Here is a 57,671-nt window from a genome sequence, read left to right on the forward strand (position 1 = left end):
CCGCCAACTTTTCTATAGGGCGGAACGCCCTCATGAATAATTTGGCGGCATTTTCGCCAAATTATGAATGGCACTGCTGCCTGTTATAAATGGCACTGCCCCCCTGTTATAAATATCACTACAGCTTAGAAAGCCATAAGTCCGTCAGGGAATGCTTCACCTTCCCTCTGTATCCCGTCATGGTTTCCGCCATGGCAAGAGAATTAAGAACTGCTTCCTCCGTAGCCTCTGCCGCAGCCCGAAAGGCTGTTTCCAGAGCTTCTTCTTTAAGAATCCGGAGAGTCAGCAGTTCTTTTTCCATTTTTTCCGGTATCCGGTTTGCCGTGGTAAAGCCGATGACAATATCCCCGCTTCCATGGCCCATGAAAGACCCTGTCCTGGAAAGCCCGGCCCCGGCCCGTTTTAAAATCCTCTTTAGCTGCCGGTCAGAAACCGGCAGATCTGTCGCCATGATGACCATAATGGAGCCCCTGTCAAGAACTGCCGGCTCTGTAAGGGAGACAATTTCCTTGCCCACCGGCTTGCCATTGATCATAAGATCTTCCGTACTTCCGAAATTAGACTGTACCAGCGCTCCAAGGGTATAAGTTTCTCCCCCTATTTCAAACATTCTGGAGGCGGAGCCGATCCCTCCCTTTAAGCCGAAACAGACCGTGCCGCAGCCCGCTCCTACGGCTCCTTCTTTAAAATCCTTTTCTGCCGCCTTTACCGCCCGTCTCACTTCCTCTGTTCCCACCGGCCTGTCCTGAATCCGGTTTAAAACAGAGTCATTGCACTCTCCCACCACCGGATTTACAGAGGTGACTTCCACCCCCTCCCCGGCGCACTGTTCCAGAATCAAATCCACCAGGGCATCGTGAACCTTCCCTACATTTAAAGTATTGGTCAGAGCAATGGGAGTTTCTAAGGTTCCCAGTTCCTCCAGCTGAACCAGTCCCTGGCTCTTTCCAAAACCGTTGTGAACGTAGGCGGCTGCGGTCAGCTTTGTCACGAAGGGGTTGTCCCTGCACGGCAGGATAACCGTCACTCCTGTCTTGTGATGTTCCGTGTCCAAGGTTTCATGTCCCACCAAAACACCCTCTACGTCTGTAATTTTATTGAGAGGACCCGGAGCCAGGTTTCCGATCTCAATGCCGTATTCCCGAATTCTTTTCATGATGTTTCCCTTTCTTTTTCTTTTTGATGTTGTAGGTCAGATCAAACCTTGATATAATAAAAATGTGTAAAATAACATTTTTTACCGTTTTTCCCAAAGGAGGATATTAATATGAAGGTTCAAAACATTACAGATGTAGAGAAGTTCTTTAAAGTCATTGAGCAGTGCAAAGGGACCGTTGAACTGGTTTCCAACGAAGGGGACCGCATCAACTTAAAGTCCAAGCTCAGCCAGTATCTTTCCATGGCTACCATTTTCTCCAACGGCATCATCAATGAGCTGGAGCTGGTTGCCCATGAACCGGAAGACATGGAACGTTTGATCAAGTACATGTATCAGGGTGAATAATGGCAAAGAGGACATTCTGAAATCAGACTGCTGATTCAGAATGTCCTTTGTATTTACGGCTGTTTGACAATCTTTTGTCTCTTCTGCTTCTTTCTGTTCTCCAGTCTCTTATTCACAACCTCCCGAAGCACCGTATACAGGACGGAGCAGAGGGGGATGAATACCAGCATTCCCACGATTCCCAGGGCGCTGCCTCCTATGGTTACAGCTACCAAAACCCAGATAGAAGGAAGGCCTACAGAATTTCCTACCACATGGGGATAAATCAAATTTCCTTCAATCTGCTGAAGCACCAGGAATATAATAACGAATATAAGGGCATCCAAGGGCCTTACCATCAGCATCAAAAATGCTCCGATAGCCAGCCCAATAAATGCTCCAAACATGGGGATCAGCGCGGTAAATGCGATCAGCACTCCGATGAGAAGGGCATAGGGAAGGCGGAATATTGACAGGGCCAGAAAAAACATGGTTCCAAGGATCACCGCCTCCAGGCACTGGCCCGCAAGGAAATTGGAAAAGGTGTCATTGGTCAGCTTTAAAAGCCCCAGGGTCTGAACCGTGGCCTCCTCCGGAAGAAAAGCCGCCATCAGTTTCTTAATCTGGTGTGATAAGGTTTCCTTCTGGAGCAGAATATAAATAGCAAAAACAAGCCCGATTCCAAAGGTGGTCACACCGCTGATAATGGACATGGCGGCAGAGAAGGTAGAGGATAAGACAGTCCCCGCGCCTGTCGTCAGAAAGCCCACTACCTTTTCCAGAAAGGATTTCCAGTCAACCTGGATGCTGTTGATATAATTTCCAATCTCCGGATTTAAGGCGAACATCTTCTCCGCCTCCTCCTTGACCCCTGTCAGAAAGGCCGGGATGCTGTACTGCAAGCTTAAAACCGTATGGAAAAGCTCAGGCATTACCACAAAGGTGACTAAAATCAGAATCCCGATCACCAGAATCAGGGTCAGACACAGGCTTAAAGGCCTGCGCAGCTTGCTGTCTTCATTTAATGGAAGCATCTTTTCAATCCACTTCATAGGTACATTTAAAATAAAGGCCATAACTCCTCCCACAAGAAAAGGGGTAATGAACCCAATCAGCTTCACACCAAGAGCCAGCACCCGGCTGTAATTCCAGCCGATCACCACCGCTGCCACAGCAAATACGATGAGGCCCCTTATTTTTTTAATAGTACTGTCATTTAATTCCATTCCTGTCTCCTTTTATACTCCCTTACAGATAAAACCGGTTCGGTTTTTCCCTTTTTCTTTCATTATACACAACTTCTGGATAAGTTCAATCACATGATTTCTAAAATTTTAGAAAAATATGGAAACAGTGGCAAGCCAATATTCATACACTTACAGTGTAAACAATTTAATTGGAGGAACCAATATGAGTGATCTGGCAGCAACTAACTGTGGATGCGGATGTGACTGCAACAGTGGAGGATGCAACAACAGCGGATGCGGTGGAAATTTAATCTGGCTGATCTTGATCCTTTGCTTCTGTGGCGGCGGCAATGGCTTTGGCGGCGGAAGCTGTAACAGCGGATGCGGCGGAAATGATGGTGGCAGTTGGATTTGGATCATCATTCTTCTCTGCTGCTGCGGCGGCGGCGGCTTTGGCGGCTTTGGAGGCGGAAATAACTTCTGCTGCTAAACAGAACATAAAACAACGCCCGGTCCTTTCATGGACCGGGCGTTGTTTTTTCTCTTACTGGCTCTGTCCCTGATTCCCTCCCTGTCTTCCAAGGGAACCCTGGCCATTTCCTCCTCTGGTATCCGGCTTTTTGTTCTGCTTTCTCTTCATACATTCCTCGTCAATTTCGTATACTGCATTTCCATCTATAATCAATCGGCTTCTCATATCTTAATCACTCTCCTGTAATACTAATATATGCAGACGCATATATTGTCAACAAGAAAAGTAAGGATGTCATGCTATGAACAATGAACAAAATCTCCAGGCAAATGACTTGGATGCCCTCATCGGCGACAACCACCTTCATATGATGAAGGCCGCCCTGCCCTATATGAGTGTTCCCCAGCAGCGCTTTTTCTCCTTTTACATCAAATTCGACGAGCTTCGCCGCACCGTTAACTTATTTGAAGACGGAGAAGTGGCCGCCATGGGACTCTCTGCTCCTCCGGAAAAGGAACAGTCTGACTTTCCCATTGACATGCTGAACACCATCAAGCCCTTTGGAAGTCCGTCAGAACAAGATCTCATTGATCTCATCATCAATTTCATGCAGGGCTTTAAACTGGCAGGCGCTTTCTCCGACCCAATCCCTGGCTCCACCATTCCTGTCCAGGCCCAGTCAGACGGACAAAGCAGGACCCAGAACCAAAACCACCAGCGCCAGAATAACAATCCATTTGGACGGCTTTCCCTGGAACAGATCAAGAACTTTATGCCGCCGGAACAGCAGTCCCGTTTCGAGACCATGCAGCTTATGATGTCTGCCATGCAGCAGATGGGCTAAAAGGCTTCACCCTTCCCCCGTTTACATATCCGCAAAGAAAGGATGTATCAAAACCCATGAATACCAACTGGAAACAAGACCCCAGATTAAAAAAAATGAATCCTCAGAAAATTTCCCTTTTGACTGAATTTGCAAAACGGGTGGAATCCGTTCCCAAGGACCAGCTCCTCCCAACTCTCCTCAGCTTAAATGCAGAGGCCAGCCAAAAGGGCATCCAATTCAACGATGAAGAAACAGACCTCCTCATGTCCATCATGAGCGCCAACATGAGTGAAAACGAACGGAAGCGTATGGAAACACTCCGCCTTCTTTCCAGAAACCTCTCCAGGCGCGGAAATAAGTAAAAACAAGGACATTATGGCCTGAAACAAATGGCCATAATGTCCTTGTTTTGTTATGTAGCTCTGAATCAGGCTACTCTCTTATATTATTCCTGTTCTGCAGTATCATCTGCAGGAACAATGATGTTCAGTAAGAAGGATACCAGGAAAGACAGAACGATTGGTGAGTTTCCGATGATGTTCCGAATATCCTGTGATGCAAACTGAAGAGATTTGGATGCAGTAGTGATACCTACACCAAGAGCCAGTGAAATACCAACGATCATCTTATTGCGGTAATTCATAGGCTGCTCTGTGATCAGCTGAATACCTGACATGGTGATGGCCGCAAATACTGTAACAGTAGCACCTCCGAGAACCGGGTAAGGAATTGTTGTCATAACAGCTCCGAATTTAGGACAAAGACCTGCAACGATCATGATAGCACCTACAATTACGAAAACTCTCTTTGCAACAACCTTAGTGGTTACGATAAGACCTACGTTCTGGCTGTATGGGTCAGTTGGAAGACCGCCTATAAGAGCACCAAGCATACCGCAGACACCCTGGCCCATGATAGCTCCGCCGATTTCTTTATCAGCTGCTTCTCTGTTAAAAGCACCGATTGCAGTGGAGGAAACATCACCGATGGTCTGTACTGCCTGTACAATGTACATAATGATCATTGCCAGAATTGCTGAAGGATGGAATTCAAGTCCCCAGTGAACAAATCTTGGCAGTGCAATCCAGTTTGCAGTTGCAACACCTTCGAATTTTACCATGCCGCCGAAAACCATAGATAAAATATAACCTGTACCAATTCCGATCAGCATACCGGATACTTTAACGTATCCCTTTCCAAATAAGTTACATGCAAGAGTAACTGCAAGAGTGATCAGGGCGATAAGCCAATACTTAGGCTCACCAAAGTTATCAGCATTAGCATTTCCGCCTGCCATGTAGTTGATTGCAGTACCGTATAAGGACAATCCAATACTGAGAACTACCGTACCGCTTACGATTGGCGGGAAGAACTTACGAATCTTACCCATTGCCAAACCGATGAAGATAGAAGAAAAAGCTCCTACAAGCTGGGCACCAAAGATGGCACGGATTCCGTAACTCATACCGATAGCAGTCAAAATAGGCATGTAGGCAAAAGCAACACCCATAACGTTGGGAAGACCCATACCAAATCCCATAATAGGGAACAACTGTATCAATGTAGTGATACCACCAATAACCATAGCAGCCTGCATTAACAGAATTTTCTCTTCTTCAGGAAGTTGAAGCAGCTGGGCAATTAAAATAGGAGGAGTGATGTTTCCTACAAGCATGGCTAATACATGCTGCAATGCCTGCGGTGTTGCTGCCCCCCAGCTCGGTTTTCCTTCCAGTTGAAATAATGCGGCATCCGCACCTTTTACTGACTTAGCACTCATAATTTTTCTTTCCTTTCCTGTTCTTTAAATAGAATGTTGATTTGAATATAAAAATTTTTCATGCTCCAATCCTCTCGTTGATACTCATCACGCTCCTTTTGAAGACATAGGTATATAATACAACATATTTGTTAAATTGTATAGTCTTTTTTTTATTTTCCCAACTTCTTTTTACATTTTTACCACATTTTTTCTTAAGATGTTCTTATTTCCTTAGAACTCAGCATTTAAAAAAGTGCCTTAATCGGGGTTAAATGCCCGATTTAAGCACTTTTTTACGTTATAATTACAGTGGATTCTTACAAAATCTAAAAAATTTTTAGGTAGAAGTTTGTCGAAACTTACTCCTGATTATTTGCATACAATGTTGATAATTCTTCCGGGAACGTAAATTTCTTTTACAATGGTTCCGGTCATTTTATCCTGGATCAGGGTCTTTCCTGCTTCAATGGCATCTTCCTTTGACACATCTGCCGGAAGCTTTACCACTGCCCTGGTTTTTCCATTTACCTGGACTGCGATTTCCACTTCATCATCCTTCATGGCCTCTACATCGCATACCGGCCACTGGGCATGGAACACAGAACCGCTGCCGCCAAGCTGCTGCCATAACTCTTCTCCAATATGAGGAGCAAAGGGTGCCAGAAGAATCACAAAGGTCTTTAATGTCTCCCTGTCAATGCCTCCTGTCTTCTTCGCCAGGTCAATCAGCTTGTTGTTATACTCCATAAATCCGGAAATAACCGTATTTAAGTTAAACTGGTTAAAACGCTGGTCAATATCAAAGATCAGCTTGTTGCGCAGGCGGAGCATATCCTTGTCAGGCTCAATTTCCTTTCCGCAACTCTCTGTCGCCAGATTCCAGAAACGGCCCAGGAAACGGCTGACGCCTTCAATTCCTCTGTCATCCCACTCTGCATCCAGGTCCGGCGGTCCCACGAAAAGCTCATACATACGGAGAGAATCACAGCCGTAATCCCGTACCAGCTCATCAGGAGAAACCACATTTCCCTTGGATTTACTCATCTTGATTCCGTTCTTTCCGGTGATCATACCCTGATTGAACAGCTTGGTAAACGGCTCGTCAAAGTCCACAACACCGATGTCGTTCAAAAACTTAGTATAGAAGCGGGAGTACAGAAGGTGAAGCACCGCATGCTCCACGCCGCCGATATACATATCCACCGGAAGGTATTTATCAGCCTTTTCCCTGGATACCAGTTCCTTGTCATTGTGGCTGTCCACATAGCGGAGGAAATACCAGGAGGAACCGGCCCACTGAGGCATGGTGTTTGTCTCTCTCTTTGCAGCAGCGCCGCACACCGGACAGGTGGTGTTAACCCACTCTTCAATGTCTGCCAGAGGAGATTCTCCTGTGCCTGTTGGCTGGTAGCTTTCTACTTCAGGCAGAGTAAGAGGAAGCTGATCCTCGGGAACTGGAACATTTCCGCAGTGAGGACAGTGGATAATGGGAATCGGCTCACCCCAGTAACGCTGTCTGGAAAATACCCAGTCGCGCAGCTTGAAGTTGACGGTCTTCTTTCCAAGGCCTCTCTCCTCGATCATGGCAGGAGCTTCTTTTTTCAAAACAGCAGACTCCATGCCGTTCCATTCTCCGGAATTGATCATGATTCCGCTGGCTTCGGTATAGGCCTCTGTCATATCTTCTATTTCTATTCCATCCTTTGAAATAACCTGGACAATGGGGATATTGAATTTCTTTGCAAACTCAAAGTCCCTGTCATCGTGGGCAGGCACACACATGATGGCTCCTGTACCGTAATCGGCAAGAACGTAATCAGAAAGCCAGATGGGAACCTTTGCTCCATTTAAAGGATTGATGGCATAGCTTCCTGTAAATACGCCTGTTTTCTCCTTATCCTGAAGACGGTCCACGTTGGATTTCATAGACGCATCGTAAATATACTTTTCAACTGCTTCCCTGGTCTCAGGAGTGGCAAGTCCTGCTGCAAGGTCGTGTTCCGGTGCCAGAACCATAAAGGTTGCGCCGTACAAGGTGTCAGGTCTTGTGGTATAAACGGTAATGGCCTCTTCTCTTCCGTCAACCTTAAAGTCCACTTCCGCGCCGTAGGATTTTCCAATCCACTCAGACTGCATCTTTTTAACCTTTTCCGGCCAGTCCAGCTTATCAAGGTCATTTAACAGACGATCGGCATAGGCTGTAATCTTTAACATCCACTGTCTTAAATTCTTCTTTGTAACTGCAGTGCCGCAGCGCTCACAGCTTCCATTTACCACTTCTTCGTTTGCCAGTCCTGTTTTACAGGAAGGACACCAGTTGATTGGGAATTCCTTCTCATAAGCCAGGCCCTTTTTGAACATCTGCACAAAAATCCACTGGGTCCATTTGTAAAAGCCCGGATCTGTGGTGTTGACTTCCATATCCCAGTCATAAATGGCTGCGATTTCGTTGATCTGACGCTTGATGTTAGATACATTTTCTGCTGTAGATTTGGCAGGATGAACGCCCATCTTGATGGCGTAATTTTCTGCCGGAAGCCCGAAGGCGTCCCAGCCCATAGGGTGAATGACGTAATTACCCCTTAAAATCTGATACCGGCTCCAAACGTCGGAGATAACATAGCCTCTCCAGTGTCCAACGTGAAGACCGCTTCCTGACGGATATGGGAACATGTCCAGACAGTAATATTTTGGTTTTGTTCCGTCGTCCACATTAATGGGATTCTTTTCCCAGTTCTCACGCCATTTCTTTTCAATGGCACTGTGATTGTATGATGCTGCCATAATAAAAATTTCCTCCTTCTGTGAAAGGGATTTCCCCTGTTTCATATACTGCGGATAAAATAAAAAAGCGTCTCAAGCCATCAATAGGACAGCATAGAGACGCAGGATATACCGCGTGGTACCACTCTATTTCATACAATTTGTATGCTCTCGCTGAATATGTCACAATAGACATATCCGCCCGCTGTAACGGCCGGGAAGCCGGCAGTGCCTACACAGAAAGTCTTCTTTCCTTCAGCACGCTACTCAAAGGCGAGTTCAGCCATCCTCTACAACCGGCTTTCACCAGCCGCCGGCTCTCTGCATGTTTCAGATTGCTTACTATTCCTCTTCAACGTATTTTTGCTAAATCCAAATGTAACATAATTGGCGAAAAGTGTCAACTGCATTTTATGAAATCTCCGAAATAAGGAAAGCCGCCGCTGCCGTCAGGAAAAATATCACCATTCCCAAATTTAAAAACATGACCCGAAAGCCGCCCCTTCCCCAGATTTCCGTTATTCCAGGCTCCAGGCGAAGCTTTTTGCGGCTGGTAAAAAACAGAACTGTTCCCGCCGCTGCCCCTCCCAGGATAAACAGGGAATAAAGAGCTGAAAACCATAAAGAACCTGCCGCACGAAGGGCTACAAAAGACCCCATAAAATTAATTACCATATGAAACACGATGGTATAGCGAAGCTTTCCTGTCCTGATATAAATATACCCAAAAACCAGCCCGATTCCAAAGGCATAAAAGAACTGGTAAAAGTTACCGTGACTCAGCCCGAAGACAAAGCTGGACACTAAAATAGCTGCCTTATCCCCATACTGGCGGATCCTGCCCATGAGCACCTTCCGGTAAAGAATTTCCTCAAACACCGGAGCCATGACCACCATGGTAATAAGGATGGACCAGCTGCTTAAATTTTCCAGAACCTCTGAAAGGGGATTGACCATAGGTTTGCCTGAAATGGCAGAAACCATACTCATCAGCCCCAGACTGATCAGGTTTCCGAAAAATAATGCGCTGATACAGATGAAAAAACCGGCTGTCAGCATTTTAACTCCGGCCTTTTCTCCTTCCGGGCCCTTAAAAACCGGCATATCCCTTACAACCAAGTAGGTAAGCCCTCCGCCCAGGCAGTAAACAGCCAGGGAAGAGGCAGGCACATACCAGTCCTTAAAGGTTATATCTATCCCAAAACGAAACAGCACTGCTGTCAATATACTCATCTGAACCTGAAGAGCAAATGTCACAAGCAAAAATATTGCATACCCGCCTCCGATTCTTGAAAATGTTTTCCACGCTTCTTTTCTGTCATCCACGATGCTGCTACCTCCTGTTTCTGACAGTTTATCATAATTCATATAAAAGCGCAATTCCCCGGTCACCCCTTGACTGCTCCGCTGGTAAGTCCCCTTACAAACTGCCTGGACATGCAGATGAATAAAATAATCAACGGCAGCGAAGCGATGACAAGCCCTGCCAGGGTAGTTGTATAGTCAATTTTCAAATCCCCTTTAAATGTCATCAGGCCGATGGGAATGGTCTGAATCTTTTTGTTATTTAAGAACACATTGGCAAACAGGAACTCATTCCATACGAAGTTGAGGTTTACAATGGCACAGGAAGCAAATATTGGCTTGCTGATGGGCATAATGATTTTCATAAAAATCTGAAAGCTGTTGTACCCATCCACTACGGCAGCTTCCTCCAGTTCCACGGGAATAGATATAAAGTAGGCCCTCATGAGAAAAACGGTAAACGGGATACGGAATGCAATATATGGAAGAATTACCGCAGCATACGTATTGTAAATATTCAATGCCTTGAGAATCTTATACAAAGGCACCAGGGCGATCTGCTCCGACAGGGCCATTCCTCCCAATACTATAATAAAGATAATACTGCTCCCCTTGGCCTTGAACCGGGTCAGCCCGTAGGCCAGAAACGAGGAGACAGAGAGAATTCCTGCCAGCGATATGCTGCTGACTAAAAGGGAGTTTCCAAAATACCGGTAAAGCCCCATTTTCCAGGCTTTGATGTAATTATCAAACTTCCAGATTCCCGGCAGAGCCAGAGAATTTTTAAACAGTTCCTGGTTTGTCTTCAGGGAATTTAAGATAATCCACCCAAGAGGCGCAACGATTATGATGCATATGACAATGCACAGCAGGTTTAAGACCACCTTTGTAACAGTCTTTTTCATAGTCCACCTCCTACTCTTTACCGGAATTGGTCAGCTTGATCTGAATGACCGAAAGGGTTACGGTTATGAAGAAAATAAAAACACCTGTCACTGCCGCCATTCCCAAATCATCGTGCAAAAATGCCTGCTGGTATAAAAACAGGCCCAGCACCTGAGAGCTGTTTCCAGGCCCGCCGCTGGTGGTGGCATAAACTTCCGTATAAAGCTTAAATGCGCCGATGATGGTGATAATGGTACAGACGAGAAGCTGTTCCTTGGCCTGGGGAATCATGATGCTGATTGCCCGTTTAAAAGGCCCTGCGCCGTCAATGGACGCAGCCTCTATGTATTCCTGGGGTACGTTCTGGAAAGCCACCACCATGAGAAGGGTGATGTATCCCGTAAACTGCCATTGGCTCATGGCTATGATACAGTAAATCGCCAGCTTGGAATCCCCAAGCCAGCCCCTTGCAGGAAGGTTGACCGCCTTTAATAAGTTATTGATAAAGCCTATATTAGGCTCATAGATAAATGTGAACATCAGGCCCACAGCAGTTAAGGAAATCAATGCCGGAATATAATAAACATTCCGGAAAAAGTTCTTTGCCCTTCCTCCGATTGCATTGCTCTCCAATATCAGTGCCAGTATGGTTCCAAAGCCTACCTGAACCAGCAGGGAAATCAGGCAGTAGGCTATATTATTCTTAAGCATAATGGGAAAAACCTGATCCGCAAAAAACCTCTTATAATTGTTCAGCCCCACAAAGGTCTGCCCGGCGGAATAAGAAGACAGCCTGAACAAACTGTATACAACATTCATCAAAACCGGAACATAAACAAAAAACAGAACCAGCGAAACCCCTGGCAGCATATACAAATACGGTGTACGTTTCCTTGTTCTCATACCTTCACCATCTTTCTTCAAATATAGGCAGGCTTTTAAAAATCAAAAGCCTGCCTGCCAAACCGTCACTCTGGCCGTGTCCTTTTACTTTCCGGTACCAACAAGGGTCTGTGCTTCTTTTGCTTTTACCTGGATCTTTGCCATCGCTTCTTCCGGCGTGATGTCGCCGTTTGTCAAATCGGATACGGTTGTCAGATATTCGTCACAAACCGTTGAATACAGGGCGTTATCCAGCCATGCACTCATGGCCTTTGCATCCATAACCGCCTGATATCCGTCCAGCAATGCGGTGTCTGTCAGCCCTTCTGTCGTTCCCTTTGCAGCGTTGAACCAGCCGATTTCCTGGCACTGCTGAGTTCCCACTTCTTTGCCAAGGAACCACTTTAAGAACTCCACGCACTCATCGGGATACTGGGTCTTGGAGGATACTACAAAGCCTTCCGGAACGCCTGTCAGAATATCCTGGTTTCCTTTTGCGCCTTCCACCTTGGGGAAGTTAAACATACCGAAATTCATATCCGGATTATCCTGCTTGATATATGGAATTTCAATCAGCTCGGCATAGTACATAGCCGCCATTTCCATAACAAAATTGGTTCTTCCCATATCCGGCTTCACGCCGTTTGGATTCTCTGTCATATAAGGAAGGAGGGACTGATAATGCTTCAGCGCTTCCACATAGCCCGGATCGGTAAATTCACCGCTGGCAGGATCATAATCCTTGGCCCTCACATCATCGGGAACGAATATCTGGTTCAAGGTTCCGATGTAGTGGGAAGCTGACCACGGCTCCTGGTTGCCGTATGCGATAGGGGTGATTCCCGCTGCTTTTAAGGTTTCGCAGGCAGCCATAAACTCATCCCAGGTCTTTGGCACTTCAATATTGTTTTCTTCAAAGATCTTGCTGTTATAGAAAAACAGCTTGCAGTCAAGGCGGAAAGGAATTCCGTAAAGCATTCCGTCTTTATTTATGTATTGTTCAATCTGGGACTCAATTAAGGAATCCTTCCACTGCTGATCAGCCTCCATATAAGGAGTCAAATCCAGAATCAGGTCTTCGCGGATAAACCGTTCCGTAAAATCTCCCACCCAGCTAAAGAAAATATCAGGGGTGTCGTCTCCCCCTACTACAATTTTAATCTTTTCCTTATACTCCTGGTTCTGTGCACTGGTGATTTCAAATTTGATTTCCGGATGCATGGCCTCGTACTCATGAAGCTTGGACTCAATAAAGCTGTTATAAGGTTCATCAGGGAAACGGTGCATGAACTTAATCACCTTCTGCTCCCCGGAGGCCTTTGCCTCAGTGGTTTTTTCTTCGGTTGAATTGACAGCCGTAGTTCCTGTCCCTCCTCCGCATGCTGCCATGGACAATACCATTACCGCGGCCAATCCCCCACATAATGCCCTTTTTAATACTCCTCTTTTCATAATGCTCTCCTTTCCCCAGGCCCTGCTTTTGCCGGACCCGTTACATATTTTGCATATTCATCACCCTCAGATCTTCCTCCGTCAGCTGAATTTCCTTTCCGAATCCAAAGGACCCATCCCGCTGGCACTGTTTAGATGAAAATACCGCTGCACGGTAAAGACTGATTCGAATTAACATATCCTTATATTCCTCTGCTGTAACGATTCCCCTGCTGCCTGACTGGGAACTGAAATCAACAGCTGATTTCATTCCTTCCAGATAGTGAATGAGAAAACAGGCGATGAAGGAATCTCCCGCCCCCATGGTATCTCTGGCCTTAATCAGACAGGGAGATTGTTCATATATCTTTCCATCCACCATCACAACGGCCCCCTTGGCCCCTCTTGTGGCGATTATCATATGCCTGCAGCCAAATTCCATAATCTGCTCCATGGTCTTTTGAATTTCTTCCTCTTCCATATCACCGCAGGAAATCTCAGCGCAGTCAATATGGGGACAGCATAATTTTAAATATGCCTCGTCGTACCGGTCGGAAAAGTCCATGGAAACAAAGCCGGCGGCTTGTCTGATTTTCGGAAGTTCCTGTTCCATAAAGCTGTGAATGCTGGTATGGATTAAATCAAAGCCTGATATGTACTGTTCATCAGTTTTCGTGAGAACCGGAGGCTTAATTCTGGAAATCCCTCCCCTGTTTCCCTTGAGAAATACCCTGTCTCCATCTACCAGCATAACCCTGGCACAGCCGTTTTCCCCCTCTTCCAGCCTGCAGTGGGATATGTCAATTTCCAGCTCCTTTACCACTGAATATACGTGCTGCCCCACTTCATCGTCACCGAAGGTTCCCAGGTATGCTGCCTGGGCGCCGAACAATTTTCCGAACACTGCAATGTTCAAGGCATTTCCGCCAGGATAAATTGTTTTCGTATGAAGATATTTATCACATACATTATCTCCAATCCCTAATACTTTGATCATAAGTTCCCCCGTATTTATATATATTGTTATCCAATATTGTTCTATATTGTTATATCATATTTACCACAATTAATCAAGCCTTGTATTAATATATTTTATTATTTTTATATAAATATACTCCATAGCTCCAGAAATGTAAAAAGGCTGCCGCACCAGTCAGTGCAACAGCCATAATGCAGCATGTTCTACAATACAGAATACAAACGGCGGATGCTCTGCTCCACAGATTTGGAGGGATTCATAAAATATCTTCCGTCTGTAATTTCCAGAGACAAATACCCCTGGTATCCTAAGTCATCAAACTCTGTTAAATACTGTTCCATATCCAGTATCCCATCTCCCCAGGCCAAATGCCCCCTGGGCTCTCCGTCAATAAAATGGACATGAACCAGCTTTTCCCCCAAAGCCTCTAAATACTGGGCCGGATGCTCTCCTGCAAGGGCCATGGGTATGGTATCAATCATTCCTCCTATGGAGTCGTGATTCAATTCCTGAAGCATGTTCTTTAAGGTGGGTAAATCATACACCAGATTACTTTCATCACGCCTGAGCACCTCCAGGGCCAATGTCACTCCGTAGTGCCTGGCAAGCTCTCCCAAACCGTGTAAGTTCTCCGCCGACCAATTCCAGGCGTCGTCGTAATTGCTTCCGTCAAAATATCCGGTACCTGACGTAACAAGGACCTTATTGCAGCCAAGCTCTCCTGCCGCCCTGATGCTGTCCTCAAAAAACCGTATGCTTCTCCTCCTTGCCGCCAAAGACGGTGCCGCCAGATTGACAGGATATACGCACTGTTCCGGTGTAAAACAGACCAGCTTCAAGTTCCTGCTTTCGATCTCCCGGCGTATTGCGGATATTTCCTTATAGGTCATATCCTCCAGGTGAAAATGGGGCTCTGCTCCCCACAATTCAATATTTTTCACACCATTTGCAACTGCATCATCTAAAAAACGGGTCAGGGGAAAATATTTATACTGAATATTCATGATTGCAATTTGATTGCGATTAATCCCTTTCATTTTTCCCTCATCATATTGCTTGTCAATATTTTATACTCGTAGCGGTCCGCATTGACAATTTCCTTTCCGCTGTAAACCGGCTCTCCTGCGGAATCGTAAGCAATATCTTTGGACAGGATCAAAGCGTCATTTTCCTTTACTTCCAGGTGCTTTGCTTCCTCCCTGGTGGCATGGCATATCCCGATGGTTTTTGCGCCGCTGGTCAGGATAATTCCGTGGTCTGACAGAAGCTGGTGCAGGGACCCGTTTAAGTCCTCGGCCAGCAGATATGCATACTTTCTGGGAAAATGATTCTCCTCTAAAATCACTGGAACATCGTTGCAATACCTTAAGCGCCTGATGCGGATGACCTTGTCATCTTCCGTTAAATTCAAGGTTCTCACATCGGACGGCATGGCTTTCACCAGCTCGGCTGAGAGAAATTTCGTTCCCGCTTTATTTCCCGCCAATTCACAGCTTTGGGAAAACCCCATAAAGCTGTTTAAACTTCTGGACATCTTTTTATTGGAAACAAATGTCCCGATTCTCTGTTTACGGACCAATATCTCTTCATCTACCAGAAGCTCCAGCGCTTTTCTTATGGTGATCCTGCTCACCTGATATGACTCGCTCAATTCCAGCTCCGTAGGAATCCTGGTATTTGCCTTAATTTCTTCGTTTCTGATTTTTGATTTAATATCTTCAGCGATCTGAAGATAAAGAGGCACCACTGTGTCCCTCACCACTTCTGACATATAAACCTTCCTCCTTAAAATGGTCTGAATACCCATGGGGCGCCAGACCATTTTAGACTGATATATTGTATCATACCACACGGAAGGTTTTTTCGCCATGGAAAACGTCAAATTTTTCACGTTTTAAGCCATCAATAGTCCAGTCTTTTATAGTATCTTCTGATAGCCAGGGGATGCCTTCTGTAGTGTTCCAGATGCACGTTGATCCGCTGAAAAGCGGAGCGCATGACAATGGGTGCAAGGATTCCCCTGAACTCATCGCTGATGCCATCTAAACGGAATTTCTTGGTATCAAATACAATGACTTTGGCGCTGACCTTGTTGACAAACTTCTCCACCCGTTCCATCTGGGGCCTTGTCATATCTTCTCCCTTGATCAGTATGACAGGAATATCCCGTTCAATCACCTCAAGGGTTCCGTGGAAGAAGTTGGCCGCTGAAATGGGTCTTGTACGCATCCACTGCATCTCTTCCATGATGCACATGCCGTAGCAGACCGCCCAGTCCTCCAGATTTCCCGATCCTACCAGATAGGTGATAGGCTCGTCGCAGTATTTCTCCGCATAGGCTTTTGCATCCTCATCAGCGTCCTTATATACCTGTACAATGTTATCCGGCATATGTACGATTTCTTTAAAGAACTGGTCATACTTGTCAAACTGGCCTGCATTCTTCATGAAACGCAGGGTTACGGTGTACCAGAAATAATATCCTCCGCCTACCGTGGTCACAAGATGGTCGCACAATTCATATAAGGGGGTTCCTTCCTTTTCCACGTAACCGATCACCCTGGCTCCTGCTGCCCGCACCTTTTCCACCGACTCCACCACTTCCTTGGTGTCTCCTGAAATAGATTCAATGACCACAATGGACCTGCTGTCAAAAAGGGGATTGCCCACCAGGTTAAAATCCGCCGCATTTTCAATATAAATGGGAAGTCTGGAGCCTAACTGCTTGGCAATGTGCATCATCTGGTTTGCATATAAAACAGTTCCTCCGATGCCGATATAAAAGATATTGGAATATCCTTCTTCGCACACCTGGTCAATGATCTTTTCCGTTTTCGGAATGATATCCACCCCGTTTTGATGCTCCTGCCTCACCCTTGCCTCGTCAAAATTAAACATTGCTTTCCTCCTGTTGATTGTCTTATTGATTAAACTTCCAGCCGTTTTTCAAAATGTCCCAAAATCATATCCGGAGATATAATCTGGACGAAAGCATCGGGGTCCTCCTGGCGGATCAGCCTCTTTAATGCCTGCAGCTCGTATTTATTCACCACCACCATATGTATTACCTCATCCTGACGGCTGTATTCTCCCCAGCCACTCCAGCTTGTCACGCCCCGGTTCATGGAACGGTTGATATTCTCTCCCAATGCTTTATTTTTTGTAACAATAAATGCGGACACTTTAATATTCTGGTAATGAACCCGGTCTGTCATCATCCCTGCCGCAATGGCAAAAACCATGGAATATGCTGCAACCTCCAAATCATAGCGCATGGCTGCAATGAAATAGATGAAGGCATTGATGATTACGCTGATCTTTCCCACGCTGAAATCCGGATACTCTTTGGCACAGTACATCCCCAGTATATCTACACCTCCGCCGGAGCTACCCGCCCTTAAGGTGATTCCTACCCCCAGTCCTGATAAAGCCCCTCCGATCATACTGTTTAACAGCTCATCACTGAACAAAGGCTCTTTCGGAGCAGGAATAAAGGTCAGCAGAACCGACTGAATGCATACCGCTATGATTGTCCTGTAGAGAAATTTCTTTCCGATGCTCTTATACCCAAGCAAAAGCAGGGGAAGATTGATGCACCAGAAAATAATTCCCGTAAGGTCCATGGCTTCCGGCACGCCAATGCCTGCAGCCTCTGTAAGCAGCAGCTTGAAAAGCTGGGAAATCCCTGTAAATCCTCCGCTGTAGAGGTTGGAAGGAAACAGAAACCACCGGTAGGCAGCCGCAAAAAACACTACTCCTAAAATCGCCCAGAACATGTTGGAAGTTTCTCTTTGCAGTGTTTTTCCCATGGATTAATATTCCAGCTTCCACATATATCTTCTCTTTGTCAATGGGTGGCTCCGGGCTATGGATAACTGTTCTGCATAGACGCGAAGTACTGCGGTTAAGACCATTGGATTGAAGTATTCTGCAACCGGGGAAGGAAGCTCGGAACCAACACCGAAATCCTTTCCGTCTAAAACCGTTGTCTTTGCCTGGAAGCGGTTTAAGAAGTCTAAAGCTCTGGAATCTAAGGCTCTTGTCCGCCCTTCATTCATCAATAAGATGAAAGGAACATCCTTATCAACGATTTCAAAAGGTCCATGGAAGAATTCTCCCGTATGGAAGGAACCGGAGTTAATCCACTGCATTTCCATCAGAAGGCAGATGGAGAAGGAATAGGCAACTTCCTGGGTGGCCCCTGAACTCATAACATAGATCATGGGTGCGTCCTTGTAATCTTTTGCAAACGCCTGGGCAGGTGGAAGAACAAAGGATACTGCCTTTTCAATGAGACCGTAGATTTTGCTGAATCCCTCCTGCATCTTATCGTAGTGGACATACCCCTCATACTGGTTCAGGATTTCCACGGCCAGACTTAATACATTGGTCATCTTCTCAAGCTTGGCAGCATAATTTTTCTCAAAGCCATGGACAATCACATAATGACCATGTTTTGCCAATGGGGAACCTTCTGCATGGGTAATTGCGATTACCTTTGCTCCCAGTTCCATGGCTTTTTTGGAAGCTGCAACGGTTTCAGGCGTATTTCCTCCCAGAGAGCAGGTAATGACGATTGCTGTCTCGTCCACTGCTGCCGGAGTAGCATACAAAAACTCATTTGCAGTATAGTGGCCGACCCGGATCTCCTTTGCATTGGCCTCTAAAAAATATTTTCCGGGGTAAAGCTCTGCCTTTGATGCACCGCAGCCTACAAAATACACGGACTTTACAACCGGCATTGTTTCCTTAATTGATTCAATAATCTGTTTTGGTTCCATCATGGTATACCCTCCTTCTTTTATATAAAACAATATATAACAAATATAATACATTGTCAATATATATTGTACATTATATAAAGAAATACCATTATAATTTAATACATACAAAAAGCCCGCCAACTGGATTTTTTTCCAGTTGGCGGGCTTTCCCTTGTGTATTTGTCTATTCCTTATTTTTTACTTATACTTCGTCCCTGTCAACCTTGGAAGCACGCTCTTCTACTTCCTTCTTCTGAACATCACCAGGAGCCAGTTCGTAGCGGCTGAATTCATATTCAAAAACTCCCATACCGCCTGTCATGGAACGTAAGTCCGTATTATATCCGAACAGTTCAGACATCGGCACGTCCACTTCGATCACCTGTTTTCCGAAGTGATTGGAATTCATTCCCAGAACACGGCCTCTTCTGCGGTTTAAGTCTCCCATAATATCGCCGGTAAATTTATCCGGTACAGTAACCTTTAAGGAAGCAATGGGCTCTAAGAGAACCGGGTTTGCATCCATAAAGCCCTTTTTAAAGGCCATGGTAGCCGCCATCTTAAATGCCAATTCAGAAGAGTCTACCGGATGGTAAGAACCGTCTGTCAAAGTGGCTTTTATGCCCACTACCGGATAAGCGGCCAAAGGTCCTTTTAAGACACACTCTGCAATTCCCTTTTCAACTGCCGGGAAGTAGTTTCTCGGAACAGCTCCGCCAAAAACGTTTTCCTCAAAGATATAAGGAGTTTCCAGATCACCGGAGGGCTCAAATGTCATCTTTACATCGCCGTACTGTCCATGTCCGCCGGACTGCTTCTTATACTTGCCCTGAACCTCCACTTTCTTACGGATGGTTTCCCGGAAAGCAAATTTAGGCTTACTCAGTTCAACGTCTACTTTGTAGCGGTTTAACAGCTTGCTTACCACCACTTCCAACTGCTGGTCACCGATGGCGTATACGAGGGACTGACGGTTTTCTGAATCATTGAAGGTCTTTAAGGTTAAATCCTCTTCCATCAGCTTGGAAAGAGCATTGGAAACCTTGTCATCATCGCCCTTTGTCTTGGTCTTATAGCGCATATATGTGTATGGAGTCGATATTTCCGGTTTATGGTATACGATGGGAGCGGAACGCATGGCAATGGTGTCCCCGGTCTGGGTCACATTCAGCTTGGATACGGCTCCAATGTCTCCGGCCTTTAATTCCGGAACTTCAATGACATCTTTTCCTCTTAACAGATAAACCTTTCCTATCTTCTCCTCAGTGTCCTTATTCACATTATAGATAGAGGAATCGGGTTTTAAAACACCGGTACAGATCTTCATCAGGGAATACTTTCCGATAAACGGGTCTACAACGGTCTTAAATACACGGGCAGATAAAGATACCTGATCGTTATACTTAGCGGTAAAGCGCTCTCCTGTGGAAACATCCACGCCGATGCACTCATAATGGTCAGGTGCCGGGAAATAAATGTCAATGGCCTGAAGCACCATCTTAGCACCCTGGGCATTGATTCCGGAACCCAGCATAACGGGAACAATATTTCCTTCTGTCACGTGTTCTCTGAGAGCAGCAGAAATCTCTTCTACTGTAAACTCATCTCCTGAGAAATAACGCTCCATATATTCTTCACTGGTCTCTGCTACTGCTTCCATAAGAGCTTCCCGGGCAATTCCTAAGTTCTTCTGGCTGTATTCCGGGATCTCGCATACTTCATAATCACTGTTGGTGGTGAAGCGCCTGCCGGCCATCTTTACCACATTGACAAAACCTACGAACTTTTCATTCTCACGAATGGGGAGGTGGAACGGCGCAATCTTTCTTCCGAATTCTTTTTCCAGCTTAAGCAGCAACTCACGGTAGCTTGCATGGTCGTCGTCCATATTTGTTACAAAGAAAAGTCTGGGCAGCCTGTACTTTTCGCAAAGCTCCCATGCCTTATAAGTACCGACTTCAATTCCTGCCTTACAGTTTACTACGATTACTGCTGCATCCGCAACGCTGATGGCCTCTTCGACTTCTCCTACAAAGTCAAAGTATCCCGGAGTATCCAGCAGATTGATTTTAATAGGACCTTCTTCTCCTGTAAACTCCAAGGGAATCAGGGAAGTGGAGATAGAGAACTGTCTCTTGATCTCTTCTTTGTCATAATCGCTGATGGTATTGCCATCGGTAACTTTTCCCATTCTGCTGATGGCTCCGGTCACTAACGCCATAGCTTCTGCCAGGGTAGTTTTACCGGCGCCCCCGTGCCCAAGTAAGGCGACGTTACGGATTTGTTTGGTTCCATACACGTTCATAAACATTCCTCCTGTTCGGTATTTAAGTCTATGAGGATATTTTACTAAAAATGTCTTATAATTGCAAGCAAAAGGTGCAATTTGCACAAACATTTTTTACTGGTTTTTCTATTTGGTATCTTTTCTAATCTCAATCCTCATAATCCTCGATCAGCTTTCCGTCATTATCAAAATAGTAGTACTCTTCTCCTATAATAACATCTCCGGTAACCATATGTCCGCTGTTGTCAAAATAATACCAGCCTTCACCAATTTGCTGCCAGCCCGTTACCATACGGCCATCCGGAGTAAAGTAATACCAGTCATCAGCCACCAGCTTCCATCCTGTTACCATGTAGCCGTCCTGGGTAAAGTAATACCATGTCCCATCTACCAATAAAAAACTGTCTTTTACGAAAGATCCGTCTCCATTTCCATACTTCCACCCAATCCCATCCTGCTGCCAGCCCGACGTAACCTGGCTCGTCTCATTCTGAACCGGCTGACTTGCTGTTTCAGCAGGTTTTGATGCAGTGCTTCCAGAGTTTTCTCTTCCCTGATTCTGACTTCCGGAATTGCCGGACTTATAAGGACATACCCCATTGGGATGAAGATGGGCCGGATATCCGCCGCAGTGATAATGATAGCTTCCTAATCCACTTTTATTTTGGTTGTCCCGATGGCCCCCGTTTGCATCAGTCCTGCCTGAATGAGCCTCTGATACCATAGGCAGTCCCCCAAATGCAATGAGACCGCATATTCCATAAACAGCCAGCTTTTTACATAACTTTCTCATTTTTTACCCCCTCCAGGTCTTTTGTTTCATTATATCAAATATATGGAAAAATTACCAGTTTAAATAAATTCAGAATGATCTGAAGTAAATGACTGGCACAATTCCTCTCTTGCTTCCCGAAACCATTGATCCTCCGGATTTACAAGAAGGATATATTGTATTTTCCCCAATAGGGAAAGAAGATACTGGTTTTCCGTCATCTCTTCACTAATTCCACTTTTCTCCATATGGGATTTTACCCCATATTTCAGGCAGTAAAAAACCTCCTGGCGCAGCTTTCTCCTGTAATCCCTGGAAACCTGTACTTTTTCATTGACCACAATTCCTGTAACCGCCTGCCTTGTGTTGCGGTATAATATCCTGGTCTTAGCTTCATTTAATTCAAATCCCATGGTATCTAAGAAGCTGGAAACCTTCCTGATTACCTGACCCGGATTAAAGTCTCCGGAAAAGGTCATATCATCACAGTACCTTGTGTAGGAAATTGCTTTATCTTTACACCATTTCTCCATATATTCATCAAAAGGCTTCATAACCAGATTGGAAATCGCCGGTGAAGTGGGTGCGCCTTGGGGCAGAAACTCTTTATAACAGCATAGGGATGTGAGCATGGTTCTCACTGCCGAAGGAAATTGATGGCCGGGAAAGGCATTCTTATACACCATGGGAAAGGAAATGCTCCCGAAGAAATCCTTTATATCCAGCTTGACCACCACATATTTTCCTTTGTGGACCCTGGCATTGTCTGCCACTCCTGTACCCTTTCGGTAAGCCGTGGCACATCCGGAAACCGGATACACGTCCAGGATGTGATGAAGGATATTCCTCTGTATTTTCATCAGCATCTTGTCCGGCACCAAAAGCCTGCGCACTTTCCCGTTTTTCCCAGCAATATGGACGGCATGGTAATGTCTCTCCGTATGGTTGCTGAAAGCATAAAGACATGCCATTACCTTTTTATCAGACCAGCCGGTGTTTCTCAGCAAGCCAAAAGATAACAGCATGTCCCTGCAATGTTCTGATGTACAATATTTCCATAAATCCGTCTGATTCATAAGCTTCACTCTTTCCCCTTAGAAACAACAGAAGCAATACAAACCTGATGCCGTAAGATGCGAAGATGTACGAGCCCCAGGCGGAAGCACATGCAATGTGCAGTAGTACCTTGCAGCAGCTTGCGGCCTGTCTCTATGCCTTGAATTTCCCGGCAGCGACTCGCTGCCCGGCCGGATATGTTTGATTCCGGAAATACTATTGCTTCTGTTGTTTCCATACATTCTATCACAGGAGATTAGGAAATTCTACCCAAACTGTCCTATTCCTATCCCTTAATGCCGTCCATGGCAATCCCATCTACCAGATACCGCTGAAAAATAATGAAGAAAATAATGACTGGCAGAAGTGAAATAACAGACATGGCAAACAAACCACCGTAATTATTATAAGAATTAGGGTCCAGGTACATATTAAGCGCCAGGGGGATAGTAAACTTACTGGCACTGTTCATAAAGATCAAAGGCTGGAAGAAATCCTGCCATATCCAGTAAAAAGCAAAGATGGAGGAGGTTATAATGGCAGGCTTTACCACTGGTACCAGAATACGGAATAGAATTCCGATTTTTCCACATCCGTCAATTTCGGCCGCTTCATCCAATTCCCGTGGAATTCCCCTGAAAAACTGGACCATCAGGAAGATAAAAAATGCGCCACCAAAGAACCATGGCAAAATCAGTGCTGTTCTTGTATCAATTAAATTAAGTTTTTTCAAAATAATGTATTGGGGCACCACCATGACCTGAGGCGGGATCATCATGGTCATCATGACACAGCCAAACCACAATCCGGAAAACTTAAATTTTATTCTGGATAAAGCATAGGCGGCAAGCAAGGAAGTTAACACACATCCCCCGGTTCCTATTACTGTCACTGTCAGAGAGTTCATGAAAAATGTGGCAAATGTTACACCGCCCACACCGGCAAAACCGCTGCGGTAATTCTTTTGCCCATCCCATACTTTGGGTATAAGAGAATAGGTATCCAAAAACATGGTTTCATTGCTTTTAAAGGAACTGGCCAAAAGCCAGAGTAAAGGATAAATCATCAGAAAGCCAATAAGGCATGCTCCAATATGAAACCTTATAGAATTTATTTTTTTCTTTGTATGCATTCCCATAAATCAACCCTCCTCTGATTCGTAATATACCCAGTTCTTCTGTGTTTTGAAGAGAATAGCTGTAAAAACCGCTATGATTGCCACCAGAATCCAGGCTAATGCACAACTGTATCCCATGTCAAAGAAGGTAAATGCCCTGCGGTATAAATAAAGTACATATGACAGAGTACTGTCTAAAGGACCTCCGTCAGTAATGACGTAGCTTTCCGTAAACACCCGGAAACCGTTGATAATCTGTAAAATCAGGTTAAAGAAAATAGTAGGTGTCAGCATTGGAAGAGTGATTTTTAAAAATGTATAATGAGGCTTTGCCCCATCTACCATGGCAGACTCATAAAGTGTATAAGGTATCTGCTTTAAGGCCGACAAAAATATAAGCATGGAAGAACCGAATTGCCATACTCCCATCAAAATAATAACGCTCAGGGCAGTTTTGGGATTTCCCAGAAAAGACATGTTCTGCCCAATACCGAAAACAGATAACAGTGTCATCATAACGCCTTTATTTCCAAAAATCTGCTTCCAAACCACCGATACGGCAATGCTGCCGCCTATAATAGAAGGAACATAATATAAGGTCCGGTAAAGTCCCAGAAATTTATGTTTTTTATTCAGCAGCATGGCAACAAAAAGAGCGAAGGCCAGCCGCAAAGGCACCAGAATGAGTACATAGATAAATGTGACCTTTAAAGCCTGTACAAATGTTTCATCTTGTGTAAACGCACGCATATAGTTGGAAAAACCAATGATCCTGGGGGTGTTCAACAGATTGAAATCCGTAAAAGAGTAGTAGAATGAGATCACTGCCGGAACCAGCCACATACCGATAAACCCCAGAAGCCATGGCCCCAGCAGCAGATATCCCACCAGATTATCTATTGGTTTATATACGGTTTTTTTCTTTTTATTCTTCATTGTTTCTCCTCACTTAACATCAGAGAGGTCCCAATAACGTGACCTCTCTGATCGATCCTGATTAATTGCTTCTGGATAAAATTGCATCAGCATCTTTTCTGAACTTTGCTGCTGCCTCTTCGGGAGTGATCTGTCCATAAAAAGCACTGTATGCGGAATTTTTGAAAGCCTCATTGACTTCTGACATTCCTACCGGGTCCGGATCAGGCGTTTCTCCGCAAAATGCCAATGCATTTTCTACATTTTCAAACATTGCATTCTGCTGTTCCGTAAGTTTTCCGGAGTTAACCATATGATCCCGGATATCAGAAGACACTGGAGTTCCTCTTTCTGCCATAATAATATCATTTGCTTCTTCGGAATTTACGAACCAGTCAATGAACTCTGCGGCTTCTTTCTTTACCTTGGAAGTTTCTGCCACGGAAAAGAACATGCCGGGTTTCATCCACAAACCTTTGCTGTCTGAATCTGACTGCAGCGGAGGAGTAACCATCTTAATCTTATCATTGACACTGCTTACCTTTGACGCGTAGTTATTCCACTCAACCAGCATTGTCCCATCTCCTGTCACCACGGGACCCGCCTCCTGTCCCAGGGCCTGGATAGCTGCATACTCATCTGGATTGGGAACCACACCTGCCTTCATCTGGTCAACCCACATCTGGATAAAATCAGAATATATCTTATCGTCTGAGTAGCCAAGCGATTTCTTGTCTTCACTGAACAGGCTTTCTCCGTGCTGTCTTACCCAGTAATTGAAAAAGTTAGTATCATCTACAGGTCCGTTGGACAATCCATATTTTCCTGTTTTCTCTTTGATGGTTTTTGATATGGAAATAAAATCTTCCCATGTCCAACTGCTGTCCGGTTCAGATACTCCCGCTTCTGCCATCACCTCCGGATTATATCCCATGGAGAGATAAGAACTGGTCAGCACCAGGCCATTCATCTTATCACTGATTTTACCGGTATTTAAAAGATTTTCATCTATTTTAGAAATATCAATGGTTCCATCATCAATGAACTGCTGCAAATCTGCCAGTGAGTTGTTTTTTGCATATGTGGTAATATACAGGTAATCCATCTGAACCAGATCAGGCATGGAACCTGATGCAGCCTGAGTTGCCAGTTTGTCAAAATATCCATCCCAGCCGGAAGGAATTGCCTCAAATTTTATATTTGGGTGGGACTCCGTATAAAGATCCAGGAGTTTCTGGGTGTAATCGTGCCGTCCCTGTCCTCCCCACCAGGTGATTTTAATGGTGACCGGCTCTCCCCCTGTGCTTTCCGTACCGGCAGCCTCCGTACTTCCTGCTGCAGTGGTTTCTTTATTACCGGAACTGCAGCCAACCACTGAAAATGCCATCGCAACCGTCAATCCCAAAGCCGCAAGCCTCTTTAACGTTTTTCTCATCATAACACCTCTCCTTTTTTGTTTTCTTGATTTCTTCTGACAGTTATATTATAAAGATTTTATACGGGAAACTGAATGGAATTATCAGACTATGTCTTGGTAAAAATCCGACTAAAAACTGTGGTGAACTATAAAAAGAAAGATGCAGAACATACTTATTCCGCATCCTCTCCTCTATTCTTTTTTATATATCTGCGATACTCTGACAGTACCATGCCCGTATGCTTTTTAAATACCTTTGTAAGATATTGTCCGTCAGATGGATAACCGGTCTGTTCTGCCAATTGAGACACTCTCATATCAGGCTGGAAAGCCAGAATCCTTTGGACCAGGCAAATACGGATTCTTACGAGAAAAGCAGAAAAACGTTGATTCATGTTCTTAGCAAAAAATCTGCCTAAATAATCCTCGTTCATAAATAACACATGCTGAGCCATATATTGAAGGTTTAAGTCCGGATTCTTAATATTGCGGTATATCATATATAAGATTTTTTTCATTCTTTTCCCGTCTTTTGTGTCCGGAAATGCAAAATTCATATGGAATGCACACTGTTCAATCACCTGCTCCAGCAGTTCCCACACATGGCTGCTGCCTTTTAGTTCTTTTTCCTCTCCAAACAGAACTTTTAAAACAAAGCTGTATACTTCTGCCATTCGTTCCAATGGAATTTCCTGAATTTCCATTTTTATAAAAGAACAATAGATTTCAAACATCAGCTCTTCTATATTCTTTGCATTCTGAATCCTGGTGTAGTCCACTGTCATAAAAGAGCCTTCCGGTTCTCCCTCATACATTTCATATCTGAAAAATTCCCGCTTTTCCTCCAGACTGCCAAAATCAAACAGCTCCTGAATCTGGCAATACAGCTGGAAACATTCCTGAAGCCGTCCCCCTTTGCTGACAGCAGAGCAAAGTCTGATTTTTTTATATTTGTAATATTCATTATGGACTTTCGCGATCAGAGGCTTAAGCTGTTCTGCAAGCCTTCCGGGAAGAAGATAAACAATCTCCTTTTTCAATCCTGCGCTCATATAGACCTGATCTTCTCCTATGAGCTCTGTTAAAATATTAGTCAATGCAAAACGGTCCAACTGATCATACTCATTAGGCGTCCGGACGGATAAAAGAATAAAATCATCGGCAAGATCTTCTGTAAAATTTGCAAGGAGAATTTTATCTGAAACGGAAAGCTCTTTTTTTGTTATTAATTCAAAAAGAATCCGCTCCTTAATATGAGGAACCATACGCTGGATGCTGCTTTGATATTCCCGTTCAGATTTCAGCTTCTCTTCTCTGATCAAAAGTTCCTTCTTTACATTCAAAAGTACTTCCACGATTTTATCCACATCGCAGGGCTTTAATATGTAATGACGTATTTCCAATTCCATGGCCTTGCTGGTATATTCATATTCCCCGTAACCGGACAGGACTACAAAGAATATGTCCGGATATAAATCACGGACCTTTCTAATGAGTTCAATTCCATCCATAACCGGCATTTTAATATCAGTAATCACGATATCAGGCTGATGGGTCCGTATCTTTTCCAGGGCCTCAATCCCATTCCAGGCCATATCTGCCAATTCCATCCCAACCTTGCCCCATGGGATGGTTTCTGCCATAGCCTCTCTCTCCATCTCCTCATCATCTACAAGCAGTACCTTATACATTCTTTTTATCAGCCTCTACTTTCGGAATTCTAATGGTTATAATTGTTCCTTTTTCCGGAACACTCCATATCTGAAACTCTGTTTCCTGGTCGAATGCCATTTTCAGGCGTTCATAAATATTTTTCAATCCAATCCCATGGCCCTGAGGCTGTACAGCAAAAGTGCTTACCGCCTCAAGTTCTGTTGCTGTCATTCCCGGACCGTCATCGGAAACCTGTATCAGTATCCGTTCTTTTTCTTCTCTTATGGAGACAGATATGGTGCAGGGTGTCAGCATCTTTTCCACTCCATGATAAATCGCATTTTCCACAAGAGGCTGTATGGTCATGTGAGGAATCAGATATGACCCGGAAATCTGGGAATCCACATGAAATACAGCACGTTTCCGGTAGCGGAATTCCTGAATGGTTATGTATCGTCTTAATATTTCCGTCTCTTCTTCCAGCGTAAAGAACTGCTCCTTGCTCAACGCTGAGCGCAGAATCACACCCAAGGCCACCGTCATTTGGGCTGCTTCATCATTCTTTTTTGCCCGTATCATCCAACTGATGCTGTTTAAGGTATTATAAAGAAAATGAGGGTTGATCTGTGCCTGAAGCATCTTATATTTGGTATCCTTAATAAGAATCTGTTTTTCATAATTTTCATGAATCAGATTATCAATCTTATCCAGCATAACCTGAAACTCCTGGGTCAAAAGGCCTATCTCATCAGCACGGTCACTGGTTTCCAGAAAGTTTTTGGCTCCGCTGAAATCTCCCAATTCCACAATTTCCATACTTTTCGTAAGATTCTCAAGGGGTTTTGTAACCATATGAGCCATTTTCTTTAAAATCAGAGCAGAGGCTAAAAACAGTGCCATAAATCCTCCGAACATCAAATACCTTAAATTCTGATTCTGCCCGTAAATCTCAGTGTATGGGAACGTATTTACATATGTCCAGCCGGTTTTCGACGATTTCAAATAGCACATAAAGTACCGCTGCCCCTGTTTCTTGATAATCTGATATCCTTTCTCTCCCTCTAATACGGAGATGCTTTCCATCATATTTTCCTGGTTCTCATAAATAACCCCATTGGCTGAGAATACACAAAGGGCAGAACTTTCTGCCTCCAGATCATCAATATTTCTCTCAATCATTCCCGCCACATTGCTGGTAATCAGCAGGCTTCCCAGATATTCCAGACTGGAATCAATGTGTTTGCGAATGTCCCGCCCGGTCAAAAGGTAGGGGTATTCTTCCGTAGGTTCCTGCACCACATAGGCGCCCTTGGCCTCATGAATGCGTTCCATCATTGATTGATAAAGCTTTTCATCAATGGTCCCGGTGGCTGTACCCACCAAAAACTGTGTGCTCTCTTCATCTGTATATAAAATATTAGATATGATATTGGAATTAGCCAGATCATTGACCATGATCATCCTCAGCTGGTAAGTCTCATAAGAATATTCCGCAGTGAAATGTTTTAAGCTGCGGATTTTTGCAAGCTGCTCCTGTATTTTTGTATCAATTGCAATATAGTAAGAGAGGTTTTCCACCTCATCTAAGCTTCTGTTAACCTGTTGGGTAAAGTAGTCCAGCTCCTGCAGGGATTTTTCATACAGCTTTCCGTCATAAATATTAAAGCTGTACTGCAAGGCCGTTATACTTAAGAGACAGCAGATTCCCAGCATGACGACATAAACAACGATCATCTTTTTTGCCAATTTTAAATCACAATATTTCCTATACCAATAACCACGTTTTATTCTCATGCTGGTCCATATCCTCCAAAGGTATATCCCATTTTACCATAATAAAGCCAGTTTTTACAGACTGGCTTTATTTCTTAAATAAAAGAACCCTTACTACATATTTGTTTTTCTTTCATCGCAAGGTACAGTTCTTCATCTGTCAGATGGTTTTCCTCATTCAGCAAAAGAAGAATCTTTCTGTCTTTCTCCGGATAAATCACCAGTCTCTGCCACTGGTAGAAATAAGGTCCGTCCCCTAAGTTTCTCACATATCCCATAAGCTGCCTCAGAAGGTATGCCGTCTCCTTAATATCTGTTTGGCAGTCATTGTCATAAAAACCGGTCCATTTATCATGACAACAGTTTTTCATAGCTTCGTCAGCTTCTGAAAACCGGTCGGCTGCCTGTCCCAGTTCATAAAAAGCATTCAGATAATCTTCTTTTGCATACGCATCGTATCCTTGGGCAAAGTGAATGACTCCCTCCAGACACCGTGTATGAATCTTAACCTGAAGCAAAAGGGAGTCTTCCCACAGCCTTCCTGCTTTCTCCCTTATCCTGCTGCAGGATTCCAAAAGCTTTTGAAAACCCGGATACCCTTTCCCGCATTTTTCCTGATACCACCGCATCTGCTGAAAGTAATGTTCTGACGGTATGCACCAGTTTAACTCCTCACTGGATTTTCTCCCTCCATCTTTCCTCCAGCCATGAATCAAAACCCTTGTCACATAATTATAAAACTGTTCTCCGGCATGTTCATCCTCTCTTATTCCATAGGGAATCGCAGCGTCAAAATACTCCCGAAAACAACGTTTCATCGCTTCCAGTAACAATGGGTCCTGCTGCTTTCCGGGATTTTCCGCCATATAATAAGCTTTTATATACCGTTCCAAATGATCATCTGCATGTTCCATACCGCCATTCCAAAGGGAAGAAATAAAATCCAAAGGATATACATGAGGCTTTATATTGGAACAGTTGATCAGCCACATATTTTTTATTCCGCAGTTGTAAGCATGGTTCAATTCCTTTTCTATAAATTCCATGGAATTAGGGATCATGGTAAGTACATTGGCAGCCTGCAGATCATAAAAGGAAACGTGATAATAAACGCCGTGGTTCTGATCCCTGAGATTTTCCCCCGGAAGAGCGGGCACTCTGGGATTGTGATTTCCCTGTCTTCTGGATACCATTTTTCCGTATCCGTTATCAGCCCAAATCATAATCACATCATCCGGCAAGATTAAAAAGCCCTGCTGGTACAATTCCATGGTTTCTCCATACAAGTTGGTACAAAATACCGGTTCCTTTACATATTCCCTTACCAGATCTGCCTGCTCCTGCATAATGCTGCTGATCAGATTTCCCCTTTTTTCGGGAGTATCATATAAAGGGTCCTGCTCCCAAAAAGGAGTGTCACCCTGGCCCCGGAATCCCAGATTCCAGATAACCTTCTCGTCTTTCTGCCTTTTAACCCCCTCTTTCCAAAGGCGGCGGAACAAGTCGGGGTGTTCTTTAAAGGAGGGATTTTTATCCGGATAGGCCCGCAAAAACATCTCTGCTCCCAAAGGTTCTGCATGGTGATGGGTAATCCAAAGCCCCATGGCCGATGCCAGACCTGCATATTCCTTTGAATTCCTGTCCGTCCCCGGAATTACGACATTTCCTCCGCAGCGCAGAAGCGATTCAAAGGCCATCTCCCACGGATATCCCTTATCCCTGCCCCCATTCCAGTGGCTGATCAGAACTTCATCATTAATAAACCATCCTCTGAATTCCACTTTTTTAGGAACTGAGTGATATTGGGAAACCGGAATAATTACTTCCTCTTTCTTTACAAATTCCTGGTCGTTCCAGAACCAGAATGGGAGAATTCCCAGATAATGCTCACTGATATGAAAAAGGGCATAAATAAAGCCTAAATCATCCGCCGCTTCAATGACGATTTCTTCCCGGTTTTTTACGCTGATTATAAATTCCTCTTTTCCTGACCGGATTTTATTGAAAGTAATTTTTCCCGGACCGGTTTTCCTTTTCTCCTGAAGCGGTTTTAGAACCATATCCACATCCCGGTAAAAACGGTTTATGCCAAGATTTACAGGTTCGCTTTTATAGTCTGTATGTATTGTAACGCCATGATTTAATATAAATCCTTCCATCATAAGTCTGTTCCTTTCTGGTAAATGCCTATTATTCCTCAATTCTATATAAATTTAAAGAATAATTAAATGTAATTTTCCTGCATTAAGGAGGTAAAAAACCGACTTTTTAGCCTTCTATTGCTCTTTCTCACTATAAACCCTTTCAATTTTCTATTATGGCACAAAATATGAATTTACGTTAAAGCGTCGAAGTTTAACGTGTAAAAGCGTTGACAAGTCACCTTTCATCTATTACAATGAGGATTATATATTTTCAAAAGAGAGGAAAAAAACACATGATCATTATTATGAAACCTAACGCTTCCAATGAAGCTGTTGGTAAAATAAAGAATTTAATCGAATCAAATGGCCTTCAGGTTCATTTATCAGAAGGAACAGAGGTGACCATTGTAGGCGTGGTCGGCGACAAGACAAAGCTTCAGGGCGCAAACATTGAGCTGATGGACGGTGTTGACAAAATTGTTGCGGTTACAGAATCCTACAAGCTGGTAAATAAAAAATTCCATCCCGATGACACTGCCATCACCATCGGAAATGCCAAAATCGGCCCCGGACACTTGACCATGATGGCCGGCCCATGTGCCATCGAAAACCACGACATGCTTATGGAAACCGCCTTTGCCGTAAAGAAAGCCGGAGCCCAGTTCCTTCGCGGCGGCGCTTACAAACCAAGAACTTCTCCTTACGCATTCCAGGGGCTGGAGGAAGAAGGCTTAAAATTCATGCAGGAAGCCAGAGAAGCCACAGGCCTTAACATTGTATGTGAGGTCACCAGTTTAAAGGCTCTTGAAACAGCCGTTAAATACGTGGACATGATCCAGATCGGCGCACGCAACATGCAGAACTTTGAACTTTTAAAGGAAACCGGAAAAGCAGGCGTTCCTGTTCTCTTAAAGAGAGGTCTTTCCGCTACCATCGACGAATGGCTCAATTCAGCCGAATACATCGCCTCTGAGGGCAATACCAACATCGTTCTCTGTGAACGGGGTATCCGCACATACGAAACAGCCACCAGAAATACATTGGATATCAGCGCAGTTCCGGTCATCCGCGCCAAGAGCCATCTTCCGGTCATCATTGATCCAAGCCACGCAACTGGAGTAAGAGCTTATATTGAACCCATTTCCAAGGCAGCCATAGCAGTAGGCGCTGACGGACTGATCGTGGAAGTTCACCCCTGCCCTTCCTGCGCCTTGTCTGACGGTCCCCAGTCCCTGACCTTTGAGCAGTTTGACAGTCTGGTGGAAGAATTAAAGCCTTATGCCAAGCTTGCAGGGAGGACGCTGGATGAATGATAAGGTGAATTTGCCCCCAGGGCAAAGAGAGGCCCCCTTGGGGGATGCCGTAATTGCCTTTATCGGGCTTGGTCTCATTGGCGGCTCCATTGCCAGAGGGATCAAGCGGGAAAAACCGAACACAAAAATCATGGCATACATGCGGAGCCGTTCCAGACTCTTAAAGGCCCAGGAAGACGGAATTGTGGATGTGATTCTGGACGGAATCGGGGAAGAACTGCGGGAATGCGACCTGATCTTTCTCTGCACTCCTGTGGAATATAACGCAAAGTATCTTTCTGATATAAAAACCTTTTTAAAGCCGGGTGCCATCATTACAGATGTGGGCAGTACCAAAACCGATATTCATGAGGAAGTCATCCGTCTCGATATGGAAAGCTGCTTTGTAGGCGGCCACCCCATGGCCGGGTCGGAAAAGACAGGATATGAGAATTCCACAGACCATCTGCTGGAAAATGCCTACTACATCATCACTCCTACCTCCTCTTCCACTGAGGATCAGGTGGAGCGGCTGGTCCATATTGCCAAAATAATCGGTTCTCTTCCCCTTGTTCTGGATTACCATGAACACGACTTTGTCACCGCTGCAATCAGCCACCTTCCCCACATCGTGGCTTCCAGCCTTGTCAATCTGGTAAAGGATTCGGACAATGAACAGGGACTGATGAAACGGCTGGCAGCAGGAGGCTTTAAGGACATTACAAGAATCGCCTCTTCCTCACCGGAAATGTGGGAGCAGATCTGCATGACCAACAGCAGTAATCTGGCCGTGATCCTGGACCGGTACATTACATCTTTAAGCCAGGTTCTGGCTGAGTTAAAGAAAAAGGACAACAAATACATTTACCGGCTCTTTGAAACCTCCAGAGATTACCGGGACTCTTTTTCGGAAAAGGTGGCAGGCCCCATTGCACCGGATTATTCTTTCACTGTGGATATGGCTGACGAGGTCGGCGCCATTTCCACTTTGGCCGTCATTCTGGCTGCAAAGGGAATCAGCATTAAAAACATAGGCATTAACCATAACCGGGAACATGGGGAAGGCACCCTGCGGATTGCATTTTACGACAGGGATACCATGGACAGGGCGTGGGAAGTGCTGGAGCGGTATCATTACGATTTAATTTCAACTTAAGAGAGGAACCTTATGAAATTCACAAAATCCTCCCCGTTAAAGGGTGAGATAACCATACCCGGCGACAAGTCCGTCTCCCACCGCAGCGTGATGTTTGGTGCCATTGCAAAGGGAACTACAGAAATCAGCCATTTCCTTCAGGGAGCTGACTGCCTTTCCACCATCTCCTGCTTTCAGAAAATGGGGATTCAGATTGAAAATAACAACGACACCGTCATTGTCCACGGCAAAGGGCTTCGGGGATTGAAAAAACCGGAAACCATTCTGGATTGCGGAAACAGCGGAACCACTACCCGCTTGATTTCCGGCCTTTTAGCTGCCCAGGACTTTGACGTGACCTTAACCGGGGACGAATCCATTCAGAAACGTCCCATGAAGCGTATTATGGAGCCCTTATCCATGATGGGAGCCGATATAAGAAGCTTAAAAGACAATGGCTGCGCTCCTCTTTCCATAACAGGAAAAAAGCTTCACAGCATCCACTACACCAGCCCGGTGGCCTCGGCTCAGGTTAAATCCTGTATTCTCTTAGCGGGATTGTATGCAGAAGGGGAAACAAAGGTGACGGAGCCTTACGTGTCCAGAAACCACTCTGAAATCATGCTGAAATACTTCGGAGCCAATGTAAGAACAGAAGGAACCACTGCCTGCATCACTCCTGCCCAGGAGCTTTACGGAAATAAGATTGTGGTTCCGGGGGATATTTCCTCTGCAGCTTTCTTTATTGCAGCGGGACTTATGGTTCCGGGCTCAGAAATATTGGTGAAAAACGTAGGCATCAACCCTACCCGAGACGGAATCATCCACGTGTGCAGGGATATGGGGGCTGATATTACCTTATTAGAGGTGAATACAGATTCAGGAGAGCCTACTGCCGACATTCTGGTGAAATCCGGTCCTCTCCACGGTGTTACCATCGGCGGAGCCATTATTCCCACCTTGATTGACGAACTTCCTATGATTGCCGCCATGGCCTGCTTTGCAGAAGGGGAAACAGTGATTAAGGATGCAGCGGAATTAAAGGTAAAGGAATCCAACCGCATTGATATTATGGTACGGAACTTATCCGCCATGGGAGCCGATGTTGTGGAAACAGAGGATGGCATGATCATTAAGGGCGGAAAGCCTCTTCATGGGGCTGTCATTGACAGCAAGCTGGACCACAGGATCGCCATGACATTTGCAGTGACTGGATTGTGTGCAGAAGGGGAAACGGAAATTCTGGGTGCAGAATGCGTCAATGTTTCTTATCCGGGATTTTATGAGGATTTGAAAAAGTTGAGTCTATAATTGAGAAAAGAAACAAAAAAGAAACTGCACTCTAACAGCAGAACACAGAACTGTGTTTAACAATTAGGGTGCAGTTTCTATTTTGTTGTTCTACATCTCAATAACCGGTATATTTAACAGCTTACAGACCTCTGTCATGGAATCCGCCACATCATCCCATACAATGCTGTAATGGTGAGGGATTCCTTCTTCCATAATACGCTCCACTATTTTTCTAACAGGCTGGTCAACTTTAATGTTAGCCATAACCCCCTTTGTGTAGCGGTCCTTATCAATTGCTGTCCCCCTTAAAAGGAACAACTTATAAGAATCGTCAATATTACAAAATCTTGCTATGGTCACTTTTCCTTCTTTCAGTGCTCCGTAAAATGCCGTTCCCTGTCCTGCCAGAGGGTGGTTATTGATCGTATATTCATGCTTGGTGTTTCTTAATGATGGTGCCGCATTTCCGCAATGCCAGAAAGTCATCACATTTTCTTCTTCGTCAATATTAATCATATCTGTAATAAAGGTTGGAAGTCCCGTAAGATAATTCTGCACGATCTGGGCCAGCTCCGCATCGATATCGCCTTCACATCCTATGCTCATACCTTCGTCTGCTAATCTGCCTAATACTGCACATGGTGTCGTATGCAGACTTCCCATCTCCGGCCAGCATTTGATCGTGGCAAAATCATAGGACTGTCTCTCCATAAGCTCTTTTAATGCCAGATATAATTTAGAATGATTCTCCAAATGTCCCTCCGGAAGCTTACTTACATCGTATTCACCTTCCACCTTTTTCATATCTGCTTCATACGCTTCCTTGGGCATACGGTCCATCTCATCAAATACTGCTTTTAAATCTGTCTCTTCCATTCTGATTCCAAAGGTTCTTCGGATTAGGCTTTCGCTGAAGCTGGAATTATAAAAAGCCGTAGGACGATAGCCAAACAATCCCAATACAGTGCCTTTTAACTTCTTTAATACGCTATAGGCTGTTATCAGATTTATAACCTTTGAGGCAGTGGCCGCTTCTTCCTTATCACCATAAATGGAATAGCATTTGGAGCCCAGTTTTTTCAGTGACGCAGAATTCATGGTGACTGCCACCAAAGCATTGGCATACAATCTGTCATTTTTATCAAAGGCAGGCTCATGGGGCGCCCAAAGAATAATCGGTACCTCCAGATTTTCTGCAAGACAGGTTGGTATATCGTCTCCGGTAAATGCTCCGTAAACCATAACAATAATATCCACTGCTTCTGCTTTAAATTGCTGTGAAATCTCATCGACTGCTTTCGGTGAATCCCCCAAAGCTTTTGCCTTAATGAGATTTACGCCGGGCAAATGTTCCTCCAGCCATTCCCCGTATTCTTTCATTCTCTTTTCCGGAAGCTCTCTGGGCCATCTGCCTGAAAGTGTTGTTATAAATCCTACATTGAGTTGTTTCTTCATAGGGGTCCCTCTTTTCCATTTACAAATCTATTTTTATGTAGTTATTGATCAAAAGCCTTTCCTTCTGATCCTGCTAAACGGATAATAGCCTTTACATCTTCCGTTAATTTATCATTGGCATATTGGGATAGTTTCCAGGAGTGCCCCTGGTGATCCAGATTTTTGAGTCCATCCGCATAATGTTCAACATATCTATACCGTATTTCTGTGCCGAAATTAATTTTAGCTACTCCCATTTTGATTGCTTCTTTTATAATACTCTCAGACATACCGGTGCATCCGTGAAGTACGAGAGGTATATCTGTGAACTCCCTTACAGCTTTCAAAATATCCAGTTTAATATCCGGTTTGCCCTTATAATAGCCATGGGCGTTTCCAATTCCAATTGCCAAGGTGTCAGGCCGGCATAAAGAGAGATACCTTCTTACTTCTTCGGGATCAGCCACATTTTTATTTTCCACTGCATTTCCTTCGCCGTCCAATCGGGCAAGTTCTCCAATCTCGGCTTCAACCATAACACCGTATTTTCTGGCTTCTGCAATAACCTGATTCGTAAGCTCCACATTTTCCTCGATGGGTTTTGTGGAACCGTCAATCATAATGGAGGTAAAACCCAGCTCCAGTGCTTCTTTGCATATTTCATAGCTGTCTCCATGATCCAGATGAATGGATACAGGCACCGATACTCTGTTGGCACACCATTTCGCCACCTCAACAAACCAGTCATTTCCCGAATATGCACCGGTAGATACGTAATGGGCTAATATAATAGGGGATTTCAGTTCTTCTGCCGCCCGGCAAATGGCCCATATAATATCGTAATTTCCACCTTGTGTATTAATTGCGGGAATAGCATATCCATTCCGGCTTGCATACTCCAGATTTTCTTTATTTGTTACTAACATCTCTTTGTCCTTCTTTCCTATTCAATATTCTGCCCCATCTTACTCATCCTTTTACTGCTCCTTGTACTAACCCCTTTACAAGATGCTTTTGAAAGAAAAAGAATAGAAGTAACATTGGAATAATGCCAATCACTGAAATAGTATTAACGAGCGACCAGTCGTAAGATAATTCTCCTAAATAACGCACGGAAACACCTGCCGAAAGAGTCCGGAGTGAATCGGTCTGGATCAGTGTGGTTGCATGCAGGTAATCATCCCAGGTCATTAATAAGGAATAAATGCCAACGGCAACAATACCCGGCTTGATCAGCGGTATGATAACGGAATACAGGATTTTAAGCCTGCCGGCTCCGTCAATAAAAGCGGCCTCTTCCAATACTCTGGGTATGCTGTCAAAAAAGCTGGCCATCAGCATGGTGGTAAACGGGATCATTGCCGCCGTTAATGCCAAGATCAATCCCTGTCTCGTATTTATTAAGTGCATACTTCCCATAAGCCCATACAGAGAAATCATACGGCTTACCACCGGAAACATCTGTGCCGAAGTAAAAGCGGCTATGATCCACTTATTCCATTTAAAATGAAACCTTGATAAAGCATATCCGGATATAATTGCCATACATGTGGTTAATACGGCGCAGGAACCTGATACAATAAAATTATTGATGTAATAGCGGAAGAAATATTGATCTTCTGTAAACAGCTTTATGTATGCAGCAGCTGTGGGAAGTTCCGGAAAAAACGTAGGAGGAAATTTATATGCCTCCATATTCTCTTTAAATGATGTCATTAAAACCCAATATAAGGGGAATAACAGAAATAATAAAATCAATGCAATGACTGTATAACGAATGACCGAAAACATGATCTGCTTCTTCTTCATATCTATTATCCCCTCCTATTCCATGTCAGTTTCTTTAAATACAGTATTGAATAATATGACTACCAAAATCATCAGCAGCATCCATATGGTTGTAACTGCAGCTCCTGATCCAAGATTGTTGGATACAAATGCTTCCCTGTAGCTTAAAATTGCCAATGTGCTGGTTGAATTATCAGGACCTCCGCCTGTCATCGTCCAGATCAGAGGAAACTGCTTAAAGTTTTCTATAATTGACATTGATGTTGTAACTTTGATGATACTTTTCATATATGGGATTGTAATGTGAAAAAAGCGGTTTACGGAATTGGCCCCGTCTACGGTAGCTGCTTCCAGGGTTTCTTCCGGCACATTGGCAAGTCCTGATACCAGCAGCAATGCCGTAAGAGGAATCTGCTTCCATAAAGCGGCAATTGCGATTCCCAAAAGAGCTGTTGCCGGATTATTTAACATTGCAAAGTCTGTTATCCTGCCAAAGCTGAATATTTTCACCACATATTTCAACAGCCCATACTGAGGCTGATATATCCACATCCATATGAGACCGGATATAATGGTCGGTACAATCCAGGGTGCCATCATAATACTTCTGATAAACCTGGCTCCTCTTAAATTGGAATTTAACACTAAGGCCATTGCCATGCCAAGAATAAACTGGGCCAGTACCACCCCGCCCACAAATATAAATGTAGTTTCTATTGATGATAAAAGTTTGGTGTTGGAAAAGAGCTTCAGGTAGTTGGCAAACTCATTCCATTTTCCCGGCGTTCCGGCAATAATATTTTTAATTCTGTAATCCTGAAAGCTTCTTACCACCGAGTCCAAAACCGGGACTAAAATAAACATAACTGTAACTATGATAGACGGAGTCAGTAATGCCAGGGCAAACAGCCTATCTTTTGTGATTCTTTTCATGAATGGTGCACCTTTTGTTTTACGTGAGTCAAATGATATTGACTTATTCTGCATGATAGGCTCCCCTTTCTGTTTTTATCACATTCTTCATTTTCTCTTCTCCAATAAATCTGAAAGCATTCCTTGAAGTATAATCCAAAGCCGGTCATTGATTTAGTTTGGCAGAGGATTTTGTTCCTCTGCCAAATAATAGTTCCTAGTTGCTTAATATACCTTCTGCTGCTGTTTTAAAATCACTGATCGCCTGGTCTACATCTTTATCATTAACCGTAACTGCCTGTGCCAATGCAGCTAATTCAAGATTGAAATCATTGATAGCAGGAACATTGGTTGCACTTCTTGCTGTATCCAGAGATTTAATAGCGCCTGCCAAAACAGGGGACTCAGTAATTCCAGGAATTTCGCTTAATGCCATCATGGAAGGATATCCAGGAGCAACATTCTGCAAATATGGAATCAGAACATCTTCAGTGAGTAAGTACTGGATGAATAATTTGGTCGCTTCTACCTGAGCTTCCCCGTTATTACCCATCATAAGAGTATGGGCCTGGATTAAGCTTTCACCTGCTCCCTGTCCGCCGGCTAAAGGAGCTGCGGATGCCACAAAATCGATGGCATCAGGATTAATGCTGCGAACACCGTTAAATCCCCAGGACTGGTCATAATACATTGCAAGCTGGCCTAATGCGAATAAGTTTCTCAAGTCTTTTAATTTACTTACCTGAGGATTATAGCCCTTATCATCTATTTCCTTTAAAAATTCAAAGGTCTGCTTAAATCCGGGATTGTCAATGTCTAACTGTCCATCATCCGTTAATGTATAACCGTCAAATCCATATATTAAAGAAGTAAGACATGATCCGGATACAGCTACGGATGCGGTTGTCATTCCAAAAGGATATACGGCATTGCCGTCTGCAGTTTTTAATTCAGCTAATTTAGGTGCAATCTCCATCATTTCGTCTATTGTAGTAGGAGGGCTCTCTGGATCTAAACCAGCCTGTTCAAATAAATCCTTGTTATACAGCATAATGAAAGGAGATGCGTACATCGGTATTCCGTGAGGAACTCCATCAATCTTCATGGCATCCATCATGGATGGATATATTTGTGATAAATACTCCGCAGGAAATGCCTCTGTAACAGGCATTAAAATTCCTGCATCTGCTAAGGTTGAAATCCAGGAAGCTTCACCGAAAACCAGATCTACCTTTTCTCCGCCTCCAACCCAGGTTACAACCTGAGTTAACATCTGACCATACTCAGCAGTCATGAACTCAACGGTAATATCAGGATATTTTTCTTCAAAACCTTTTTTGGCGTCATTCCAGAACTTATCATAGCCAGCTTCCAATACCCCATAATTTGCAAACTTAATTGTAACCGGTTCTTTAAACTCATAGTTCTCACTTGTTTTGGTGGTTTCCTCTTGAGCTGCCTGTGTTGTGGCATCTGTTGGTGCTGTATCTTTTTTTGTTTCTTCTTTTGTGGAACCCCCACATGCTCCCAAAGATACTGTTAATACAAAGGTTAACAACAGTGCCAATACTTTTTTCATTTTACCCATTCTTGTCTTCTCCTTTTAAAAATTTTTATTAAGCTCCCTATACCCCCATTCAAGCTCCCAGTACCTTCTCTGAACCAAAAGAATGAACGTTTTTATAAGGTTAACTTTCATTTAAAACGGTAAAACATCAATGAAAAGAATCTCTTGGAAATAAGGTTGTATTAAGACCGGGAAACCTTGATATATTCCGGTGGGAATTGATTTTTTCTCCGGCTGATGGTTTATTTCCCTCTACCAGATGAGGAGATGTTTTTTTCATGTTCTCTACCATGTTCCCCTTAAGCTTTTCCTTAATTGAGTCGTATTCCGGCAGAGCTGCCAGATTATGCTGCTCTAATGGGTCATGTTTCAAATCAAATAATAATTCCTCTCCTCCATACCAGGTCCACATATATTTAAATTGTTTATCCATGAAAACAAAATATTTATCTTCGCAATTTCCATAAAAGTCTTTTTCGTTTTCATCTTCTATATAACGAAGCAAATCATTTCCGTCTAAGCCCTCAGGAAAACTGATTCCGCAAATAGATAATATGGTAGGCATAATATCTGCCAGAGTCGTTATTTTATCGCACTGCAGTCCCGCATATCTGATGTCAGAGCTTCCAAATTCAGCAGGCGGTTTAATTAACAGAGGAATGTGGGAAGAACCTTCTAAAAAGTTGGTTTTTGCGCACATATTATGATCTCCCAATAAATCTCCATGGTCTGAAGTGAATATGATCCAGGTATTTTCCAATAGATTTAATTCACGCATTCTTGCAAACAACAAGCCTAAGTTATAATCAATCTGGGAAATGCATGCGTAATATGCTCTCTTAATCTGTCTTTTTTGAGCTTTTGACATACGCCATATGTTATTCAATTGAAAAGTCGGTTTATAAAATCCCAGGGGTGCCGTATCCATATCAGCGGACCAATCTCCCATAACAGGGTCCGGCATTTCAATTCCGTTGTAAATCTCCCAAAAAGATAAATTAGGATCAAGAGGAGAATGGGGCTTTGTGAAACTGGTCCATAGAAAGAAAGGTCTGGTAGGATCTCTGTTTTCTATAAAATCAATGGATTTATCGACCGTCCAATGGGTTAATGAGTCTGCTTCATTTCCGGTATTGATAAAGGGTTCCACTTCATTTTCACCGATTCCATGGTACCGGGTGGAATATTTCCCATATTTTCTCATCTCATTAAAATAATCCATGGGTAAATCCGCATGTTCGATCCCGTAAGTGGCTCTCATAGGAAAAAAATGCAATTTCCCTTCAGCTCTTGTCTGGTATCCGTTTTCCGTCAGTAATTTAGGAAATGTCACATGATCCCGCATAGGTAAACAATCATTACTGTTTCCTGTCAACCCGTGTGTATAAGCCTCCTTGCCGGTCATAATGGTAGCCCTTGCAGGCATGCATACAGGACATGCAGAATAGCATCTGTTAAAGGTTATCCCCTCATCCACCAGCCAGTTAAGATGAGGAGTAAATATTTCTTTATTGCCTAAAGCATGAATGGTGTCAAATCTTTGCTGGTCCGTGGTAATAAGCAATATATTGGGTCTTTCCATGTTTTTCTCCTTTTGATTATGAGCGCCCGTCAATTCCTATGAACTGTTTTTGATTTTCCATGTGTTCCATCATCTCAATTATGTCAACACGTGTGTACATCGTAATGAAAATCCTGTTGTATCATCAACAGGCTTCAATCATATTTATCTTACGTACTCTCTCTTAAAATAAGATTCGTTTTAAAAGATGCTTTTAAATCTCCTTCTTTTCCATCAATAATCCTTTGGAGCATATCGATTGCCGCATGACTGATCTCTTCCTGCTGCATCTCCATGGTGGTTAATTTGGGGCTGCAAAATCTGCTGATTGAGGAATTGTCATATCCTATTACAGATATGTCTTCCGGAACTTTTAAATTCATTCGTTTCACTGCGGACATTGCCACGCAGGCCAGCATATCATTTCTTCCGAATATGCCGTCTACTTTCAGTCCATTCTGGATTCTTTTTATAATCTCTTCTTCCACTTGTTCCTCTGAATAACAGCCCGCTATAATCTGCTTCTCCGTAAATTCCAGTTTGCTTTCATGCATCTGGTCAACAAAGCCGCTAAGCCTTAAATCATCCATGGTGCTTTTCGTTCCTTTTGAACTGATTCTGTCTATATATAAAATATGCCTTCTGCCTTTTGCCGCCAGATGTTTCACACATTCCCTTGCACCACTGTATAGCCCTGAATTAATAATTCCTACATTCTTAGGTATATTATGATATCTCCGGTTCATGAAGAGGACTAACGGAATATTGGCATCGATGAATTGCTGTACATATTCATCGGGAAAACTGGTAGAACTTATGATAATGCCATCATATTGCCGGCTGATTACCTGGGAAACAAACTCCTGTGAATTCCTGTTGGCACACAAGGATATCAAATACCCATGGTTATAGGCAAACTTATCCATATTACTGACAATACGGCTGAAATATTCATTGGTTATCTGATCCGCAATAAAGATAATCTGATTGCTTTGCTTTCCTTTTAAAGTCCTTGCCACATTATTGGGGCGGTAATTCAACTCCCTGATGGCTGCCTCCACCCGTTCTCTTTTTTCTCTGCTCACATATCTGTTGTTATTAATCACATAAGATACGATAGTCTCGCTGACATTAGCATGTTTTGCAACATCAGCTCTTGTCACCCGCTTGTTATTGATCATTATGTGCAATCCCCCCTCGTATCAACACGTATGTATACTATATTTTTCATTATAACACGTTGTTGTCATTTGTCAATACATCATTATTATTGATAATAATTTTATTTTTTCACAATTTTTCTAAGACATTTTTGTGCATTATTATATTTCCATTTTAATCAATTCCAGATTATACGCCAACGGATCTTCCCCATTTACAACAATCTGTCTGCACTTTAACAGCTTTTGCCATTGATCATGTTTTGCCTTGCTTCTTGTATTCAGACCGCCGGTATCATAACCGGCTGCCCATTCCATAAATTCCAGGTGGTTTTGGTACATGTCTCCGCCAGCTTCAATGCGTGAACCAAAATATCGCTTTTCTCTTTCTTTTAACCGTTCCAGCCGGACCTCTCTATCTATGGCTATCCGGATTGCCAATGTAAAATAAGGAATCAGTTCATCTCCCCAATCTACAAGGGAGCCTGAAATAACAACCTGGCCTGATTGAAAGATGTCCCTCTTCATCAAGGAAAGCCGCTCTTCTATTTCTCTCTTCTTCGTATACTTGGGGTCTGTGGGAAGCCAGTAATAATCATCGGTATCCATAAACGTATATCCCATCTGCTCTGATATGTATTTACCTAAGGTAGATGTTCCTGAGCCTGATGCTCCGTATATGTGAATCACTTTTTTATCCATATTTTCCTCCCTGAAAATCCTCTTCTGCTGATTTGTAAGTCCCAGTCAATATCCACCGGGGCCTTGAAGTATGGTTATTAAAAAATTTTTTAAAAAGAAAAAATTTTGCTGGATTAAATTTGACTTTATGATAAAATGGAATGGCTGACAAATTTCACAATTGCCTGCATGATTTCGACAGAAATTTGGCCGCGAAACAATACCATAATATCATAGAATTCGATTTGGGGGAATCATTTTATGATTGGTAAAAATAATAAGAAAAAAGAATTTATTGAACAAGGAGAAGGGATTAAAACATGGAACCGAAGTTAGAGAAAAAATACGGACTTTTTACAGCCATTGCAATGGTTATCGGTATCGTTGTGGGCAGCGGCGTTTTCTTCAAGGCAGAAAAAATCCTCACTGCAACAGGCGGAAATTTAAAACTGGGAATTCTTGCATGGGTCATTGGCGGTGTTATTATGATTTCCTGCGCCTATACGTTTTCTGTTATGGCTACTAAATACCAATATGTTAACGGAATCGTGGATTACGCAGAGGCAGCCATGGGAAAGACCTATTCCTATTATGTGGGCTGGTTTATGGCAATGATCTATTATCCTACCATTACCTCTGTGCTGGCATGGGTTTCAGCCCGGTATACCTGCGTGATCTTTGGATTTCCCATTACAGGCGGGGAATGCATGACTATTGCCTGTCTTTACCTGATTTCCAGCTTTACCATAAATGCCTTATCTCCGGTTCTGGCCGGAAAGTTTCAGGTGAGCACCACCATTATCAAGCTGATTCCTCTCTTTTTAATGGCAATTGTAGGAACCTTTACCGGACTTAGAAGCGGAATGACGGTATACAATTTCACCCATTACGTGTCTCAAAGCAACTCCAACGGGCTGTTCACCGCCGTTGTTGCGGCATGCTTTGCTTATGAAGGCTGGATCATTGCCACCTGCATCAATGCGGAGTTAGAGAATGCAAAGAAAAACCTTCCTCTGGCTTTGATCGCAGGAACCTTTGTCACCATGTCCGCCTATATCCTCTATTACATCGGCTTAGCCGGAACCATTGAAAATGAGGTGATGATGGCCGGAGGCGAATCCGGCGCCAAGCTGGCTTTCCAGACGGTCTTTACATCAGCAGGCGGCTCATTGTTATTCGTATTTGTCATCATTTCATGCCTGGGAACCTTAAACGGGCTGATGCTTGGCTGTACCCGCGGAATTTATTCTCTTTCCGCAAGGGGTCTTGGCCCTGCTCCCAAGGTTTTTGTCCAGGTGGATCCGGTAACCAATATGCCTGTTAACTCCGCTATTTTAGGGTTATTTCTCTGCGGACTCTGGCTGTTTTACTTTTACGGGGCAAATTTGACCTCCGGCTGGTTTGGCTTTTTTAGCTTTGATTCCTCGGAGCTGCCTATTATCACCATATATGCCCTGTACATCCCTATTTTTATTATGTTCATGGTGAAAAGCAGGGAAATGAACTTTTTTAACCGGATATTTATGCCATGTCTGTCACTTGCAGGCAGCATATTTATGGTCGTTGCCGCCTGGTTCGCCCATGGAATGGCTGCAGTAGCTTATCTGGTTATATTTTCTGTTATTATGATCCTTGGAGCTCTGACTTTACGAAAGGCAAAATAACAGTTGACAAATCTTCTCAAACGTATTAATATACTTTTTAAATGAAATAAAAATAAACCGTTGAAAAAGAGTAGTAAGCTTTCCAGCAATATTTCAGAGAGCCGCCGTTGGTGAGAGTGCGGTATAGAGCAGATAGCTGAATGGACTTTTGAGGGTGGCCCTGAACTTTATCTTAGGGGCTGACGGAAACCACAACCGTTATTTGAGTGGCATATATGTCAGTATATGAAAAAGTGGGCTTTGACCAAGTCAATTTGAGTGGCACCGCGGATTGTATAATTCGTCTCAAGTACGTATTTTTTGCGTACTTGGGACTTTTTTATTTGCACCGGCCCCTTTGTCCTGTCAACGGAAACCATTTTAGGAGGAGAAAATTATGAAAAAATCAATGAAAACCCTGTTACTGGCAGTTCTTGCTGCTACCGCACTCTCCGGCTGTGCTTCCAGCCCGGCTCCGGAAAAAACCACAGAAGCTCCTGCTTCCCAGGCTGCTTCTGAAGCAGCAAGCTCAGAACAGAGCGCTGAGAGTAAAACAGAAACTGATGGAGCATCCTATACCGTAGGAATTGCCCAGTTCGCTGAGCATGGCTCTCTTGACAACTGCAGGGAAGGCTTTTTGCAGGGACTTGCAGAAGAAGGAATTGAAGAAGGAAAGAATTTAACCGTTCTGTTTGGAAATGCCCAGGCTGACGGAGGAACCGCAAGCCAGATCATCACTGAATTTACTTCTAAAAAAGCTGATCTGATCTGCGCCATTGCTACACCAATTGCCCAGGCCGCTTACGGTGCTACCAAAAACAGCGATCTTCCTGTTATCTTTACAGCAGTTACCGATCCAGTCGCAGCTGCACTGGCTAACGCAGACGGAACACCTGTTGGAGAGATCACCGGAACCAGTGATAAACTGCCTGTAGAAAAGCAGCTGGAAATGATCCGCACTCTCCTTCCTGATGCAAAGACCATCGGCATTCTTTACAGCACCAGTGAAGTAAACTCAGAAACAGCAATTAAAGAATATAAAGCAGCAGCTCCTGCTTACGGTTTTGAAATCGTAGAAGGCCCTGTTACTTCCGCAGCAGATATCCCGCTGGCTGCTGACAGCATCTTGGAAAAGGTTGACTGTTTAAACAACTTAACGGATAATACAGTAGTAAGCTCCCTTCCTGTTATCTTAGACAAAGCTGCAAAGAAAAACATTCCTGTATTCGGCAGCGAAGTGGAGCAGGTAAAGATCGGCTGTCTGGCTTCCATCGGACTGGATTATGTAGACTTAGGAAAGCAGACCGGAAAAATGGCAGCAAAAGTATTAAAGGGTGAAGCAAAGGCAAGCGAAATGAATTTTGAAGTAATCAAAGAGGCAGCTTTCTACGGAAATACAAAGGTAGCAGAAAACCTGGGAATCACATTACCAACAGAACTGACCGACTCTGCTGCTGAGATTTTCACTGATATTGCCCAGTAATCAACACATTTGGAGGAATTGCAATCATGTCAATCATACTCGGCGTTTTGGAAGAGGGCCTGATTTATGCCATTATGGCGTTGGGCGTATACATTACCTATAAGATTCTGGATTTTCCCGATCTTTCTGTGGATGGAACCTTTCCTTTGGGAGGCGCAGTTACTGTGACTTTGATCCTGGCTAACGTACACCCCACGGCAACGCTTTTTATCGCTTTTGCTATTGGGGCACTGGCCGGATGCATCACCGGTTTTATCCATGTAAAATTAAAGGTAAGGGATCTTCTGTCAGGTATCATTGTCATGACTGCACTCTACTCCGTTAACTTAAGGGTTGCCGGAAAAGCCAATGTTCCTATTTTTAACAGCAGCACAATTTTTGAAAACCCGCTTATTGACCGGATTTTTTCCGGGAACCTTGCAAATGTAAGTGCTGTGGTGATTTTAGCTGTCATCGTTTTGGTTGTAAAGTTTTTGCTGGATCAATATTTAAAGACCCGCTCCGGCTATCTGCTTCAGGCTGTGGGAGACAACGAAGCCCTTGTCACCTCACTTGCCAAAGACAAGGGCATGGTAAAGATCATCGGCCTTGCAATCGCAAACGGCCTGGCTGCCCTGGCAGGTTCTGTTTACTGTCAGCAAAAGGGCTTCTTTGAAATCAGCATCGGTACAGGAACCATTGTTATCGGTCTGGCCAACGTGATCATCGGCACCAAGTTGTTTAAAAAGATTGGATTTGTAAAGACCACCACTGCTGTTGTTGCAGGCTCCATTATTTACAAAGGCTGTGTCTCCCTTGCTATTTCCATGGGAATGAAACCATCGGACTTAAAGATGATTACCGCTGTGCTGCTTTTGGCCATTCTGGTGCTGAGCAACGGAAGGGGAAAGAAGGTGAAGACTCATGCTTGAACTTCGGTCAATTAATAAATACTACAACCAGGGAACAGTCAATGAGATGTGCCTGTTTAACGATTTCAGCCTCACCATTGAAAATGAGCAGTTCGTATCAGTGGTTGGAAGCAACGGTTCCGGAAAGACTTCTCTTTTAAACCTGATCTGCGGAAGCATTCCATTGGACAGCGGTTCCATCCTGGTTGGCGGCAGCGACATTACCAATATGCCCGAATTTAAGCGCCAGCGCCGCATTGGCAGGGTTTATCAGAACCCAGCCATGGGAACGTGCCCCAGCATGACCATCTTGCAGAATATGGCCCTGGCCGATACAAAGGGCAAACCCTTTAATCTCCTCCCCGGAACCAACAAGCAGCGCATTGATTTTTACAGGGAACAGCTCCGATCTCTGGGCCTTGGCCTGGAGGATAAGCTGCAGGTAAAGGTAGGAGTTCTCTCCGGCGGACAAAGGCAGGCAATGGCCCTTCTCATGTCCACCATGACTCCCATTGAATTCCTGATTTTAGATGAGCATACCGCTGCTCTCGATCCCAAGACTGCAGAGATCATCATGGAGCTGACCGATAAGGTGGTAAAGGAAAAGCATCTGACCACCATTATGGTAACCCATAACCTGCGTCATGCGGTGGAATACGGAAACCGGCTTGTGATGATGCATCAGGGAACTGCCATCATTGATAAGGCAGGAAAAGAAAAAGAGAACCTGAATGTAGAGGATATTTTAGATAAGTTCAATGAAATAAGCATTGAATGCGGAAATTAAATACAGACTGAAAAACGGTTCTTAAAAGACCAGAGGTTGAATCCTGTCACGGAATCAACCTCTGGTCTTTTTTTCTGGCTTTAGAATCCCTTAATCAGCTCCCCATTCTTTGGTTCAAAGCGTCCGGTAAAGAAGCGCAGAACTTCTGGCTCATATACCCATTTAAGGCCGCTGATGTCACGTCTCTTCTGATACAACTGGATTACTGCGTCAGCAACATAGTCCAGATGTGCATATGTATACACCCTTCTCGGAATAGTCAGGCGGATTGTCTCCAGCTTCGGAACATGGTCCTCTCCTGTCTTAATATCCCTTCCTGCGGAGATGATGCCGCGTTCCATGGTTCTGACGCCGGAGTACTCAAAAACTGCCGCTGACAGAGCCTGCGCCGGGAAGTCCGTTTTCTGGTCCAAATGGTCTAAGAATGCACGGGCATCTACGAAAATTGCGTGGCCGCCGTAGGGCTTAACCATAGGAACTCCTGCAGCATCCAGCTTCTCGCCAAGGTAACGGATCTGATTTACCCGGTGGCTGATGTAGTTGTAATCCATTGACTCTCTAAGGCCGATTGCCATGGCTTCCATATCTCTTCCTGCCAGTCCGCCGTAGGTAGGCATGCCTTCAAACTGAACCACCATACCGGTTGCACGGATATATAAATCCCTGTCATTCATGCAGAGGAATCCGCCGATGTTGGTCAGGCAGTCTTTCTTTCCGGACATGGTACAGCCATCGCCGTAGGAGAATAATTCGTGTACAATCTCCTTAATGGTCTTGTCTTCATAGCCTTTTTCTCTTGTCTTAATGAAATATGCATTCTCCACGCATCTGGTAGCATCAAACATTACCTTAATGCCGTGCTTATGGGCCATCTCGGATACAGCCTTTATGTTAGCCATGGAAACGGGCTGACCGCCTGCCAGATTTACCGTAACTGCAAGGCAGATATATGGAATCTTGTCTGCGCCGACTTCGTCAATAAGAGCCTGGAATTTATTTAAGTCTATATTTCCCTTGAAGTCCAGGATAGCGTTTGGATCATGGGCTTCATCAATAACTACATCGCGGAAGGTGGCTCCATTGTGCTCCTGATGGAAGCGGGTTGTAGTGAAATACATGTTACCCGGCACATAGTCTCCCGGCTTAATGGTAAGAGATGACAGAATGTTCTCTGCGCCCCGTCCCTGATGAGTAGGAACTACATATTTAAATCCAAATAATTCCCGCACTGTCTCTTCCAGATGATAAAAGTTTCTGGAGCCGCCGTAGGCTTCGTCACCTAACATCAGTCCTGCCCACTGTCTGTCGCTCATTGCATTTGTTCCTGAATCGGTCAAAAGGTCAATGAAACACTCCTCTGATTTAAGCAGAAACGTATTATACCCCGCTGCTTTTATAGCTTCTTTCCGCTCTTCTTTGTTAAGGTTGCCCATAGGCTCCACCATCTTAATTTTGAAAGGTTCTGGTGCAAATTTCATCATATCCATTTTTTTATTCTCCTTTAAAATGTTTTTATTTTTCTTTTTTAAGTGAAAAATTCTTTTCATAATCCTTCAGGGCTGCAATTGCCTGGCCGGACAGCGGAATGATTGCTATCATGTTGAAAATGGTCATCAGTCCCACGCCTAAGTCTCCTAAGTCCCACACAAAGCTGTATGCGGCCAGACCTCCGATGAACAGCATCGCCAGTGCAAAGACCTTATATCCTGTCTGGGCTGCCCATGTATCTTTAAAAATATAGGCCACATTGCTGCGGGCATAATACAGAATGCCGATAAATGTGGAAAAGCTGAACAGGAACAGGATAATTGCGATAAAAACAACTCCAAATTTACCCAGATGGTAGTTCATGGCTCCCTGCAAAAGGTCCATCCCCTGCAATCCGCCCACCGACTCCTGCGGTGCTAAAAGCATCAGGAATGCAGTACAACTGCAGATTACCAGAGTATCGATGAAAACGCCCAAAGACTGAATCAGCCCCTGTGATACCGGATGCTCCACCTCGGCAGCCGCAGCCGCGCAGGGAGCCGAGCCGCTTCCGGCTTCATTTGAAAACAGGCCCCGTTTCACTCCATTCATGACAACGGCACCTAATCCTCCGCCTACTAAAGGCTTAAATCCCAGTGCATTGGAAAAGATATCGCTGAACATGGCCGGAAGATGGGTAATGTTCTTGACAATGACAAAGAGTGTAATCGCGATATAAGCGCATGCCATAACCGGCACAATGATGTCCAGCACCTTCACGGTAGCATTCTTGCGGAGCACGATATATGCAGAAACTGCAACCAGAACCACTGTAGTGGTTATCTGCGGAATGCCAAATGCATTTTTAAAGGCAGTGGAAACGGAGTTTCCGATTACCTGGCTGATACCTGCCCAGCAAAGCAGGCCCGAAAGTGCAAATGCAATTCCAAGAAATGTGAACTTGCATCCTTTTATGTAATGGGTATTACCATCCGCTGCTACATACTCTGCTTCCTTCTGGACATCCTCTACAAAGGCATCTTCACGCTTTACCTTTGTAATAAGCCGCATCCTTCCCATGAAATAGGCAGGTCCCCCTCTGTATCCCCCATAGAGAGGGTCTTTTTCTTTGTAAATCTGTGCTAAGGTTGCTTCTATGAATGCCGTAGACGAACCGATAAGAGCTGTTACCCACATCCAGAATACCGCACCTGAGCCTCCGAACGAAATGGCCGCTACCACGCCTGCTAAGTTCCCCATACCCACGCGGGTGGCCGTGGCGATGATCAGTGCCTGAAGACCGGAAATAGAATTCTGGTCTCCTCCTTGCTTTTTCTTCAAAGTGCACCGAATCATTTCCGGAAAAAGCCGGAATGGCAGGAATCTCGTTTTTACGGTGAAATAAAGTCCTGCGGGAATTAACAGGATCACCAGTAACGATATGCCGAACTGAGTTTCACCATTTGAAAATTCCAGAATAAACATATCGCCCCACAGCAGTTGATTGAGTGCTGTTACAATCTTTACGATGTAATGCCCCAGCCGTTCAAGTAGTTGCATCTCCCTATCCTCCTTCTCATATTTAAGTTAACCGCCTCTCATTTTCCCCTACTTTTATTTATGCATCATGCATGATGCATCACACGTGTTAAGCATATTATACAACAAAACCGAGCTTTGTCAATATCTTTTTAAATATTTTTTCTTTAGAAATATAGATAAACAAATCTAATTGTCCCGTTTATTGCTTTTAAATGAGGTTTATAGTAAGATGTAAAATAAAGATATTTAAGGCAATCCGGAAGGAGAAAATAATGAAAGATACTCTTGTGAAAATGACCTTAAGCGAGCAGATATACAATATCCTGAAAAATGAAATTATAAGCGGAACCATTCCTTTGGGAAGCAAGGTGACAAATAGAGAGCTGCAGGAACGTTTTTTAGTTTCCTCCACACCGGTACGGGATACCATCAATAAGCTGTACCAGGACGGCCTTGTAAAAGGGGTCACGAAAACAGGAGCACAGGTAATCAGCTTTGATTATGAATATGCGACAGAAATCAATGAATTCATTGCCGCAATTTCCAGTGTAGCCCTCACAATGACTGTTGCCAAGGGAACAGACAAAGAAGTGACAAAGCATTTAAAGGAATCTCTGAAAAAACAGGCGGCTGCTTCGGATGACGATGCCTACTTTGACGCAGACTTCCATTTTCACAAGTCGTTCTTTGACTTCTGCGGCAACCAGTTCCTGAAAGAGACCTACAAACGATACAATCTCATCCGTTTTCTTTTAATAAAGTCTGCAATCCGCACTGCTGAGGACCGTTCATGTTCCATTAAGCAGCACGGAGATATTGTCAACGCCTACAGCGCCGGTCAGTTTGGCCTGGCATCCCAGCTTCTTGAGCAGCATTATATCCACGGCCTTGCACTGATTAAAGAATACAATCCATAAAAAAATCAACAATACCCTGACTGCCAGCACAAAAGAAAATCTGTGCCTGACTGCCAGGGTATTGTTTATCCAATTTATCGGCTCATCTCGCTTTGAGGACCCTTGGTGCTATAATCCTTAATAACAGTATTGACCTCGCTTAAATCAGAGGTGGGAAGGTCTCCCGGTGAGGTATCGTAAATTACAGCACCGAAGGTGTGTATCTTTGATCGTCCAGAAATTGCCCTGGAAATTTACATCAAAAGAAATGATATTTTAGATAAGTTCAATGAAATAAGCATTGAATGAATAAATACCTTAATTTAATTCAGGCCAGAATTCTTTATTTACAGCTATTAATTCGTCTAATATTTGTTTCGCAACCTTTGCACTGGGAACTGTTTTGGAAAGTGTTATGGCCTGCCATAGCTTTTGATAGGATTTTTCTGCCTAGGCTTCTACCACCAACTTTTCCACTGATACCTGCTGTTCCATCAGCCCTTTTTGGAATTGGGGAATTTTTCCCATTGTTAAAGGCTCCGGTCCGTTGCTGCCTACGATGCAGGGTATTTCAACCATTCCTGTGGGATCAAAGTTTTCAATGGAACCATTATTGGGCACGATAAGCAGCATTCTCTCATGGGTGTTGTATGCAATGGCTCTGGCTAAATCCACAATATAGGAAGCATGATCATCAATTTCCATTGCACAGCCTTCTGTGGATTTATTTTCGATCACTTTTCTACATTCTCCAAATACAAACTTTTCCCGCCCATCCATTACTTCATTTGCTCTTGTATATTCCTTGTTGGAATGCTCTACAACATAGTCGGGAAACAGATAGTATTTTAAATATGTATTGGGCAGTGTATCCGGATCTAGGGCATATACATCTTTGGCTTTGGCAAAGGTATCACTCCAACTTGCATCCGTGTGCTGGTTCTCTCCCTTTTCCGCTACATATCCGTATTTGGCAACGTGTTCTTTTATTTTAGGCATTAAATCATTGCCCTCTTGATCATGGATATCTGACCACCAGCCAAAATGGTTAAGCCCATAGTATCTGACCGACATTTCTTTTCTTGACTTCAGGCCCACTATTTCTGCCATTCTGTCTTCTATGCCAACAGGCATATCACATATGTTTAATATCTTTGAGTCCGGCCTGAGTTTACGGGTTGCTTCGGCCACAATGGCTGCCGGGTTGGAATAATTGAGCATCCATGCATCTGGAGAATACGTTTCCATATAATCAAGAATTTCAAGAACTCCGCCTATGGATCTCATTCCATAAGCCATCCCTCCTGGTCCGCAGGTTTCCTGTCCTACAACTCCATATTTCAGAGGGATTTTTTCATCCAGTTCACGCATGGCATATTTGCCCACTCTTATGTGAGCCATGACAAAGTCAATATCTGTAAATGCTTCTTCCGGATTTGTTGTTGCAAGAAATTCTATTTCAGGTGCTTTTTCTTTTAAAATTATTTCACACGCCCCGGCTATGGTTGCCTGCCTTTCCCCATCATTGTCGTAAAACTTAAGTTTTCTTATAGGAAACCTATCCAGATTATCCAACAACATTAATACAATTCCCGGAGTAAAGGTGCTTCCTCCTCCTGCTATTACAACTGAAAATTTGTTCATAAATTTCATCCTCCTTTTATTTTTTCAGCAACTCTTCAAACTGTGTTCTCACAATAGGAACCGAAAGACCTACAATAACCTGAATTGCTTTTCCATTTCTGACTACTCCGTGGGCCTTCGCTTTTTTGAACTCGCTGTCAGGCGCCAGCTTCATCTCATCCTTAACGGATACCCGCAGTCTGGTGGCACAGTTTGTGACATCCTCGATATTCTCTCTTCCCCCAAGGCTGCCAGAAGCTGGGCTGCCTGACTGTCTTCTTCTGCTTCTGCCTTTTTGTCTTCGTTTTTTCCTTCCCCTTTTTTAGCCTTATAATCAGCCTTTGTAAACAGCTTTGTTTCCCCATCGTCTTCCTCCCGGCCCGGGGTGGCATAATTGAACTTCAGTATTAAGAAGCGGAATACAAAAAAGTAGATTGCTGTAAAGGTCAGGCCGATCAGGATTTGGGTTATATATGTACCTGAATGATACTTAAACAGAGGCAGCCAGTTCTGCGGTATATAGTTGTCAATCAATCCTCCTCCGAAATTTCCCACAACTCCAAATGAATACGATGTGGCAGCCAGGGTCGCAGCAAGCACAGCATGTACTGCAAACAATGCCGGAGCTATAAAAAGAAAGGTGAATTCAAGGGGTTCCGTAATGCCCACCAGGATCGCCGTAAGTGTGGCAGGGATTAAAAGGCTTGCCACGATTTTCTTCTTTTCCGGCCTGGCAGTTGCGTACATGGCCAGCGCTATGCCCGTACAGCCAAATACCTTGGAAAGTCCATGAAGTGGTGCAGTCCCGTTGGAATTAAAATCCGTTCCAGAAATGTATAAAGCCATACACCCAGCACTCCTGATGAAGATAAGAAGGTCTGCATCGCTCCGATTCCAAACTGAACCCTGGGCCATACCAGACAGATGATTAAGGCGGTTGGAATCATGACGGCAAAACCTATGATTGCTACAAAGGCGGAGCCCTGAAAGATTCCCAGGAAATCCGGAAGTCTCTTTTCATAGAATTTACCGTGGAGATACACTGCAATACCTGAAATCAAAATCGCTCCGATCATTCCCGTATCCAGAGTCTTTATCCCTGCAATCATTGCCAGACCGCTTGACATTCCGGTAGATGGGTCAACTCCGGGCGGAAGGCTGAAATCAACACCAAAGACCGGACCTGAAACCGTTAAGATAGCACCTACGAAATAATTGAATGTCAGGTAAATGATCAGGGCTTCCAGACATGCACGAGCTTCTGCTTTCTTAGCTAATGCAACCGGAAGGCCGACTACAAAAAGTAAAGGAAGCTGATTAAAGGTCGTCCACCCTCCCTGCTGGATTATATACCAGAAGTTATACCACATGGTGCCTTCTGCTGCTATAGAACCCATAATATCCTTGTTCGTAAACAAGATGGAAATTCCGACAGTCATACCGTAAAAGGCAAAGAATAAAACCGGAACAAACATTGCCGCCCCAAAACGCTGAATTTTTTGTTTCATTTTCTAAACCATCCTCCCCAGATTTTTTATCAAGATATCTTGCGTGAGATCATATTAGCAATAATCATAAATCTTTTCAATGGCTTTTGCCCATTTATGTCCTATGTGCGGTTTTAGATTATCCGCACAAAATTTGTGCGGCCGCACAGGCTTTTTTGACCATTCTTCACAACAAAAAAAAGCCGGATCAGAAGTACTGAACCAGCTTTTATTATTTTTGACAATCACACAGTTATATTAGTTTTTTCCAACTGCTGCAAATACATGATATATTTAAAAAACAGCATTTCAGCCAGAATAAAATACTGGCTCATGCTCTCGCAATTAATTCCGTTTTCCATCTTTATATTTTGGGTGGTGATATATAAATTCTGGTCACACAGCCTGGCAATGGAATTATCCGATAGTTTTGTGATGGAAATGGAGGGGATTCCCTTTAACTTTATCTTTTTTGCATATTCAACTCCGGACTTTGTTTCACCGGATACCGAAATAATGACAATCAAATCCTCTTCCGTTGCATTTTTCAGCAGGGTATTCATCTCACTCTCACCGTAGAGTATGACGAAAAATTTATCCACCATGATAAAATTCCGTTTCAGCTCATTTGCAACCTCTACTTGTACGGTTCCTGTACCATAGGCAAAGAGGCGCTTTGCCCTGTATATCATGCGGCACATTTCCTGGGTATCCTTTTCCCTGATATCCCGGATGGTTTTGTAGTAATTTTCACAGACATCATCCAGGCTGATGTCCTTTGTATGAGCGCTGCTGTCAAATTCCATCTTTAATCTCACTTTAAATTCCCCGAATCCCTCTAAAGACAGCTTCTGCATAAATCTGGAAATTGTAGTCCTTGAAACATTGCATTTCTTTGCCAGTTCATCACTGGACATCTCGCAGCACTCCCGTTTATTGCTCCATATATATTTCCATATGTAAAGGTCGTTTTGATTCAGCCTGCTGTAATTGCTGTTAACCAATTCCTCTAATTTCATATCTCCCCCTGCCTTTCAGGTAAAATCCCATCCCGATTATAACATCCTAAAAGTTTACTGTAAATATGAATGTATGTGAAAGAGCACCTCTAAGCATAGGCTTAAAGGTGCTCTCTCACATGAAAAATATTGTTCTATC

At 43.9% G+C, this 57,671-nt stretch carries 51 protein-coding genes, 1 pseudogene and 2 other annotated features (1 of these 54 running past the window's edge); of the genes and pseudogenes, 12 read left to right on the forward strand and 40 right to left on the reverse strand.

Features of this window, described 5'->3' with window-relative positions; genetic code table 11:
• Nucleotides 1-118: 118 nt before the first annotated feature.
• Nucleotides 119-1,156 (reverse strand): P1 family peptidase, encoded by a 1,038-nt coding sequence (locus V7M78_RS16225; RefSeq protein WP_333651406.1) that lies wholly within the window; start codon nt 1,154-1,156, stop codon nt 119-121.
• Nucleotides 1,157-1,267: 111 nt separating this feature from the next.
• Here V7M78_RS16225 and V7M78_RS16230 point away from each other — a divergent pair, with 111 nt between their 5' ends.
• Nucleotides 1,268-1,504, forward strand: a complete 237-nt coding sequence (locus V7M78_RS16230) for a polya polymerase (RefSeq protein ID WP_333651407.1) — start codon at nt 1,268-1,270, stop codon at nt 1,502-1,504.
• A gap of 53 nt (nt 1,505-1,557) precedes the next feature.
• Here V7M78_RS16230 and V7M78_RS16235 read toward each other — a convergent pair whose 3' ends face one another.
• Nucleotides 1,558-2,709, reverse strand: coding sequence for an AI-2E family transporter (locus tag V7M78_RS16235; RefSeq protein ID WP_333651408.1), 1,152 nt, complete (start codon nt 2,707-2,709; stop codon nt 1,558-1,560).
• A 184-nt stretch (nt 2,710-2,893) separates the two neighbouring features.
• Here V7M78_RS16235 and V7M78_RS16240 point away from each other — a divergent pair, with 184 nt between their 5' ends.
• Nucleotides 2,894-3,160, forward strand: a complete 267-nt coding sequence (locus V7M78_RS16240; RefSeq protein ID WP_333651409.1) for a hypothetical protein — start codon at nt 2,894-2,896, stop codon at nt 3,158-3,160.
• Between the two features lie 54 nt (nt 3,161-3,214).
• Here V7M78_RS16240 and V7M78_RS16245 read toward each other — a convergent pair whose 3' ends face one another.
• Nucleotides 3,215-3,367, reverse strand: a complete 153-nt coding sequence (locus V7M78_RS16245; RefSeq protein WP_333651410.1) for a hypothetical protein — start codon at nt 3,365-3,367, stop codon at nt 3,215-3,217.
• A gap of 76 nt (nt 3,368-3,443) precedes the next feature.
• Between V7M78_RS16245 and V7M78_RS16250 the strand changes: the two genes are divergently transcribed.
• Both V7M78_RS16250 and V7M78_RS16255 read left to right on the forward strand, forming a co-directional pair.
• Entirely contained in the window at nt 3,444-3,986 is a 543-nt protein-coding gene (locus V7M78_RS16250) for a hypothetical protein (RefSeq protein ID WP_333651411.1), read from the forward strand.
• A 56-nt stretch (nt 3,987-4,042) separates the two neighbouring features.
• Complete coding sequence (locus V7M78_RS16255; protein ID WP_333651412.1) at nt 4,043-4,330, forward strand: hypothetical protein; 288 nt, start codon at nt 4,043-4,045, stop codon at nt 4,328-4,330.
• Nucleotides 4,331-4,413: 83 nt separating this feature from the next.
• Here the strand turns inward: V7M78_RS16255 and V7M78_RS16260 are convergent, their stop codons facing one another.
• From V7M78_RS16260 to V7M78_RS16360, 21 genes are all read right to left on the reverse strand, one after another.
• The gene (locus tag V7M78_RS16260; RefSeq protein ID WP_333651413.1) at nt 4,414-5,748 is read right to left on the reverse strand and encodes a uracil-xanthine permease family protein; all 1,335 of its coding nucleotides are present in this window, start codon (nt 5,746-5,748) and stop codon (nt 4,414-4,416) included.
• Nucleotides 5,749-6,099: 351 nt separating this feature from the next.
• A complete protein-coding gene (leuS, locus tag V7M78_RS16265) occupies nt 6,100-8,514 on the reverse strand; it encodes a leucine--tRNA ligase (protein ID WP_333651414.1) in 2,415 nt (804 codons plus the stop codon).
• A gap of 92 nt (nt 8,515-8,606) precedes the next feature.
• Nucleotides 8,607-8,858 (reverse strand) — a binding site (T-box leader).
• A gap of 46 nt (nt 8,859-8,904) precedes the next feature.
• Nucleotides 8,905-9,819 carry a CPBP family intramembrane glutamic endopeptidase gene (locus tag V7M78_RS16270; protein ID WP_333651415.1) on the reverse strand — a complete coding sequence of 305 codons (915 nt, stop codon included), beginning with the start codon at nt 9,817-9,819 and terminating at the stop codon, nt 8,905-8,907.
• Between the two features lie 62 nt (nt 9,820-9,881).
• A complete protein-coding gene (locus V7M78_RS16275; protein WP_333651416.1) occupies nt 9,882-10,703 on the reverse strand; it encodes a carbohydrate ABC transporter permease in 822 nt (273 codons plus the stop codon).
• 10 nt (nt 10,704-10,713) lie between these two features.
• The gene (locus V7M78_RS16280) at nt 10,714-11,586 is read right to left on the reverse strand and encodes a carbohydrate ABC transporter permease (protein ID WP_333651417.1); all 873 of its coding nucleotides are present in this window, start codon (nt 11,584-11,586) and stop codon (nt 10,714-10,716) included.
• A gap of 84 nt (nt 11,587-11,670) precedes the next feature.
• Nucleotides 11,671-13,017: an ABC transporter substrate-binding protein gene (locus V7M78_RS16285; RefSeq protein WP_333651418.1), complete on the reverse strand. Its 1,347-nt coding sequence runs from the start codon at nt 13,015-13,017 to the stop codon at nt 11,671-11,673.
• 40 nt (nt 13,018-13,057) lie between these two features.
• On the reverse strand, nt 13,058-13,993 hold the full coding sequence (locus tag V7M78_RS16290; RefSeq protein WP_333651419.1) for a PfkB family carbohydrate kinase: 936 nt from the start codon (nt 13,991-13,993) through the stop codon (nt 13,058-13,060).
• Between the two features lie 185 nt (nt 13,994-14,178).
• Nucleotides 14,179-15,012, reverse strand: coding sequence for a sugar phosphate isomerase/epimerase family protein (locus V7M78_RS16295; RefSeq protein ID WP_333651420.1), 834 nt, complete (start codon nt 15,010-15,012; stop codon nt 14,179-14,181).
• A complete protein-coding gene (locus V7M78_RS16300) occupies nt 15,009-15,746 on the reverse strand; it encodes a GntR family transcriptional regulator (protein ID WP_333651421.1) in 738 nt (245 codons plus the stop codon). Before V7M78_RS16300 ends, V7M78_RS16295 begins: the two co-directional genes overlap by 4 nt.
• Nucleotides 15,747-15,877: 131 nt before the next feature.
• Nucleotides 15,878-16,873: an SIS domain-containing protein gene (locus V7M78_RS16305; RefSeq protein ID WP_333651422.1), complete on the reverse strand. Its 996-nt coding sequence runs from the start codon at nt 16,871-16,873 to the stop codon at nt 15,878-15,880.
• A gap of 29 nt (nt 16,874-16,902) precedes the next feature.
• A complete protein-coding gene (locus V7M78_RS16310) occupies nt 16,903-17,784 on the reverse strand; it encodes a YitT family protein (protein ID WP_333651423.1) in 882 nt (293 codons plus the stop codon).
• A 3-nt stretch (nt 17,785-17,787) separates the two neighbouring features.
• A complete protein-coding gene (locus V7M78_RS16315) occupies nt 17,788-18,756 on the reverse strand; it encodes an SIS domain-containing protein (protein ID WP_333651482.1) in 969 nt (322 codons plus the stop codon).
• 184 nt (nt 18,757-18,940) lie between these two features.
• Nucleotides 18,941-21,043, reverse strand: coding sequence for an elongation factor G (locus tag V7M78_RS16320; protein ID WP_333651424.1), 2,103 nt, complete (start codon nt 21,041-21,043; stop codon nt 18,941-18,943).
• Nucleotides 21,044-21,173: 130 nt separating this feature from the next.
• A complete protein-coding gene (locus V7M78_RS16325; protein ID WP_333651425.1) occupies nt 21,174-21,818 on the reverse strand; it encodes an N-acetylmuramoyl-L-alanine amidase family protein in 645 nt (214 codons plus the stop codon).
• Nucleotides 21,819-21,877: 59 nt separating this feature from the next.
• Nucleotides 21,878-22,873, reverse strand: a complete 996-nt coding sequence (locus tag V7M78_RS16330; RefSeq protein WP_333651426.1) for a reverse transcriptase family protein — start codon at nt 22,871-22,873, stop codon at nt 21,878-21,880.
• A 266-nt stretch (nt 22,874-23,139) separates the two neighbouring features.
• Nucleotides 23,140-23,991, reverse strand: a complete 852-nt coding sequence (locus V7M78_RS16335) for a carbohydrate ABC transporter permease (protein WP_333651427.1) — start codon at nt 23,989-23,991, stop codon at nt 23,140-23,142.
• Nucleotides 23,992-23,994: 3 nt separating this feature from the next.
• Entirely contained in the window at nt 23,995-24,906 is a 912-nt protein-coding gene (locus tag V7M78_RS16340) for a carbohydrate ABC transporter permease (RefSeq protein WP_333651428.1), read from the reverse strand.
• 61 nt (nt 24,907-24,967) lie between these two features.
• Nucleotides 24,968-26,323 carry an ABC transporter substrate-binding protein gene (locus V7M78_RS16345; protein ID WP_333651429.1) on the reverse strand — a complete coding sequence of 452 codons (1,356 nt, stop codon included), beginning with the start codon at nt 26,321-26,323 and terminating at the stop codon, nt 24,968-24,970.
• Between the two features lie 152 nt (nt 26,324-26,475).
• The gene (locus V7M78_RS16350; RefSeq protein WP_333651430.1) at nt 26,476-27,993 is read right to left on the reverse strand and encodes a response regulator transcription factor; all 1,518 of its coding nucleotides are present in this window, start codon (nt 27,991-27,993) and stop codon (nt 26,476-26,478) included.
• The gene (locus V7M78_RS16355) at nt 27,986-29,749 is read right to left on the reverse strand and encodes a sensor histidine kinase (RefSeq protein WP_333651431.1); all 1,764 of its coding nucleotides are present in this window, start codon (nt 29,747-29,749) and stop codon (nt 27,986-27,988) included. The genes V7M78_RS16350 and V7M78_RS16355 overlap by 8 nt, the downstream gene beginning before the upstream one ends.
• A 74-nt stretch (nt 29,750-29,823) precedes the next feature.
• Complete coding sequence (locus tag V7M78_RS16360) at nt 29,824-31,890, reverse strand: glycosyl hydrolase 115 family protein (RefSeq protein WP_333651432.1); 2,067 nt, start codon at nt 31,888-31,890, stop codon at nt 29,824-29,826.
• A gap of 275 nt (nt 31,891-32,165) precedes the next feature.
• Here V7M78_RS16360 and aroF point away from each other — a divergent pair, with 275 nt between their 5' ends.
• Genes aroF through aroA form a run of 3 tightly spaced genes read left to right on the forward strand, consistent with a single transcriptional unit; the run spans nt 32,166 to nt 35,610 of the window.
• Nucleotides 32,166-33,185, forward strand: a complete 1,020-nt coding sequence (gene aroF, locus V7M78_RS16365; RefSeq protein WP_333651433.1) for a 3-deoxy-7-phosphoheptulonate synthase — start codon at nt 32,166-32,168, stop codon at nt 33,183-33,185.
• Nucleotides 33,178-34,320: a prephenate dehydrogenase gene (locus V7M78_RS16370; protein WP_333651434.1), complete on the forward strand. Its 1,143-nt coding sequence runs from the start codon at nt 33,178-33,180 to the stop codon at nt 34,318-34,320. Before aroF ends, V7M78_RS16370 begins: the two co-directional genes overlap by 8 nt.
• Before the next feature lie 12 nt (nt 34,321-34,332).
• Nucleotides 34,333-35,610: a 3-phosphoshikimate 1-carboxyvinyltransferase gene (gene aroA / locus V7M78_RS16375; protein ID WP_333651435.1), complete on the forward strand. Its 1,278-nt coding sequence runs from the start codon at nt 34,333-34,335 to the stop codon at nt 35,608-35,610.
• Between the two features lie 90 nt (nt 35,611-35,700).
• Here the strand turns inward: aroA and V7M78_RS16380 are convergent, their stop codons facing one another.
• From V7M78_RS16380 to V7M78_RS16415, 8 genes are all read right to left on the reverse strand, one after another.
• A complete protein-coding gene (locus V7M78_RS16380; RefSeq protein ID WP_333651436.1) occupies nt 35,701-37,047 on the reverse strand; it encodes an L-fucose/L-arabinose isomerase family protein in 1,347 nt (448 codons plus the stop codon).
• A 41-nt stretch (nt 37,048-37,088) separates the two neighbouring features.
• Nucleotides 37,089-37,952 (reverse strand): class II fructose-bisphosphate aldolase, encoded by an 864-nt coding sequence (locus V7M78_RS16385; RefSeq protein WP_333651437.1) that lies wholly within the window; start codon nt 37,950-37,952, stop codon nt 37,089-37,091.
• Nucleotides 37,953-37,995: 43 nt separating this feature from the next.
• Complete coding sequence (locus V7M78_RS16390) at nt 37,996-38,835, reverse strand: carbohydrate ABC transporter permease (RefSeq protein WP_333651438.1); 840 nt, start codon at nt 38,833-38,835, stop codon at nt 37,996-37,998.
• Nucleotides 38,836-38,850: 15 nt separating this feature from the next.
• Nucleotides 38,851-39,747 (reverse strand): carbohydrate ABC transporter permease, encoded by an 897-nt coding sequence (locus tag V7M78_RS16395; RefSeq protein WP_333651439.1) that lies wholly within the window; start codon nt 39,745-39,747, stop codon nt 38,851-38,853.
• A gap of 196 nt (nt 39,748-39,943) precedes the next feature.
• Entirely contained in the window at nt 39,944-41,314 is a 1,371-nt protein-coding gene (locus V7M78_RS16400) for an ABC transporter substrate-binding protein (protein WP_333651440.1), read from the reverse strand.
• 127 nt (nt 41,315-41,441) lie between these two features.
• The gene (locus V7M78_RS16405) at nt 41,442-42,875 is read right to left on the reverse strand and encodes a sulfatase-like hydrolase/transferase (protein WP_333651441.1); all 1,434 of its coding nucleotides are present in this window, start codon (nt 42,873-42,875) and stop codon (nt 41,442-41,444) included.
• A 149-nt stretch (nt 42,876-43,024) separates the two neighbouring features.
• Nucleotides 43,025-44,035: a LacI family DNA-binding transcriptional regulator gene (locus V7M78_RS16410; protein ID WP_333651442.1), complete on the reverse strand. Its 1,011-nt coding sequence runs from the start codon at nt 44,033-44,035 to the stop codon at nt 43,025-43,027.
• A gap of 141 nt (nt 44,036-44,176) precedes the next feature.
• Nucleotides 44,177-44,716 (reverse strand): AAA family ATPase, encoded by a 540-nt coding sequence (locus tag V7M78_RS16415; protein WP_333651443.1) that lies wholly within the window; start codon nt 44,714-44,716, stop codon nt 44,177-44,179.
• Between the two features lie 299 nt (nt 44,717-45,015).
• Here V7M78_RS16415 and V7M78_RS16420 point away from each other — a divergent pair, with 299 nt between their 5' ends.
• From V7M78_RS16420 to V7M78_RS16435, 4 genes are all read left to right on the forward strand, one after another.
• The gene (locus V7M78_RS16420; protein WP_333651444.1) at nt 45,016-46,359 is read left to right on the forward strand and encodes an APC family permease; all 1,344 of its coding nucleotides are present in this window, start codon (nt 45,016-45,018) and stop codon (nt 46,357-46,359) included.
• 51 nt (nt 46,360-46,410) lie between these two features.
• Nucleotides 46,411-46,650 (forward strand) — a binding site (T-box leader).
• An 85-nt stretch (nt 46,651-46,735) separates the two neighbouring features.
• Nucleotides 46,736-47,821, forward strand: coding sequence for an ABC transporter substrate-binding protein (locus V7M78_RS16425; protein ID WP_333651445.1), 1,086 nt, complete (start codon nt 46,736-46,738; stop codon nt 47,819-47,821).
• Nucleotides 47,822-47,847: 26 nt separating this feature from the next.
• A complete protein-coding gene (locus V7M78_RS16430; protein ID WP_442914668.1) occupies nt 47,848-48,732 on the forward strand; it encodes an ABC transporter permease in 885 nt (294 codons plus the stop codon).
• Nucleotides 48,725-49,498: an ABC transporter ATP-binding protein gene (locus tag V7M78_RS16435; RefSeq protein WP_333651446.1), complete on the forward strand. Its 774-nt coding sequence runs from the start codon at nt 48,725-48,727 to the stop codon at nt 49,496-49,498. The genes V7M78_RS16430 and V7M78_RS16435 overlap by 8 nt, the downstream gene beginning before the upstream one ends.
• Before the next feature lie 80 nt (nt 49,499-49,578).
• Here the strand turns inward: V7M78_RS16435 and V7M78_RS16440 are convergent, their stop codons facing one another.
• Together V7M78_RS16440 and V7M78_RS16445 are read right to left on the reverse strand one after the other, a co-directional pair.
• Nucleotides 49,579-50,985 (reverse strand): tyrosine phenol-lyase, encoded by a 1,407-nt coding sequence (locus tag V7M78_RS16440; protein WP_333651447.1) that lies wholly within the window; start codon nt 50,983-50,985, stop codon nt 49,579-49,581.
• A 25-nt stretch (nt 50,986-51,010) separates the two neighbouring features.
• On the reverse strand, nt 51,011-52,525 hold the full coding sequence (locus tag V7M78_RS16445) for an alanine/glycine:cation symporter family protein (RefSeq protein ID WP_333651448.1): 1,515 nt from the start codon (nt 52,523-52,525) through the stop codon (nt 51,011-51,013).
• Between the two features lie 254 nt (nt 52,526-52,779).
• On the opposite strand from V7M78_RS16445, the gene V7M78_RS16450 reads away from it, so the two are divergent.
• Nucleotides 52,780-53,424, forward strand: coding sequence for a GntR family transcriptional regulator (locus V7M78_RS16450; RefSeq protein ID WP_333651449.1), 645 nt, complete (start codon nt 52,780-52,782; stop codon nt 53,422-53,424).
• 297 nt (nt 53,425-53,721) lie between these two features.
• Here the strand turns inward: V7M78_RS16450 and V7M78_RS16455 are convergent.
• The 6 genes and pseudogenes from V7M78_RS16455 to V7M78_RS16480 all read right to left on the reverse strand — a co-directional run.
• Nucleotides 53,722-55,047 (reverse strand): annotated as a pseudogene (locus V7M78_RS16455) (6-phospho-alpha-glucosidase).
• A 16-nt stretch (nt 55,048-55,063) separates the two neighbouring features.
• On the reverse strand, nt 55,064-55,255 hold the full coding sequence (locus V7M78_RS16460; RefSeq protein ID WP_333651484.1) for a glucose PTS transporter subunit EIIB: 192 nt from the start codon (nt 55,253-55,255) through the stop codon (nt 55,064-55,066).
• Nucleotides 55,198-55,872, reverse strand: a complete 675-nt coding sequence (locus V7M78_RS16465) for a PTS transporter subunit EIIC (RefSeq protein WP_333651450.1) — start codon at nt 55,870-55,872, stop codon at nt 55,198-55,200. The genes V7M78_RS16460 and V7M78_RS16465 overlap by 58 nt, the downstream gene beginning before the upstream one ends.
• Nucleotides 55,782-56,534 (reverse strand): PTS transporter subunit EIIC, encoded by a 753-nt coding sequence (locus tag V7M78_RS16470; protein ID WP_333651451.1) that lies wholly within the window; start codon nt 56,532-56,534, stop codon nt 55,782-55,784. The genes V7M78_RS16465 and V7M78_RS16470 overlap by 91 nt, the downstream gene beginning before the upstream one ends.
• Before the next feature lie 224 nt (nt 56,535-56,758).
• A complete protein-coding gene (locus V7M78_RS16475; RefSeq protein WP_333651452.1) occupies nt 56,759-57,532 on the reverse strand; it encodes a MurR/RpiR family transcriptional regulator in 774 nt (257 codons plus the stop codon).
• Nucleotides 57,533-57,666: 134 nt separating this feature from the next.
• Nucleotides 57,667-57,671: the end of a sugar kinase gene (locus V7M78_RS16480; protein WP_333651453.1), read on the reverse strand. It continues 1,021 nt past the right edge of the window; 5 of the gene's 1,026 nt are visible here — the last part of the coding sequence; the start codon falls outside the window, past its right edge; its stop codon occupies nt 57,667-57,669.

Origin of the sequence: Lacrimispora sp. (genome assembly GCF_036758025.1) — a bacterium.
Classification (GTDB): domain Bacteria; phylum Bacillota; class Clostridia; order Lachnospirales; family Lachnospiraceae; genus Lacrimispora.

What these genes read in the sequence shown, in the direction of transcription:
- V7M78_RS16225 (WP_333651406.1), bottom strand. Translation starts at nt 1,156, where the DNA reads ATGAAAAGAATTCGGGAATACGGCATTGAGATCGGAAACCTGGCTCCG.
- V7M78_RS16230 (WP_333651407.1), top strand. Translation starts at nt 1,268, where the DNA reads ATGAAGGTTCAAAACATTACAGATGTAGAGAAGTTCTTTAAAGTCATT.
- V7M78_RS16235 (WP_333651408.1), bottom strand. Translation starts at nt 2,709, where the DNA reads ATGGAATTAAATGACAGTACTATTAAAAAAATAAGGGGCCTCATCGTA.
- V7M78_RS16240 (WP_333651409.1), top strand. Translation starts at nt 2,894, where the DNA reads ATGAGTGATCTGGCAGCAACTAACTGTGGATGCGGATGTGACTGCAAC.
- V7M78_RS16245 (WP_333651410.1), bottom strand. Translation starts at nt 3,367, where the DNA reads ATGAGAAGCCGATTGATTATAGATGGAAATGCAGTATACGAAATTGAC.
- V7M78_RS16250 (WP_333651411.1), top strand. Translation starts at nt 3,444, where the DNA reads ATGAACAATGAACAAAATCTCCAGGCAAATGACTTGGATGCCCTCATC.
- V7M78_RS16255 (WP_333651412.1), top strand. Translation starts at nt 4,043, where the DNA reads ATGAATACCAACTGGAAACAAGACCCCAGATTAAAAAAAATGAATCCT.
- V7M78_RS16260 (WP_333651413.1), bottom strand. Translation starts at nt 5,748, where the DNA reads ATGAGTGCTAAGTCAGTAAAAGGTGCGGATGCCGCATTATTTCAACTG.
- leuS (WP_333651414.1), bottom strand. Translation starts at nt 8,514, where the DNA reads ATGGCAGCATCATACAATCACAGTGCCATTGAAAAGAAATGGCGTGAG.
- V7M78_RS16275 (WP_333651416.1), bottom strand. Translation starts at nt 10,703, where the DNA reads ATGAAAAAGACTGTTACAAAGGTGGTCTTAAACCTGCTGTGCATTGTC.
- V7M78_RS16280 (WP_333651417.1), bottom strand. Translation starts at nt 11,586, where the DNA reads ATGAGAACAAGGAAACGTACACCGTATTTGTATATGCTGCCAGGGGTT.
- V7M78_RS16285 (WP_333651418.1), bottom strand. Translation starts at nt 13,017, where the DNA reads ATGAAAAGAGGAGTATTAAAAAGGGCATTATGTGGGGGATTGGCCGCG.
- V7M78_RS16290 (WP_333651419.1), bottom strand. Translation starts at nt 13,993, where the DNA reads ATGATCAAAGTATTAGGGATTGGAGATAATGTATGTGATAAATATCTT.
- V7M78_RS16295 (WP_333651420.1), bottom strand. Translation starts at nt 15,012, where the DNA reads ATGAAAGGGATTAATCGCAATCAAATTGCAATCATGAATATTCAGTAT.
- V7M78_RS16300 (WP_333651421.1), bottom strand. Translation starts at nt 15,746, where the DNA reads ATGTCAGAAGTGGTGAGGGACACAGTGGTGCCTCTTTATCTTCAGATC.
- V7M78_RS16305 (WP_333651422.1), bottom strand. Translation starts at nt 16,873, where the DNA reads ATGTTTAATTTTGACGAGGCAAGGGTGAGGCAGGAGCATCAAAACGGG.
- V7M78_RS16310 (WP_333651423.1), bottom strand. Translation starts at nt 17,784, where the DNA reads ATGGGAAAAACACTGCAAAGAGAAACTTCCAACATGTTCTGGGCGATT.
- V7M78_RS16315 (WP_333651482.1), bottom strand. Translation starts at nt 18,756, where the DNA reads ATGGAACCAAAACAGATTATTGAATCAATTAAGGAAACAATGCCGGTT.
- V7M78_RS16320 (WP_333651424.1), bottom strand. Translation starts at nt 21,043, where the DNA reads ATGAACGTGTATGGAACCAAACAAATCCGTAACGTCGCCTTACTTGGG.
- V7M78_RS16325 (WP_333651425.1), bottom strand. Translation starts at nt 21,818, where the DNA reads ATGAGAAAGTTATGTAAAAAGCTGGCTGTTTATGGAATATGCGGTCTC.
- V7M78_RS16330 (WP_333651426.1), bottom strand. Translation starts at nt 22,873, where the DNA reads ATGAATCAGACGGATTTATGGAAATATTGTACATCAGAACATTGCAGG.
- V7M78_RS16335 (WP_333651427.1), bottom strand. Translation starts at nt 23,991, where the DNA reads ATGGGAATGCATACAAAGAAAAAAATAAATTCTATAAGGTTTCATATT.
- V7M78_RS16340 (WP_333651428.1), bottom strand. Translation starts at nt 24,906, where the DNA reads ATGAAGAATAAAAAGAAAAAAACCGTATATAAACCAATAGATAATCTG.
- V7M78_RS16345 (WP_333651429.1), bottom strand. Translation starts at nt 26,323, where the DNA reads ATGATGAGAAAAACGTTAAAGAGGCTTGCGGCTTTGGGATTGACGGTT.
- V7M78_RS16350 (WP_333651430.1), bottom strand. Translation starts at nt 27,993, where the DNA reads ATGTATAAGGTACTGCTTGTAGATGATGAGGAGATGGAGAGAGAGGCT.
- V7M78_RS16355 (WP_333651431.1), bottom strand. Translation starts at nt 29,749, where the DNA reads ATGAGAATAAAACGTGGTTATTGGTATAGGAAATATTGTGATTTAAAA.
- V7M78_RS16360 (WP_333651432.1), bottom strand. Translation starts at nt 31,890, where the DNA reads ATGATGGAAGGATTTATATTAAATCATGGCGTTACAATACATACAGAC.
- aroF (WP_333651433.1), top strand. Translation starts at nt 32,166, where the DNA reads ATGATCATTATTATGAAACCTAACGCTTCCAATGAAGCTGTTGGTAAA.
- V7M78_RS16370 (WP_333651434.1), top strand. Translation starts at nt 33,178, where the DNA reads ATGAATGATAAGGTGAATTTGCCCCCAGGGCAAAGAGAGGCCCCCTTG.
- aroA (WP_333651435.1), top strand. Translation starts at nt 34,333, where the DNA reads ATGAAATTCACAAAATCCTCCCCGTTAAAGGGTGAGATAACCATACCC.
- V7M78_RS16380 (WP_333651436.1), bottom strand. Translation starts at nt 37,047, where the DNA reads ATGAAGAAACAACTCAATGTAGGATTTATAACAACACTTTCAGGCAGA.
- V7M78_RS16385 (WP_333651437.1), bottom strand. Translation starts at nt 37,952, where the DNA reads ATGTTAGTAACAAATAAAGAAAATCTGGAGTATGCAAGCCGGAATGGA.
- V7M78_RS16390 (WP_333651438.1), bottom strand. Translation starts at nt 38,835, where the DNA reads ATGAAGAAGAAGCAGATCATGTTTTCGGTCATTCGTTATACAGTCATT.
- V7M78_RS16395 (WP_333651439.1), bottom strand. Translation starts at nt 39,747, where the DNA reads ATGAAAAGAATCACAAAAGATAGGCTGTTTGCCCTGGCATTACTGACT.
- V7M78_RS16400 (WP_333651440.1), bottom strand. Translation starts at nt 41,314, where the DNA reads ATGGGTAAAATGAAAAAAGTATTGGCACTGTTGTTAACCTTTGTATTA.
- V7M78_RS16405 (WP_333651441.1), bottom strand. Translation starts at nt 42,875, where the DNA reads ATGGAAAGACCCAATATATTGCTTATTACCACGGACCAGCAAAGATTT.
- V7M78_RS16410 (WP_333651442.1), bottom strand. Translation starts at nt 44,035, where the DNA reads ATGATCAATAACAAGCGGGTGACAAGAGCTGATGTTGCAAAACATGCT.
- V7M78_RS16415 (WP_333651443.1), bottom strand. Translation starts at nt 44,716, where the DNA reads ATGGATAAAAAAGTGATTCACATATACGGAGCATCAGGCTCAGGAACA.
- V7M78_RS16420 (WP_333651444.1), top strand. Translation starts at nt 45,016, where the DNA reads ATGGAACCGAAGTTAGAGAAAAAATACGGACTTTTTACAGCCATTGCA.
- V7M78_RS16425 (WP_333651445.1), top strand. Translation starts at nt 46,736, where the DNA reads ATGAAAAAATCAATGAAAACCCTGTTACTGGCAGTTCTTGCTGCTACC.
- V7M78_RS16430 (WP_442914668.1), top strand. Translation starts at nt 47,848, where the DNA reads ATGTCAATCATACTCGGCGTTTTGGAAGAGGGCCTGATTTATGCCATT.
- V7M78_RS16435 (WP_333651446.1), top strand. Translation starts at nt 48,725, where the DNA reads ATGCTTGAACTTCGGTCAATTAATAAATACTACAACCAGGGAACAGTC.
- V7M78_RS16440 (WP_333651447.1), bottom strand. Translation starts at nt 50,985, where the DNA reads ATGGATATGATGAAATTTGCACCAGAACCTTTCAAAATTAAGATGGTG.
- V7M78_RS16445 (WP_333651448.1), bottom strand. Translation starts at nt 52,525, where the DNA reads ATGCAACTACTTGAACGGCTGGGGCATTACATCGTAAAGATTGTAACA.
- V7M78_RS16450 (WP_333651449.1), top strand. Translation starts at nt 52,780, where the DNA reads ATGAAAGATACTCTTGTGAAAATGACCTTAAGCGAGCAGATATACAAT.
- V7M78_RS16465 (WP_333651450.1), bottom strand. Translation starts at nt 55,872, where the DNA reads ATGGCTTTATACATTTCTGGAACGGATTTTAATTCCAACGGGACTGCA.
- V7M78_RS16470 (WP_333651451.1), bottom strand. Translation starts at nt 56,534, where the DNA reads ATGAAACAAAAAATTCAGCGTTTTGGGGCGGCAATGTTTGTTCCGGTT.
- V7M78_RS16475 (WP_333651452.1), bottom strand. Translation starts at nt 57,532, where the DNA reads ATGAAATTAGAGGAATTGGTTAACAGCAATTACAGCAGGCTGAATCAA.